Source organism: Vibrio sp. ED002 (genome assembly GCF_023277445.1).
In the GTDB taxonomy this organism is placed as follows: Bacteria; Pseudomonadota; Gammaproteobacteria; order Enterobacterales; family Vibrionaceae; genus Vibrio; species Vibrio jasicida.
In genome coordinates this window covers 1,670,404-1,728,074 of sequence record NZ_CP080239.1, presented here as the reverse complement: position 1 = coordinate 1,728,074, position 57,671 = coordinate 1,670,404, and the positions used below count along the sequence as shown (strand labels likewise).

Genomic DNA, 57,671 nt, shown 5'->3' with positions numbered 1-57,671 from the left:
AAGCAAGATCTGCAATCTCAAATCGATGTCCGAGACCTGCCTCAACCCAATGTCGCATTCGATGCCATTGGCGGCAAGTTTGGCACCGAACTAATCCAAGTTCTGCTTAGTTCGGGAACGTATATTAATTATGGAACGCTTTCTCTCACCCCTTATGAGCCTGCTTTCTTCGCTTGTATGAAGCAGAACAATATCGACTTCAATACGTTCTTTTTGCGCTACTGGGAAGAGTCGGTTGGTAAGACCGTTCGCAAACAAGTCTTTGCCGAGATGCTAGAACATTTTGTGGAACATCAGATACAACTCGATGTGGATTGCTACCTTCCGTTGGAACAGTTCCAGCGCGCCTTCGAGCTGATAGAAGATGAGTCGGTCACGCTGCAAGGCAAAATCATTCTGACCATGCAGTGACGATATTCAAGCTCCTTAAGGCTGTTGGGTAAATTGAAGAATAAAAAAGGATGGCATTCACCATCCCTTTCGCGTTCTCGTTAGGATTAACGGAACTGTGGCATGTAGTCGAGGTTGGCTTCAATCGTCTCTTCTAGAGCCTTTTCTAGAATCGTCCCGGTGGTTACTAACGGGTTTAAAATCAATGCTCGATGCGCGGCATTGCGGTCGCCTGTGACAGCCGCTTCTACCGTGAGTGATTCAAAGTCTTTCATCAATTGGATCAAGCGCAGCGTATCGCTTGGGAATGGCGCGACGTTTAAAGCCACAGGTCCCGATTTTGTGATCATGCAGCTGACTTCCACCGCGCAATCGTCAGGTAAGCCTGTAATGGCACCGTTGTTACGGGTGTTTACGTGCATGATGGTGCGCTTATCGTTGTAGATAGAGCTCATCAGCTCGCAGGCAGCTTCTGAGTAGTATTGACCCCCACGCTTTTCGAGCTCTTTTGGTTTTTCGTTGAGCTCTGGATTGCGGTAGATATCGAACAGTCGTTTCTCCATGGCTTTGACCACCTCACCGCGAGTACCTTCGCCGTTCGCTTCTTCAATCTCTTGGCTCATGATGTCTTCGCTGGTGTAGTAATAGCGCAGGTAAGCACACGGGATCATCCCCATATTACGCAGCAACTCTTGTGGCCAGTCGAATGGAGGAATATTTTGCGGCACCAAAGGATCGTTGCCGGATAGGATCTCTTCGACCACTTCTTGCAGTTTGTCACGACCTTCGTGCAGGATCTGGCGTGCCCAGATAAAGTGGTTCAAACCCGCAACTTGCAGTACAAATTCTTGCTCGTTAGCACCGAGCATTTGGGCGATGCCTTTTTGCATGATCACTGGCACGTTACATAAACCGACCGCTTTCACTTTGGTGTGTTTGAGAATCGCTTCTGTCACCATGCCTGATGGGTTGGTAAAGTTTAGCAACCAAGCATCTGGACACAACACTTCCATCTCTTTACAGATTTCCAGCGCGATAGGAATAGTACGATAGGCATTGGCAAAACCGCCTAACCCATTGGTCTCCTGACCGATCATGCCGTACTTCAGTGAGATACGTTCATCACGGATTCGACCTTCCAAGCAGCCAGCGCGAAATTGAGAACATACAAAGTCTGCGTCTTTCAAAGCAGGTTTGCGATCCAAGGTGACGTGCACATCAATATGCGACATGTCGTTTTTAGCCAACATGCGACGTGTTAAATCGCCAATGATGCTGACTTTCTCTGCGCCATCTTCAATATCAACCAACCACAGTTCGCCGATTGGCAGTTCATGATTTCGTTTGATCAGACCTTCGATGAGCTCTGGTGTGTAGCTAGAGCCTGCGCCAATGATGGTAATTTTAAGATTCTTTTTCATCGTGATGTTCTCGTTATGGATAAGACAGTTTGATTAAAAAGCATCCTGATGAGCTTCACAAACCAAACAAATCTTGCTATGGATTAGTACAGCTAATTTATAGAGAGTCGAGTGATGGACAGAAAGCAGCAGATGCTCTCCAATATGTACACTTTTGCGATTGCAGGTAAGTTTCTTAGCTTTACCAAAGCAGCGGAAGAGCTATTCATTACCCAAGGGGCGGTGAGTCAGCGAATCAAATCGTTAGAAGAGCAACTGGGCTTCAGTTTGTTTGTGCGCATGACGAGACGATTAGAACTGACCAAAGAAGGTGATCGATTACTGCATGCATTAAACCAATCGTTCGAAGTGATTTTCTCTGAGCTCGAAGACATCAAGTTCAATGAACTGCGTGGTGAATTATATATTGGAGCAGCGCCGACGTTCGCCCAGAGTTGGCTTTTGCCAAGGTTGCCAGATTTCCAACGTTTGTATCCGCATCTCAATATAAAACTGAGGGTGAAAGCGAGCCGTTTGGACTTTCAGCATGAGCCCGTCGATATCGCGATTTACTACAGCGATAGCGAACATCCGGGCTTTTACCATCAGCGTTTATTTGATGAAGTGCTGTTGCCGGTTTGTAGCCCCAAATACTTTAACGACCATTTTACTGAGCCAGCGCCATTGCTTGAGCAGTTGGCCGGCGTGACTTTTATTCATTGCTCTGAATCATTAGAGGCGAGTGAACCCAATCAAGAATGGGCGATGTGGCTGGACAAACAATCTAACTCGCTACTCAACACACTTAACGTGATGGACAGAACTTACTTGTTTAATCACGCCGATATGGCAATGACAGCGGCTAAGAACGGAATGGGGTTGGGAGTCGCTCGTGAATCGTTAGTGAAAAGCAGCCTAGAAAACGGTGAACTAGTGGCACCTTTTGAGCGCGTAAGTGCAGAGCGAGGCTACGATTTGATTTGTTTAAACGGTCAGCAACACAGACCAAAGAATGCTGCATTTATTGAATGGCTTGAGACGCAATTACCAAAGAATGAATAGGGGATGATAGGGTAGGTAAGCTTAACTTCCTCCCTTTACTCGATGAGAAGGGAGGAAGAATAAGTCTTGAAATTAACTCGCGATAATCTCATCCATCAAGCGGTCTATTTGAACGACGACTTGTTCGCTGGCATCTTCCATCGCGTTAATTGCGGTCACCATGCCAGCCATGTTGCCAGATTTGGCTTGGCTCATTGCTTCGCGTCCGCTGTCATGTACGCCTTTGTGTGGTTCTTCAAGTAACGCATAGCTTCTTAGGTGGCTGTAAGCCTTGCCATCGCCACGGTAGTACCACTGGCCTAGCCTGCATTCTGAATGGCTATTAACGGTTTCTCCAAACGAGCCTTTTTGCAGTAAGCGATAGATGTTGTTCTTCCAAATTGCGTGGTCGAGCTTGACGGTATCCAAGAAAGCACGCGTTGAAGCAATATGAATTACTTGCTGCATGTGCTCTGATTTCACGACGACTTCGTTCACGATAGAGCCAATCTGTGCTGAAGATGCTGAAACTTCTTCTGCACACGTTTGGTTTTCATCAATCGAGCTTTTAATTGCATTTACTTGCGTGAGTACTTGATTCACGAGCGAGTCAATCTGTTCACTGGCTTCACTCGCTTTGCCCGCAAGGTTTCTTACCTCGTCGGCTACCACCGCAAATCCGCGTCCTGCTTCACCGGCTCGTGCGGCCTCAATAGCGGCATTTAGAGCAAGCAAGTTGGTTTGGTCAGAAATTTCTTGAATAGTAGATACAAGGAGGGAAATAGAAGTGGCGGTTTTATCTAATATTTGAACTGATTCAATGCTTTGAGAAGCTTGAGTACTGATCTTCACTGCTCGGTTGTCCAGACGAGCGAGAGCTTGGTGTGTTTGCTTAAACATCTCATCCAGTTGTTGCAGTTCTTGGTTCTCGTGCGCCATAGATTGCGCACTCTCCACCATCTCAGTTCGAATGGTTTGGAGCATGTCTCCACCTTTCAAACTGCTCGACATCAACTCATCGCTATTGTGGTGTTCTTGCTGAGCGGAGCGAACAAGTTGTTGCGTCTCTTGGAGCTGATTTTCCAGAGCAGCAACGTCAGTTTGGTACTTTTGTTTGAGGTCTGCTAACTCTTGCTTTAGCGCCTCATTGTCGGCTTTGATTCGTTTTAATCCAAACATAAGTTTTATAAATGTAACATGATGTTAAAAATTGCATGCTAATCGAGTTGAGTATCGAATACACGATCACATTCATATATTTGCTTAGCCGAATCACACTTTTTCAGTAAGGTTTATTTAAACAACAAAAGCCAAGGTCAAACGATGTTGAGCTTGGCTTCTCTGTTAAAAAACGGCGCGAATTTAAGCCGTTATAATTCCTGCATAAGTTGAATGTAATTCCCACAGGTATCATCGAGTACGGCAATCATTACAGGGCCAGCTTCTCTTGGCTCTATAGAGAAAGCCACGCCGAGTTCAGAGAGTCTCACGTATTCTTTCTGCAGATCATCGACCGCAAAGGAAGTCCAAGGAATCCCCGCTTCTTTGAGAGCATTTTGGTACACTTTTGCTGGTCCAAACGCCATCGGTTCTAACAACAATTCAACCCCAGATTGTTCAATCGGAGAAACCACTGTTAACCATTTATGTTCACCGATAGGTACGTCGGTTTTTTTGATGAAGCCAAGAACATTGGTGTAGAAATCGAGGGCTTTGTCCTGATCGTCCACAGGTACGCTGGTTAGGGAAATTCTGATCACGGGTATTTACCTTTGCTGGGTTTGGATGAGGAAAAGATACTGAAAGTGAGGCTCAAAAACTTATTCTAGATTGCTTTTCTGCATTTTTTGAAACGCTTTGGGTGAGTAACCTGTGCTCTTTCTAAAGACACTCGAAAATGTGGTTAAGCTCTCATAGCCAACCTGAAAACAAGTATCCGTGATCGAGTTACCTTCCTTGAGTAGCGCTTTGGCTTTCTTAATCCGCATATCTCTCAAATAGTTTCGTGGCGTCACGCCATACATCTGTTTGAAAATCCGTACATAGTGGAAGCGCGACATAAAGGCGGCTTTGGCTAAGTCGTTTAATTCGATGTTTTCCGAGTGATGCTTTTCCATAAACGCTTTGGATTGTCTGATCAGGAGAAACTGCTTTGGGCTCAACGGCATCTCGCGGTATACGCGGTCAATTTCTTGTTCATAGAAGGTCTTTGGGCGAGATGACATCGTATTTCCACATTCTGAAAGCATCGTATTGAGTCTAACACTGCTTCGGCAAGATTGAACAAACGAGTGAGTTAAGTGCTCGACCTTGCGCGAAATACCTTTCATACCTCATCCTAACCTTCTTCCTAAATGTGGATTATTTGGTGGTGATGTGCTCGATCTGATTAAAAATAAATCGCTCATTAACGTAAAGAATGTAAATGAGATTAATTATCATTAAGCTCATGTATTATGCTGCGCTCCCTCGTTATTGTTTATAAAATATAAGTAGTATTATGAAACTGAAGTCACTTTCCGCAGCCATCACCTTTGCGATTGCCTCTTTTGCTGCTCACGCTTCTGACGAAAACATCGTCGTTGTCGGTTCTGCTCTTGATCAACTTGTTCAAACTGAAATCAACTCAGAGACATTAGAACAAAAACAAGCGTCTGATATTAAAGACATACTGAACACCATGCCGAGTGTCACGGTTGACGGTAACGCACGTTACTCGCGTAAGGTTTACATTCGCGGTATGGAAGACAAATACTCGGTTGTCACCATTGACGGTGCACGCCAAGAAGGTCAGTTATTCCACCACTCTGGCGATCAGACCTTTGACCCAGCCATGCTTAAATCTGCTGAAATCACCCTAGGCGGTAACTCTGTACTGTCGGGAGCGGGCGCAATTAACGGCTCATTCAGCTACGAAACGAAAGATCCCAGTGACCTCCTTGCAGAAGACGAAAGCATCGGTGCTCGCGTTAAAACGGGGTATCAAACGGCTTACGAACGCTTCACGACGAACGTTGCGGTTTACGCGAAACTGAACGATGAGCTCCAACTGATGGGTATTGCGAACTACTCAGATGACGGTGAGTTGTACATTCCGGGTAAAGATGATGTGACTTCTAAGCAAGGTAAGCTGAAGTCTGGCTTGGTGAAAGTGGTGTTCGTACCAAACGACGCGAACGAGTTCAAACTGTCTTACGACACGTACCAAGACGGTGGTAAACGTCAGCTATCGGGTGAGAAAGCGGGTGCACTGTATGCACATGATGAGCACAACTACCACTCGATTAACCGAGATACTGTGACGTTCATGCATCGCTATGACAATGGCAGTGACTTGGTGAACCTAAAGACGAACCTATACTACAACCGTCAGTACATGGATCGCGATGCGCTAACTGAAGAGTATGGTGATTGGAACCAAGTGAATGGCGCTTGGGAATTCACCAAAGACGGTGACCTATCAATTCCTTCTCGTGAGTACAACGTGGCGACAATTGGTGGTGATATCCGCAATATCTCTTGGGTTGGCGAGCATGAATTGACTTACGGCTTCGAGGGTTACAAGTCAGAGCAGTGGGTTGATTCTGGCCTTGGTCACTACACGTCGGGCTCGAAACTCGGTGAGACGAAGAACTACGACATTGATGGCGGTACAGTAACGGCTTACGGAATCTACGCTCAAGACGCATTCGAGATTAATGACTTCCGTTTTGTGACCGGCCTTCGTTATGACGTACATGAGCTAGGTGGTGTATTTAAAGGTAAATACGACCAGCTGTCACCTAAGTTCCAAGGTGAATACCAAACTACAGATAACCTAAGACTGCGTGTTGGTTACGGTCGTCTATTCAAAGGCGCTTCACTACCTGAAACACTGACGATGAAAGCGGCGGCTGACGTAACTCAGGCAGACACCAAAGCCATGACAGGTAACAACTACGAAGCGGGTTTCGATTACGACATGTCTGGTTTGCTAGTGGCGGATAATGCGATTCTTGGCTTCACTGCATACCAGTACGATCTGGATAACCAAATGCACCCGACCAAGAACAACAGAACCTTGGCTAACCAAAATGATGTAGAAGTTTGGGGTGTAGAAACCGTATTTACTTACAGCATTGAAGATTTTGACCTGTACGCAAACCACTCATACTCTGATGGTGAGCAAACCAGTCTAGAAAGCGGCAAGACGAGCCACATGAACAAGACGGGTATTCACAATATCAAGGCGGGCTTTAAGTACGACGTAACCAGTGAAGTGGTGTTCGGTTGGGATTCACGCTTCGTTCCGGGTAACGACTACACAGACGAAGATGGCGAGAAAGTTGAACGCCCTGGTTTCGCAACGCATAACCTATGGGCAGTGTACGTACCAGACTTTGCGAAAGACCTGTCAGTTAACCTAGCGGTCGACAACGTGTTCAACAAGCTATACTCAGAGCACACAGGTTTTGGTATCTCTTGGGGTTCAGTGAAATACACCAGCTACGAAGTGGGTCGTAACTTTAAAGCGTCTGTGGCTTACAGCTTCTAATCACGCTTAACTAAATCACTCCAAAAAACAAAACCCCGATAATTGGTGATCAACTATCGGGGTTCTTTTTATCTCACTTTACCTATCAAGGCGGAACGAGCATTATTTGGTATGAAAAATCTGCTCAGTCTCTAGCGACGTCATTGCGCGAACTTGGCGCCAGATGTAGTAGAAAATACCAAACATCATCAACATGCTCGGAATCGCAATCATTGGGTAGCTGTACAGCGTTAGTTTACCCAACTCTTCATTGAACGCTGCTGTACCTGCTGGGCTGGTTACAATCCACGTTGCTAAGAAATAGTTCATTGCTGATGAGAATGCGAATGTGCTGGCGAACAGGTAGTTTGAAGACATCAAGCAGCGCTCGAACGCTTGAGTTTTTCCGTTTTGTACCAAACGCTCGTTAATCAGCGGTAGGTTCAAAATCGTGTCATTCAACAGCATCTTCTGCATAAGCGGGTAGCGAGTGAAGGTTGAGCCCAACACAGCAAGACCAATCAAACCTGGGATTAAGGCTTCTTTCAATGCCAACCAGCGCGTGTCTAGTTCTAACAAACCGATACCGCCGGTTAATAGCACGCTGATAAAACCAAGTGCAGAGATGAAGTTAAACTTCTTGTTGCGGATAAGATCCATGCCGCCGTACACCAAAGGGAACATCAAAGCGACAACCAGTGCCAATGCTGTACCTAGGTGCTCTTCACCACTGAACTTCATCAAAATGAATGAAGGAATGATGACGTTAAACAGGATCTCGAATAATGGATTCGACTTTTTCGCCGTGGTGTTACTCATAACTTTACTGACTCTACTATGTCGGCTGAATTTTACTTTGGGGGAAGTGTTCTACTCCTTGCGCCAGATGTAAAGCCTTAAAGCCCCGAGTTGTGTAACGACTTATGAAATGAACAGTGAATGAGCTCTAATTGAACATGGTTTATGGTGTGTGTTGGGTAGGTCGATGGAGCCTACCTAAATCTGATAGGCCCTGTCATTTCTTGTATTTGAGGCTTACTGATGCGCTTCTTTGATAACACTTAACCCTTTATCCATCAGCTCTTGTGTTACTACGTCAGACAGATTGGAATCGGTAATGATGCCGTCTAATTGCTCGATATTTAATGCATGAAAGCTGGCAATTTGGCCGTATTTGGTGGAGTCAGAAACAAGGTAGTTGGTTTGTGCCGCTTTGACGATGGCCTTTTTCACAAGGACTTTGTTTTCGTTTGGTGTTGATAAGCCTTTTAAGCTCCAAGAAGACGTCGAGATAAAGGCAATATCAATGTTCAATCCGTTCAAGAACTCTGCGACTTTTCCACCAACTGTGGATTGGTTCTCACGATCAATTTTGCCCCCTGTATGGTAAAGCTCACATTGACTGTGCGTCATTAGGAAAGCGGCGATAGAAAAGTCATTGGTGATCACTAATAGATCGTCACGATCCGCTATTTGATGGGCGATCTCTAGAGAAGTAGTTCCCGCATCCAAGTAAATCGTAGCGTCTTTGCCAATTAACGTGGCTGCAAGTTTGCCGATTTGAACCTTCTCATCCGCTTGTTGCTCGACTTTAGCGTCATGGGAAAGCTCAGAATGTAAAGCCTGAGCCAGTTGCACTCCACCAGAAACAGAAACGACTTTACCTGAGGATTCCAGTTTCACGATGTCACGGCGAATGGTCATATGTGATACGCCAAGGTGGTCGGTTAAATCTGAAATGCTTAACACTTCTTGGTGTGATAACAGGGACAAGATGGTTCTTTGACGTTCTGCTGGGATCATGATTTCACTTCTATATTCTTGTTTTTCAGTATCCTACCAACCTTTTCGCTCTTTGTGAATATCTGTGAATATATGTTCTCAACCTAATAAGCCTTGCCCTCCCTTGTGTTAACTGGTCAGGTTATCTCTGCCCATAAAGGGGTAAATATCACAGCGTTGTTAATTTGTGTGAAAAAATGTGATTTAAAGCGAAGTCTTGGGTTTGTGCTTCACATATAATCACACCAACTAAACAAGAATTAACAAAATTCAATTTACCAAGAAGGTGTTGTTGTTATGAGCGAAGTTCAATCTGTCGGTGTTATCGGTTTAGGCTCTATGGGAATGGGCGCGGCGAAGTCATGTGTGCGTGCAGGCCTTGATGTATATGGTTTCGACCTGAATCCTAGTGCTTTAGAAGAGCTGGGTGCATTTGGCGCGAAAGCCGTTTCTACCAATGCAGTCGAGTTTGCCGATCAACTTGATTCTGTGTTGGTTTTGGTTGTGAATGCGGCGCAAGTTAACACCGTATTGTTCAAAACAGGCCTTGCGGCTGCGCTCAAGCCCAATACGCCTGTCATGGTATCAGCCACTATCTCGGCAGAAGACGCCAAGCAAATTGAAGCCAAATTGGCTGAGCACAATCTTGTGATGCTCGATGCGCCGGTATCTGGCGGCGCAGTAAAAGCAGAAGCTGGTGAGATGACCATTATGGCGTCGGGCGCGCAAAGCACCTTTGAAGCACTGGAGCCTGTACTGAGCGCAACGGCTGCCAAGGTATACAACATTGGTGAAGCTGTAGGCCTTGGTGCGACAGTGAAAATCATTCACCAACTGCTTGCGGGTGTTCACATTGCAGCAGGTGCAGAAGCGATGGCGCTTGCCGCTCGTGCAAACATTCCATTGGATTTGATGTACGACGTGGTGACCAATGCCGCGGGTAATTCTTGGATGTTTGAGAACCGTATGAAGCATGTCGTCGATGGTGACTACTCGCCGAAATCAATGGTCGATATTTTCGTTAAAGACCTAAACCTTGTGTCAGATACCGCGAAAGATCTGAAATTCCCTCTACCACTTTCCAGTGCCGCTCTAAACATGTTTGTAAGCGCAAGCAATGCGGGCTTTGGTCAGGAAGACGACAGTGCTGTTATCAAAATCTTTAACGGTATTGAGCTTCCTGGTGTGGAAAGCAAAGACAAATAAGCGCAAGTAAAGTGGAGAAGTAATTATGTTATTAGGTGTTATTGCAGACGACTTTACTGGCGCGACTGATATTGCCGGATTCCTTGTAGAAAATGGCATGCGCACCGTGCAGCTTAACGGCATTCCGAAGCAAAAGGTTGATATCAATGCCGACGCGATTGTGATCAGTCTTAAGTCTCGTTCTTGCCCTGTCGATGAAGCAATCAACGATTCGGTGGCAGCGCTAAAATGGCTACAAGCCAATGGCTGTCAGCAGTTCTACTTTAAGTACTGCTCAACTTTCGACAGTACCGCTGAAGGCAATATTGGTCCTGTTACTGACGCGTTGCTAGCCGAGCTCAAAGAAGATTTCACCATTGTTTGTCCTGCGTTGCCGGTTAATGGCCGCACGGTTTACAACGGCCATCTGTTTGTTTTCCAAGATCTGCTCAGTGATTCTGGTATGCGCAACCATCCAGTGACGCCAATGACAGATTCTAGCTTGATTCGCATGATGGATGCGCAGTCACAAGGCTCATCTGGTTTGGTGAACTTCCAAGTGATTGAGCAAGGCTCCCAAGCGGTGTCTGAGCGATTTGAAACCCTCAAACAACAAGGTGTTCGCTATGCTATTGTCGATGCATTCAATGCCGATCATCTTGTGACCCTCGGTCAGGCAGCGAAATCTCTCAAACTGGTTACCGGTGGTTCTGGCCTTGCTGCGGGGATTGCTAAGAACTGGGCAGAACATCTGGCCGATCAAAGCGATGCTAAGAAAGCGGGCAATCCAACCAAGGCGCCGACGGTGGTGTTCTCTGGCTCATGCTCTGTGATGACCAATCAACAAGTCGCCGTTTACAAACAACAAGCACCGCACTTCGCGATTGATGTGAAAGCCTGCCTTACCGATGAAGCGTACTCAAATCACGTGTTTGATTGGGTGATGACCAATATCGACAGTGAATTTGCTCCGCTGGTTTACGCAACCGCAGAGTCAACGGCTCTAAAAGCCATTCAAGAAGAGTTTGGCGCACAAGCATCTAGCCATGCCGTTGAGCAATTCTTCAGTAAGTTGGCTATCAAACTGCAGCAACACGGTGTGAAGAACTTCATCGTTGCTGGTGGCGAAACCTCTGGCGTTGTTACGCAAAGCCTCGCGGTAACAGGGTTCCATATTGGTCCTCAAATTGCGCCGGGTGTGCCTTGGGTGAAATCACTCGATGGCGAGCTTTCACTGGCGCTGAAATCCGGCAACTTTGGTGATGAGCATTTCTTTGCCAAAGCTCAGTCGCTTTTTGAATAACAGGAGTTGTGATGAATAAAGACTTATTGACAGAGCAGCAACTGCGAGATCAAATGGTGACCATGGCTCGCTCTATGTTTGAGCGCGGCTACGCGACGGGCGGTGCTGGTAACTTGTCTGTGAAATTACCGAATGGCCATTTTTTGGCAACGCCGACAGGCTCCTCGTTTGGGCGCTTAGTGGCAGAGGAGCTGTCTGTGGTGGATATCGATGGCAACCATATTTCGGGTAAAAAACCGTCGAAAGAAGTGGCATTTCACTTAGCCATTTACCGCAATAATTCGCAATGCAATGCCATCGTGCACTTGCATTCAACGTACCTAACGGCGTTGTCTTGCCTTGAAGAGTTAGACCGCGGCAATGCCATCAAAGCATTCACACCTTACTTTGTGATGCGTATTGGTGAGCTACCAGTGATCCCTTACCTGCGTCCGGGGGATCCACAAATCGCAGAAGAACTCGCACAACGTGCTGGTGACTATCGTGCTTTCTTACTGGCTAACCATGGTCCGGTCATTACAGGCACAGACTTTGAAGATGCAGTAGACAACGCTGAAGAGCTGGAAGAAACCGCAAAATTGGCGTTCATTCTTAAAGACAGCAACATTCGTTACCTAACGGATGCCGAGGTTCAAGACCTAAAAGGGAGAGGTAAATAATGGCTAAGTTCGCAGCAAACCTAACCATGTTATTCACAGAAGTGCCGTTTTTAGAGCGTTTTGAGAAAGCGCATCAAGCGGGATTCAAAGCGGTAGAGTACCTCTTCCCATACGCATTCGAGGCGCAAGAGCTGGCCAACAAGATGGAACAGTTCGGATTTGAACAAGCGCTTTTCAATATGCCTCCGGGTGATTGGGATGCTGGCGAACGTGGCTTCGCCGCGATTCCGGGCCGTGAGGATGAGTTTAAGGCGAGCGTTGAGACGGCACTGATGTACGCCAAGGCACTGAAGTGTAAAAAGGTTCACGCTATGTCTGGCATTGTTGATTCACGCTTCACTCGTGATCAGCATATTGAAACCTTCATCTCAAACATTCGTTATGCAGCGGATAAGTTTGCCGAGCAAGGTGTTGAGCTGATGATTGAGCCACTCAACAATCGCGACGTGCCGAACTACTTTGTCGCCCATCAACGCGAAGCGGTCGAGCTGATTAAGCAAGTGGATCGTCCAAACGTCAAACTGCAACTCGACCTTTACCACGCTCAAATTATGGATGGCGACTTAAGCACATTAATCCGTGAAGTCGCTCCTTACACCGGCCACATCCAAATCGCCTCAGTGCCTGAAAGACACGAACCGTCAGAAGGTGAGTTGAACTACCCACACCTGTTCAACGTGTTGGATGACTCAGGTTATCAAGGCTGGATCGGCTGCGAATACAATCCAAGACACAGAACAGAAGAAGGTCTTGGTTGGGTTCACCCTTACCTCTAATAAAAATACTTATAACAATTTCAGTTGCTTGCGCAACAACGTGTACTAGGTGATGAGAGCTCATCGCCTAGCTGCACGCACCCTACAGAGTCAGAAATAAAAGGAACATAAAAATGGATGGAGCATTAATCGGCATTGTCATCGGTATTCTTGCCATGATGGGAATGATCATAAAAACACGTATTCCTGTCGCATTGGCAATGGTTATTGCGAGCATCATCATGGGTCTATTCGCAGGCATGGCGCCAACAGAACTCATTGATGCAATTAAAGCGGGCTTCGGCGGCGTACTAGGCGGTATCGGTTTGATCATTGCCTTCGGTGTCATCATGGGCGCGTGTTTTGAGCGCTCTGGTGCGGCGGTTCGTATGGCGAAAACCTTCGTTAAGATCTGTGGTAAAGGCCGTGAAGATCTAGCACTTGGGTTCACTGGTGTGCTGGTGGCAATTCCAGTTTTTTGTGACTCTGCGTACATCATTTTGCACTCTCTTGTTCGCGCAATTTCACGAGATACGGGTAAATCTGCCGTTGGTCTTGGTGTGACGCTCGCACTTGGTCTGCTTATCACTCACGCACTTGTGCCGCCAACACCGGGCCCTGTTGCGGTAGCCGGTATTCTTGGTGTCGACCTAGGTGAGTACATGCTGTGGGGGCTAATGGTGTCTGTACCTATGATGCTGCTATCGATGATTTACATCCGCCGTGTGGGTAATGAATACTACCGCGTACCAAATGGTGATGGTTGGATCACTAACCAAGCGGATTGGGCAAACTTAGAAAAAGTAGAAGCAACGGACGACAAAGAGCTGCCAAGTAACTTCCTTTCTTTTGGTCCAATTCTTGTTCCGATTGCACTTATCCTTATCAACACTTTAGTTGGTTCAGGAGACACATTCCTTCATGCAGCGCTGTCGCTGCTTGGTAACCCAGTTGTTGCTGTAGGCCTTGGTGTATTAATGGCGTTGTACGGTCTTACTCGCAATATCGAACGTAAAGACATGGTTGGCTCGATGGATGATGCGCTATCAACAACAGGTCTTATCTTAGTGGTAACGGGCTGTGGTGGCGCAATGGGCGCCGTACTTAAAGCGTCTGGTGCTGGTCCACAAGTGGCAGAAGCTATCGCTAGCAGCGGTATCCCACCACTACTTGTGCCATTGGCTATCGCGTCTATGCTTCGATTGATTCAAGGCTCGGCTACAGCATCGATGATGGTTGCTGCGACAATGACGTTACCTCTAGTCGAAACATTAGGTCTGGATCCTGTATTCGTGGCATTGGCGTGTGCGGTTGGCCCGGTTGGTTTCTCACACCTTAATGACTCTTACTTCCACATCATCAACCGTACCCTAGGTATTACAGAGTTGGCAGACCAAATTAAAATCTGGTCAGTATCGTCAACAGTGGCGTGGGCGATTGGTGCATCGATCATCATGGCGCTAAACCTAGTCTTTGGTAAGGGTGGCACGCTCATTGACCCACTGGTACCAATCTTAGTGCTTGCGGCCGTCATCGTTTGGATGAAGTCAAAAAGCAATAAGGCAGCGAAGCCTGAATTAGCCGCTAGCTAATCACTCGCTCAAGGTAAAATGTTCAAAGCCCCTAGCTGAAAAGTTAGGGGCTAATTATATGGTCCGCCTCACTCTCAAGCCCTACGCTTAGAGTAGGCTCTCAGAACGAGGTGAACCATATGTCTACCATTCACATCTTAGGTATCGATTTAGGCAAGCACTGCTTTCATGCGGTTGGCAACAATCACACTGGCAAAGACGTTATTCGCCGTAAGTTTAGTCGAAGCCAACTACTCCGTTTCTTATCTGTACTTGAACCTACCATCATCGCTTTTGAAGCCTGTGGTGGTGCTCACTGGCTTGCGAGAAAGTGTGAAGCCTATGGGCATCGCGTTCGACTTATCCCGCCTCAATATGTAAAACCTTACGTCAAAGGTAATAAGAACGACTTTATTGATGCGGCTGCGATAGCAGAAGCAGCGAGTCGACCAAGCATGAGATTTGTCTCTGCCAAGTCAGAGGAAGCTCAGGTAATCGCAGCTATCCATCGAGTGAGGGATGGTTATATCAAAGAACGAACGGCTTGTATGAGCCGAATTGGAGCAATACTACTTGAGTTTGGGCTGAGTTTTCCTAAAGGCCATGCCAAGATGAAAGCGCTATTTCAGTGGTTGGCCGAGCAAGATATAAAACTACCACCGAGTCTGGTCGCTGAGTTGCTCTCGATTCATGAGCACTATAAATACCTAAATGAGCAAGTATCTACTCAAGATAGAAAACTGAAAGCGATTACTGAAAATAATGAAAATGCTGAACTTTTGAAGAGTATTCCTGGTATTGGTGATTTAACAGCAACGTTGTGTGTGGCCAATATCAGTTCTCCTTCAAACTTTGGTGGAGGTCGCGAGATGGCTGCATGGCTAGGACTCGTTCCAAGGCAGTATTCAACGGGTGGCAAATCAAAGTTATTAGGCATGAGTAAACGAGGGAACAAACACCTTCGCGCTCTATTTATACATGGAGCGAGGTCCAGTGCTATCTAGGATAGAAACAACAGGAAAAGTGTTTGGAGATTGGTTAGTCAATTTACGAGCAACAAAGCCGTTTAATGTAGTGGTAGTCGCACTTGCCAATAAGCTAGCAAGAATAGCTTGGGCGGTGTTGTACCACCGCCAAGCTTTTAAGGCTGTATAGCCATAACCAAGTTTGCAACGCCAATGAACGTGATGACAAAAACGGTCGAACGGCCAGATTAGTAACCTGATACAAAAAATAGCACCTAGTTGCTTTGGGGCTTTTAAGGATAATCTGGCGCGGATATCATCGTGGAGCGGGAAGTTAATGTTCCCAACGTGGACTCCGAATACATTAGCGCAAACCAACTCCGTTATTACTTAATTGTAGTTGCAATAACGGGGCGGACCATACATTTGGGTATCTAAGACGCTGCTCTTTCTTGATAAAAGAGAGATAAAGGTTAAGCTCTTAATTCGTCGAGTTACGCAATTTTGGGTCATCCGTCAGGTATTCTACAAACTCGATTTCAAAACCGGCAGGGTCAACAAAATAGACGTTCTTTCGGTATGGCTCATCCGCGCCGAATTGGGCGATTGGGTAGCCCGCTTCAACCAGTCTTTTCATCACAGCGTCAACGTTGTTGGTCACATAAGCGAAATGCGCCAACCCAACTTGATGACCATCTAAATCGCGATTGTTGCCTTCGCCGTGGTCACTCAACGCAATGTATTGGTACTCATCGCCAAAGTGCAGCCAGTTTCTGTGTTTGCCGCTCCATGTACCTTCCCCTTCATCACGCACATACCAATGCGGAAAGGCAGCTTGGTAAAACTTCAGCATTTCAGGGATGTCTTTTACCACTAAGTTCACGTGTTCTAGCTGGATCATGGTGTGCTCCTTTTTGTCATTTTCTAGCCAACGATGAACATGCTAAAACCTCAAGTTAAGTTTAGGTAAAGGGCTTTTTTGGAATTTTTTATTTGAGCTCGTTGAAGCTTGAACCAAGGGGAGGTTAGGTGGGGTTGGTGGTTTGAGGCTGAATGTTGGGTTAGGTGCTTGCAACCCCCTCCAACTCCCCCTTTTCTTGACATGGTTTGCCAAGCATTTGAATGCGGTTCTCAAGGGGGAGGGTTTTCTTTTCTGCGGTGAGCTCAGTGCTTTCCAGCGTCATTCTGAAGGAGCCTAAGCGAGTATTCAGAAACTATTTAAAGCGCATTGTTGTGTTGCAATGTGAATTGAATTATCTGCGAATACAGAACCCGTTCCTCCCCTTTGAGCTCGTTGCTTTGAGAGTTTCGGAGTTTGATACAAGGGGAGGTTAGGTGGGGTTGGTGGTTTGAGGCTGAATGTTGGGTTAGGTGCTTGCAACCCCCTCCAACTCCCCCTTTTCTTGACATGGTTTGCCAAGCATTTGAATGCGGTTCTCAAGGGGGAGGGTTTTCTTTTCTGCGGTGAGCTCAGTGCTTTCCAGCGTCATTCTGAAGGAGCCTAAGCGAGTATTCAGAAACTATTTAAAGCGCATTGTTGTGTTGCAATGTGAATTGAATTATCTGCGAATACAGAACCCGTTCCTCCCCTTTGAGCTCGTTGCTTTGAGAGTTTCGGAGTTTGATACAAGGGGAGGTTAGGTGGGGTTGGTGGTTTGATGCTGAATGCTGGGTAAGGTGCTTGCAACCTTCTTTTACCTTTTGTTTGTTCGTGTTCTTGCTAATCATTTTCGATCGAGTTTGTTGTGAGTAGATTCCCAGTCTCACCTAGGTTCGCGGGAATGACGGAAAGAGAGAACTAAACGAACAGCGTCATTCTGAAGGAGCCTAAGCGAGTATTCAGAATCTACTTTCAGTGTGTTGTTATGTTGCATTGTGAACTGAACTATCTGCGAACACGAAATCAGTCCCTCCCCTTTGAGCTCGGAGTATTGAGATCTTCAGAGTTTGATACAAGGGGAGGTTAGGTGGGGTTGCTGGTTTGAAGCTGAATATTGGGTTACATGTTTGCAACCCCCTCCAACTCCCCCTTTTCTCGACATGGTTTGTCATGCATTTGGATGTGGTTATCAAGGGGGAGAGTGTTCTTTTCTGCTGTGAGCTCAGCGTTTTCCCATCGTCATTTTTGAAGTAGCCTAAGCGAGTGTTCAGGATCGCCTTCCTTAGCGATCTGAAGCTTTCTTTCTAGAAGTTTTATCATCCCATCTTTTTGTTTTATTTCAGATTTAGCTTTTGTTAGCTCATCTTGAGTTATTAGGAGATTCCCCCCAAGACCTGCAGCTGCACCGATAATAGAGGCAAAGATTGTTCCTACAATCGTTAAAGTCAACATTCTCTTATTATGAGCGTTATCTGCAATTCTGCGTCGTCTTTCTAACTCCAGCAAAGCTAACTTTTCTGTTCCATCTTTAAAGTCGGAAGCTGCCGCAAAATGATAAACCTGTTCATCAGACATATCTTGGTATCTCACATGAGCAGATATTGGACCTATGTTATCGATTGACATGTTTTTCCTAAAGAAAGTTAGATGATCAAAGCTGGATTTATGCGCTATTTACCAGAAGTAGTCAAACGAATATCAATTAGTTATAGGCTTAGTATGAAAGTTAGACTTCGAGAAAGGAGGCTATTTTCTACCCTTCTCAGTAGTACTCCCCCAAAAACCAAAAAAGCCAGCAGTTAATACCAGCTGGCAAAGTCTTTGGGCTTCTAGGTTTTTTGATTTTATTTCTTGTTACTCATCGCTGTCACGGTGCCCCGATTGGTTTTCCGGGGAAGAAAACACAGCACCGTGCGCTTTGTGCTCAAGAAATTGGAGATTAACCTTGCTTACGGATTAGGTAGTCAAATGCGCCTAAGCTTGCTTTTGCACCTTCACCCATCGCAATGATGATCTGTTTGTAAGGAACGGTTGTTGCGTCACCAGCTGCGAAGACACCTTCTAGGCTAGTATCGCCACGGCTACCGACTTCAATTTCGCCACGCTCAGATAGCGCTACTTCTGAATCTTTTAGCCATTCTGTGTTTGGTACTAGGCCGATTTGAACAAAGATACCTGACAGTTCAATCTCTTTGATTTCATCTGTGTTGCGGTCTTTGTACTTCAAGCTTGTTACGCGAGTACCGTCGCCTACTACTTCTGTTGTTTGCGCCATCGTGATGATGTCTACGTTTGGTAGTGAGTTCGCTTTGTCGATAAGCACTTGGTCTGCGCGAAGTACGTCTGCGAATTCAAGAACCGTTACGTGCTCTACGATACCAGCAAGGTCGATAGCTGCTTCGATGCCTGAGTTACCACCACCGATAACCGCAGTTTTCTTGCCTTTGAACAGTGGGCCGTCACAGTGTGGGCAGTACGCGACGCCTTTGTTGCGGTACTCTTGCTCACCCGGAACGTTCATTTCACGCCAGCGTGCACCAGGGCTAAGGATGACACTCTTACTCTTCAGCGTTGCGCCGCTTTCAAGTTGGATGTGAATCAAACCATCTTCTGTGTGTGCTGCGCCCATTAGCTTCTCAGCTTGTTGCTCAGTCACGACGTCTACGTCGTATTCTTTTAGGTGTTCTGCTAGGTCAGTTGCTAGTTTTGGACCTTCAGTGCGTTTCACCGAAATGAAGTTCTCGATTGCCATGGTGTCCATAACCTGACCACCAAAACGCTTAGCAACAACGCCAGTACGAATACCTTTACGAGCGGCGTATAGAGCAGCTGCGCTACCACCAGGGCCACCGCCGACAACAAGTACGTCGTATGGGTCTTTTTCGCTTAGTGCTTTCGCCGCTTTCTCGCTTGCGCCGTCATCCACTTTGTTTAGGATTTCAGTCAGAGACATACGACCTTGACCGAATAGCTCACCGTTCACGAATACACTTGGTACAGCCATGATGTCGCGTTGTTTCACTTCATCTTGGAACAAACCACCGTCGATCATGGTTGCTTTTACTTTCGGGTTGATCGCCGCCATCATGTTGAACGCTTGAACCACGTCCGGACAGTTTTGGCACGATAGTGAAATGAAGATTTCTACGTCTAGATCTTTGTCTAGTGCTGCGATTTGCTCAATCACTTCTGGTTCTAGTTTGATTGGGTGACCGCCCGAATGAAGCAGTGCCAATACTAGAGAGGTAAATTCGTGACCCATTGGCAAGCCTGCAAAGCGTAGTGCTGTGCCTTTTGCTGGGTTAGTTACCGCCATCACTGGTTTACGTGCGCTTGCGTTGTCGTCACGTTCAACGGTGATTAGGTCGCTCATCTCTGCGATTTGGTTCGCTAGAGACAAAATGTCATTCGATGCTTTGCTTTCATCTAGACTAACCACTAAACGAACTTCTTCTTTTACATTAGCCAGATATTGTTTGAGTTGTTGTTGGATCGCTTGGTCTAACATAGTTGTTACTACCTTAATTAAATAGTTACCAATCAAAACAAGTATTTGTTCATTCTTGCTAGCCAAAATCGTTGATAACTGCGTTATAGATTTTGTAGTTAGGGGAACTAGCTATCGAAAATCTATGCCTGGTTCTAAACGATTTTTTCTACGCAATTACTGCACACCTACTTATTCAGATAGGTAATAAAAAGTGGTTACTGTAGATAAAACCTGAGGGGGAGAGAGCAAATCAGGCAGAAGGTCGTCAAGGTATCTAACCTGAAGTGCTCTCTAATTCAGTTCTAATCAGAAAAAGGAAATCGGGAACTGATTAGAACTTAAATTTCAGTGGCTTAGATTTTGCCAACTAGGTCTAGTGATGGAGCTAGTGTCTCTTCACCTTCTTTCCATTTAGCTGGGCAAACTTCGCCTGGGTGCGCTGCTACGTATTGAGCTGCTTTCACTTTGCGTAGTAGGTCTTCTGCGTCACGACCGATACCTTCAGCAGTGATTTCCATTGCTTGGATAGTACCTTCTGGGTCGATTAGGAACGTTGCACGGTCTGCAAGACCTTGACCTTCACGCATCACACCGAAGTTGTTTGTGATGTTGCCTGTTTGGTCGCCAAGCATGTAGTACTGAATCTTACCGATTGTGTCTGAGCTGTCGTGCCATGCTTTGTGAGTGAAGTGTGTGTCAGTTGATACTGAGTAAACTTCTACGCCACGTTTTTGTAGCTCTTCGTAGTGGTCTGCTAGGTCGCCCAGTTCTGTTGGACATACAAACGTAAAGTCTGCTGGGTAGAAGAAGAATACTGCCCATTTACCTAGAACGTCTTGTTCTGTTACTTCAACGAATTCGCCGTTTTTGTACGCTGTAGCTGCAAATGGTTTGATTTGAGTATTAATCATAATTTACTTTCCTTTGAATGTTTTAAGCTGAGCTGTTGTTGCTTTCGGAAAGTATATTCTCATCGGAGTGTGTTTAAGGAAAATCGCTTGTAACTATCCTATTGATAGCCATTTCCTATTTCACTTGATAGGGAAATCCGATGTAAGTGAGTTTGCTTTGATAGGTTTTATTGAAGATGAAGGCGGATTAGCAATAGAGAATACCGATGATGACCTTAAGTGGATCGTCTGGCTAAGATCGAAAGAGCCTGCATCTCGGCAGGCTCTTTCTAATAGGAAGTGGGGAAGCGGATGCTTCTATTTTGTTAGCTCAGATTATCGAGCACTTTGCCACACAGCTTCTTCAGCATGATCATTTCATCTAGCTCTAAGGTGATTTTACACATCATGGCGTTTGGCACTGACTTGGCTTGTTCCTTAAGATCACGACCTTGTTCTGTTAGGTTGAGTACGCGAACGCGTTCATCGGTTTCACTTCGGCCGCGCTCTACATAGCCTTTTGCTTCTAAGCGTTTAAGTAGTGGCGTGAGTGTGCCTGAGTCCAAATGCAGTTGAGACCCCAATTCTTTTACGCTGGCACCGTCTTTCTCCCACAGTACCATCATCACTAAGTACTGCGAATAAGTCAGATCAAGCTCGTCCAGCAACGGGCGGTATGCTCGGATCACTGCATTTGCTGCGCTGTAGAGCGGGAAGCAAACTTGGTTTTCGAGTAAGAGTTTATCGTCGTCTGTCATGGTGTTGTCGGTGTAACACTGGCTCATTGGCGTTGCCTACCTGCTCACAGAGAAAGAGAATTACAAAATAAATTGTGCACAATATAGTTGCAAACGATCTTTACTTCGATATAAGATTGTAAGCAATTAAATTGTGCGCAACTTAAATTAAGAAGGACACTCGCATGACTACTCTATACAAAACTCAAGCTACCGCTTTGGCTGGTCGTAATGGTCAAGTAAAAACTGATGACGGTCTTCTCGAACTAGAGCTGTCATACCCGAAGGAAATGGGCGGCACAGGCGCAGCAACTAACCCAGAACAGCTTTTTGCAGCGGGCTATTCGGCGTGTTTTTCTAACGCGATTCTGCACGTAGCACGTGAAGGTAAAGTAAACCTGAAAAGTGCACCCGTAACAGCGCAAGTGGGCATCGGCCCGAACGATAACGGCGGCTTTGCACTAACAGTGAGCCTAGCGGTAGAGCTAGACATGCCACAAGAACAAGCGCTAGAGCTAACGCGCATTGCACACCAAGTTTGCCCATATTCAAACGCAGTTCGTGGCAACATTGATGTGGCAGTAACGGTAAACGGCGAAGCAATTTAAGCGGTTTCAACCACTGCACAAAGACAAGAAAGCCTGCAAGTACGCAGGCTTTTTCTATATTTGAAGTAGGAGTCTAAATTTAAACTTAATTTGGTTTGTTCGAAATGCACAGGTATAGTTGGCAAGATTAGGTCAAAATCTAAACGAAAAATAGAATGTGATTAGCACTTTCTATTGATTCAAATATTTCGGTCAAACCTGCAGTATAGCTCGGCTGGATTCGCTTGTTGTTACACCAGCGAGGTTGCCGATAGGAGTCATGTGATGAGCACTGAAACGGTAAGTTATCTAAAAAAGAATGCTGCGAAGCTTGAACTGGATGAGCCAATGACGATTACGCAAAATGGTAAGCCTATTTATGTCGTTGAGTCTTATGAAGAACGTCAGAAGCGTGATGAAGCCATTGCTTTAATGAAGTTTGTTAGCTTTGCTCAAAATGATGTTGCGAATGAACGTGTAAAGTCATCAGAAGATATGAAGAGCACGTTAGCAGCACTCAAAGATTGAGTTTGATACGAGCATGGAAGCAAAAGTTCTCTATACACAAACCTTTGAAAATACGGCTATTCAGAGTATTAACTATTTATCGAACTGGAGCGCTCGCAACGATGTGATTGATAGATTAATTGCGGTTCAGCAGAGGTTTGAACACAACGTTTTGAATAACCCGTCTATCTATCCGCCTTGTTATGAACTGACAACAATCGGTGTTTACGACATCCGGCAATTTAGCTTTGATGGATTCAAGCTGCTTTACCGAATTGGTGACAAAAATACTATCTATGCTCTAGTGGTTCTGAGTGACAAACAAAACCTACAAAACGCATTGATTGACCACTGCATCATGTTCAAATGATTCTATGAGAGACCGCATTAACGCGGTCTCTTTTGCTTTCTGGCTCTAGTGTATTAACGCGACTCTAGCGGGTAAGAGCGGTAGCTCCACATGCCGTAGGTACGCAGAGCATCGCGGTAGATACCAAGCAATTCGCTATCGCTGGCTTTGGCTAAGTCTTTGAGTGGCTTATCTGGGTAGCTTACGGTGTCGAAAGTGATGTCTTGCGGGCCAGTTTGCCAGCTTGCGATTTCAAACAAGGTTTGACCACGGCGTACATGGCTCGCGGAACTGATGATGGTAGCGTGCTTGATGTTATGACGCGCCAATGCGTAGCTGCTGAATAGGGCGTTACCTACCGTGCTGGTGGCGTAGTTCTCTTCAATGATGCGATCTTTGCTGATGCCTTTTTCAATCAGCCAATCCGCCATTAACTTGCCTTCGGTTTTGTGGTTCTTCGGTACACCACCCGTCAATACGATCAACGCGTCTGGGTTTGCTTTCGCCATGGCTAGCGTGGTTTCCAAACGCTCAACCAAGATTTGATGCATTGAACCATCTGGGTTTAGCGCGTATCCCAGCGTGACGATTGCGCTTTTGTCATCCAGTTTGCCTTTGTCGGCTTTCTCTTTTAGTGGCGTTGCAAGTACGCGGTCTACGGTGTCGAAGATGCGTTGGATGTCTGCGGCTTTACCTGCATTGAGCTTCGTGAGCGTCGCCATGTGTTTCGCTGATTCCGCTTGGTTGCCCTCAAAGCGTTGCCATACCGCTAAGTAAGCGTGCAAATCCACATCGTCTGGTGCGACAGAAAGGGCTTGTTCAAACAGTTCAATCGCGCGGTCTGCATTCTTGTTGTAGATCTGCGCGTTTGCTGCAGATATCAGTAGGTCAGTGCGGTACGGCTCAAGTTTGTATGCTTCTAGTAAGCGGTCGGTAACAATCTCCATGTTGCTCGGCATTTTGGCGGTAAAACCCGCATGCGAGATACGCGCAGGGGATTTGAATGCTTGTACTGCGTCGTTGAGAAGTTGGTCGACAACCTGGCGTTTAGTGACGATCTGTGAGTAATCGGCGGAAGATTGGACAGCAGCATCGTTAGCCGCGATAGAGTATGGGGCAGCAGTCAGCGCAATCACGCTACCAAGAGCAATGGCAAGTAAGTTCTTCTTCATGGAATGTCCTAGAGGTGCTGTAGTACCTAGTTTTTATTGTGCCTAGCGTTGTAGGTCGAACGGGGTCGATGGAGTTTTTTCAGTCTAGGTTCGCTTCTTGAATAATCTGTGAAATGAATCCCAACTCAGCCGAGCGAATGAACGCGCGTGGTCAAAACGCGAAGTAGGATCACGAAAACACTGAGGTATTCGTTCGTATTCTAAGTAATTGGATTAAAAGATAAACAGCGTTTGGAAGAACGAATTTAAGCAACCAGAGTTAGAAATGAAAAAGCCTGCAACGATGCAGGCTTTTGGTTTATTTGATGGCAGTGCAGAAGCTAACGTCTGCATGGTGCGTTTGTGGGTCGAAGCTGTGGTAAAGCTCGAAGCAAGGGCGGTCGTCGTTCTCAATACCGGATTCAATTACCTTGCTCATGACATCATCCCACGCTTTTGAGTATTGGCTCGGGTCAGTAATGTGCTGGCGCATCACAGCATATTGACCGCCGGGGAAGTCTTGCTGCTCAATGCCTTTCGGAACTTCCGTGTCTTCTGGCACCATGAGACAGATATCAGTGCGACACTTCTCATCTGGCGTGATTTCTGGGTTGTCATGGTAGATGAAGATGCAGGTATTGCCTGCCAAACCTTTCATTCCTGCCCATTGATACAGGCGACCTGATGGCTCTTCATAGCCTTGGCCGTAAGGGCCGTTTACGCGAATGTAAGCCAGTTTTGCTTTTTCAAAGTTTTGCGTTTCCATTGTCGTGCTCCATTTGGTGAGTTCAGAGCCAGTATATGAATCGCTTGGTGTTACTTCGTTTCCATTCTTGCGCAACGTGTGTCCAATCTTGCTGTTTCGTGCTAATTCAGAAAATTGCTGGTAGTTTTCGCAGTCACGAAAGGCCGTCGGTGTAACGCCATAATGTTGTTTGAAGGCTTTGGCTAAGCTCTGTGAGCTAGAAAATCCGTACTCTAGGGCAATGTTTAACACTGGTTGCTTGGATTTGAATAAGTCATCGGCGGCGGCTTCTAAACGTAAACGTCGAATGAAATCAGCCAATGTCTCGCCTTGCACGGCTTTGAAGGTGCGATGAAAGTGATAAGGGGAAAGGTTCGCCAGCGCAGCCACTTCTGGTAGGTTGAGTGGTTCATTAAAGTGTTGTTCTAAATAACGAATCACAGGAACCAGTCGTTGGTGGTAGTCGACGCGCATTGGGGTATTTCCTTGTTCTGTTCAGCTTGTTTTCTCTGCTCAAAGCCTACCGCAATCCAACAAGCTTGCAAGGGAGCAGGGTGAGAAATGCGTGGCGAGATGCGCGCCAATCAGTCACACTCAACGAGCAGATGTTTAAGCAAAAACATTACGCTCATTATCTTTACTAACCGCTAGGACAATCATGATAGCTTGGAAACAGTCTCTGCCAGAGTACGAATGGCTCATTCATCAAGTTTGGTACTTGGAAGTGCCAGAGGGTGAAGTCATTGACCCCAAGCCGCACCTTATCCCAAACCCGCGTGCTCATTTACTCTTTACGCCATCAGAGCAAGGCTACAGCTACGACACGGGAGACACTAAGCTTGCTGGCAAGGGCTGTCACTTATTAACGGCTAACGAACATTTACTGTTGTTGGAAGATACGGCTCCCATCAAGCGTATCGGCATCACTTTTCGCCCAGAGGGTTTGTATGCCATTGAATCACGGTTTAATGATGCATCCCAAGTTAGCGCAATTAACCAATGCGAATGGTTTGATTGGCTTAACGCGGTGTTTGATGTGCGCTTTCAACAGGGGCTATGGCAGTTAGAGTTGCAGGATTCACCGCAATGTTTGCTGGACTATATCAAACAACATTTAGATGCGTTAGATATCGAACCTTGCCGTACCAAACCGTTTTTAGCATCGCAAAAAGCAGTGTCCGTGATGGACGCTCAAGCGCTACGCTCACCTGAGTTAGCGATGGATATTGATGAGATAGCCAAACAGTGCGCCTGTTCTCGCAGAACGCTTGAGCGCAGTTTCAAACAAGTGGTGGGGTTGAGCGTTAAGCAGTATCAACAAATGGCACGCCTAGAGCAGATGATTTTGACCCTCTACAAGCAACAAGAAGCGATTGATTGGGCGAGTTTCTCACAACAATTTGGTTTCAGTGACCAATCGCATTTGATTCGTACCCTCAAACAGCAGCTAAGAAAAACGCCAAGCAAATACTTGAAAAAGCGCGACTTAACCATCGATATCTATGGCGACTTTGAGTCGTAATACATTGCCAATCAGCCCGAAAGTTGTCGCAAAAATCCAATTTTTCTCTTATCCGCTGGGCTACTATTTTCAGCAGATAACGAGGTAACACATGTCATATCAAAAACTAAAACAAGGCGAAGCCATCCCATTTAACGAATCGTTGACTATCCAGCTGATTCAAGGCTCTGATCTACAAGATATTATCGAGATGTTGAACGACGATAAGGTCAATCAATATCTGTTCTTCGCACCTGCTGACAACAGCCTATATGAAGGTTTCTTTGGCCCTATTATTGAAAATACGGCACAAGCGATTAAAGACAGTGTCTGGCCAGATAGCCCAACGTTCGTGATTCGTGACCAGCAAGGTCAGTACATGGGAATGTGTGCGGTGACCGCAGTGATGTTCTTAACTGGCAACTACGAAGTGGGTTATCAGTTACCTACTTGCGCATGGGGCAAAGGCGTTGCGACTCGCGCTTGCCAAATGATGACCGAGATTGGCTTTACTGAGTTAAACGCCCATAAAGTCAGTGCAGATTGCTACGCTTCTAATGCTGGCTCTTACAAGACGTTAGAGAAAAATGGTTTTACTCAGGAAGGCAGTCAGAAAGACTACTACAAACTAACGCAAGGCTTTGACGACAAGCTCCACTACGGCATAACCGCAGAACAATTCGCGTCTTTAAATCGCTGATAATTAGCCGACAAAAAAGTAGCGAACAAAAAAGGCCGTTAACCCACATGCTCGGGTTAACGGCCTTTTCTATATTCAGCGCTAAATGGCTAAGACTTAGTTGCCTTGGTTTTGGCTTTGAAGCTTCTCTTTTGCTTCTTCAACCTTTGAGAAATCCAATCCCAATTCGTCTACCGCTTCTTTGATTAGCGCAGGGTTTTGCATCACTTGCGCCATCAGCATTTGTAGCTTGTCTTGTGGCAAACCTAGTTGGCTGATTGTTGCCATTGCCGCTAGAGGGTTTTGCGTCAGAGTCTGAAAAATCTCGTTGATTTGCTCATCGCTGATGTTGTTCTCTTTTAGCAGCGCAATAATCGGGTTCATCGCATTTCCTTTTAATCACAGAATGAAATAGAACCCGAGTTTATCATTTGGCTGAGCTTGGTTGAACTAGGAACTTCTCGCCAAGGACGTTGTTAGCTCCACTGCGCGTTTTTGGTAGTTGAATAACATGCTCAAACTGATCACCGCGGTGAGCGTTTCTGCAAAGACAATGCTCGCCCAAATGCCGTCTTGCGGGAAGAACTTAGGCAATAGCAATACACCTAGCGCGACAAACACAAACCCTCGGCATAAGGAAATAAGCGTGGCTTGTTTTGGTTTGGCAATGGCTTGGAACAGGTTGGCAATTACCATGTTTAACCCCATCAAAGGGACGCCGAAGAAGTAGAACGTCAGTGCGCTTGCGGCGATTGGGATTAAGTCATTTGCGTTACCCAAGTAAATCGAGGCAATCAGTGGCGCTGACAGCCAGATACCTAAAAGAAAGACTGTGCCGCTGCCCATAGCTGCTTTCATCCCCAATTTTAGAATCTCGTCAATGCGCTCTGGTCGCCCTGCGCCGTGGTTAAAGCTGATGATTGGCTGACAAGCTTGCGCGATACCGACCATCACAAACAGAGCGAATACACCGACATTGGTGGTTAACCCATAGGCAATGATGTGGCTTTCACCGAATTGGCTGAGCAATACGTAGTTGAACAGCACGATGGTCATTGCGGATGTGACTTCGATAAAGAATGTCGGAGTACCGATGCTTAAGATTTCTTTAGTCTTGCTTAAGCCGATGCCTTTTAGGCTGAATTCTAATGAGCCTTTCTTACCCACGAAATGAGTCAACAAAATCAGTGCAATGACTGCTTGAGCAATGGCCGTACCATACGCTGCGCCTTTCATCCCCATGTTCATCTCAATGATAAACAGGTAATCAAAAGCGAGGTTGGTAATAGCACCAATCGACATCGCATAGGTGGCTAATTTCGGGTTGGTGTCGTTACGTACAAAGCAAGACAGTACCCAAGCGAGGGAATAGAGAGTAAAAAACGGCAACAGTACAACAAGGTAATCATGAGCAAGCTGAGCCAAGTTGCCTGAAGCGCCCATCAAGGCAATCAATTCATCTAACCAAATGAGAGCGAGCGTCACCGTGATAGTGGATAACAGAGTGGTGATCAACATGGATTGGCTGAACCACATCTGGCTGGATTCCGTGTTGCCTTTGCCTATTTCTATCGACATTTTGGCGGCGCCACCAATACCAACCATCATGGCGATGGCAGTAAAAATAGAAAAAGGTGGAATCACCAAGGCAATAGCACCAAGCCCATCGGGTCCGACGCCTAAACCGATAAATAACGCATCACCCATGATGAACAGTGATTTAATCACCATTCCAGTGAGCGCTGGCCATAGATACTGATAAAAGGATTTTGAAATGGGATCAGTTTTTAGATTGATAGCCATGGATTAGAAAAATACCCGAATGTGGTGGATTTATGTTCGGGTATTATCAGTACATTCAAGCATGGCGAAAAGGGATTATCCGCCCATTATATTGCACTATCTAAACATCGGTGACGAAATTCCGCTGGCGTTTCTCCTTTTTGTTTTCGATAGAATCGGCTGAAATACGCAGGGTCATCAAAGCCCAATTCAAACGCTATAGTCTTGACGGTTTTCGTCGAAAACACCAGTTCTCGGTTGGCTTCTAATATGATTCGGTCATGAATCAGTTGCGTGACCGTCTTGCCTCTGTCGGCTTTCACTAACTCGTTTAGACGTTTGCTGGTGAGAGCTAAGGCATCGGAGTAGAACTGGCATTTCTTTTGTTCGCGATAATGCAGTTCGATTAATTCGGTCAACTGAACGATGCGAGCGTCTTTCTGTTCACCTTTTTGAGACGGTGTTTTAGCAAAGCGTAATGCATAGCGTAGAAAGCTGTTGATGAGTGATTCGACAAGGTCCCAGTCACAATCCTCTCTTTCACACTCCTCCTTGATTAGGGTGTAAATCGATTCTAGGTAGGGAAAACCCTCTTCGCTGCAATCGAGGTACGGCGGTCGATCAATCGTAGAAAATACGCTATTCACCAACTGCGTGCTGCGTGGATTGGTTTCAGCAAAGCCGGGACGGAATATCAACATACGAATGTTTTTGCCCATGAACTCGGAATGGTGAACCTGCCCTGGTGATATGGTAAATAAGCGACCAAGGCGGTTTTGGTATTCGACGAAATCGATGCTCTGCGTTCCGCTATTATCTAAGCACCAGACAATTTCCCAGTACTCGTGACGATGCGGTTCGATGTATGGGTCTTCTTGGATGTCCGAAAATTCAAGCGCTCGACACGGCTCACCTAAAATGAGTCGCACTTGTCGGATTGGCGAAATCATATTGCTCATGAGGGCATTCAACAGCTCTTGGGGATGAGAATTTCATCATTATGAATCGAATAACTAAGATTGTGCACGGAAATTTTTGTGCTCAGTAGCCAGTGAGTTCCATATAACCAGTCCCTGAATGAGAGCCCTTAATTCGCACTGGGCCTTCCCAGTAAGGCACCGAAAGTGGCATTTTCGCGTTCGGGTTGAGTGCAGAAACCGTAAGATCGATTTGCTGGTTAGGAATCGACACTTGCCACTGGGTTGGATACTTTCGCCCTTGGATTTCTGTTTGCTTGGTCGCCTTTAACTGAATGTCTTTTTGTGGGATAGCGATACCAGAGCCCTCTTGCTGCATCAGCCTTGCACTGGAGTAACTGGCTTGTCCGGTTTTGGAATCTCGCAATTGGAACACCACTAAGCTGGTTTCGTCACTCAATCTTAGAGCAAACCAGTCCCAGCCTTGTTGTGAGTCGAGTAAGAACTGCGAGCTCCACTCCCGGTCTATCCAACCTTTGCCCGACACTTGATGGGTTTTGCCGTCGATCGTGACCTCACCGGACACATCAATAAACGGTTGGCTGTAGTAATACGAAGCCACCTGACCATCGGCGCTTTTGGTGCTGTACCCTTGCTCGCCTTGTTTTTGATACGGTGCGCTGCTGGTAAGAGTGAGCGAATAGCCAAACTGTTCGGAGTTCGCCTTCAATGTTGCAGGGAAGAGGTCGTTGGTTGAAGAGATCCACTGCCAATCATCGAGATAAACCCGAAATGGTGAAGTGTCGACGCCAGCTAGAGAGGCTTGATCGCGCGACCATTTTTCATCGGCGTAGTGTTTGTCAGCTGTCGTGACTGCGCTGTGCGCCATGTAGATTTGTTGAGCTTGCCACTCGGTTTTCTTCGCGTCATCTTCGCCCCTTGGCGGTGGTGGCGGCGGCGCAGCAGCAAAGCGAAATTGTGTCCACTGAACGCCAAGTTGAGTGCCATCTTCATCAATTAAGTTAGCGGTTAAGTACCACCATTCATGACGAAAGTCTGGGTGCGCTTGATGGTCTGCTGGGAAGGTGAGTTCAACCCCTTTTTCTACGGGTGTGAATAGGTTGCTCTCGCTTTGCGTATCTCCGCTTCCCAGCAACGTGCCCATATTTTGTTGCTGCGTATCTTCACAACCGAACAGGAATAAGCTGCTTATGAGCAGAGTAAGTTTGCTTGCTAATCGAACCATCACAACACCTCGCTTTGCAAACTGGACACGACTGGCTTACTGACCAATCGCCACAGCGGAATCAAGGTTGCGATCACTGCCACTAAGATGGTGATCGCCGCAATGCTCAGCGCGTCAATCCAATGCCACAGATAATTTAAGCTCCAACCAAAAGCTCGTAAGGTGACGATGTCTGTCAGCACATAACCCACCATCGCACCGAGGGGCAGGGCAATAACCAGAGTAAAACTGACCAAAGCGACGATCTGTCCGACCACCATGGTCATTAATTTACGACGACTAACGCCAAGTGCATACAGCCTTGCAATGGCGGCTTTGCGCGCGTCGAGCAACATGAAACAAGCACTGAACAAACCAATCACCGCGACCATCAACGTCACGCCGTTGAGTGCGCGCGTAATGGCGAAGGTCTGCGAGAATATATCCAACGCGATGGATTTGATTTGCGCCTGATCGTAGAGCTGACTTGGATGCAGATTCAATTGCTCGCGCAGTTGCTCGTAGACGATTTGTGGGTCACCCGAGACTTTAATGCCGAGGCTTGTTGGCAGGTCGGTAAATCCGCTCTCTTGCCATAACTTTGGTGATAACAAGACTTCACCGTTGGGTGAGCCGTAATCATGGAATACCGCACCCACAAGCAGGTTCTTATTTGGAACGGCATCAAGCGTGAGCTCGCTACCCAGTGATAAACCCAGTTTGACTGCGGTTGGTTCACTAATGGCAACCAGCTCACCTTGGTAAAAGCGGGACCAGAAGTTCTCCAAATGCGATTTGAACACCATGGTTTGTTCTAAGGTGTCTTTGTCTTTAGTGCCAAGCAAAATCGGTAAGCCTTGCAGGTTATCGTCGACGTAGTATTGCTTGTAGACGGTCTCAACCTTGTCGAATTGCCCCAACGCACGCTCTACATCAGCGATTTCTCCTTGCGCAGGGCTGACGTAAATATCGGCGTGCAGCCTTTGTTCTAACCACTGTTTAAGGGTGGATTCAAAGCTACCAACTAGGGTGTTCATCCCCATATTGGCAGTAACGGCGAGTAGCAGTGCCATCATGGCGAGAGAAAGCGGAGAAATCAGCTCGCGCAACTCAGCAAACAGATACTGCATCAAACCGGAAGTGGTGCGCTTCCCACACCAATTGGCTAGTACGCTGAGTGTTTTGGGTAGGTACAAAGGAATCGACACTACAAGCACGCCGAGCCACGCCATGGTGAAGCGGTGATGCTCACTCAGCCATAACCCTGCGAGTGCGAGAGTCGTCAACGCAGCACCTATCACGAACAATTGGTTTTCGTTAGAGGCTTCAGGTGCTTGATAAAATCCACCATGAGAGGAGAGCGGTTGGCGCACTCGCTGTTTAAAGTGCTGCCAACATGCCAATAGGGTTGCGGCTAACGTGAGCAGCAATGCTTGTGCCCACCATTGCCACTGCCAAGTGCCGGGCAGCAGTGTCGCGCCATAAAGTTGTTCTAGAGTCAGTGCCACGGTCGGATGTAACCAGTGGCTAAGCTGCATGCCCAATACAAAACCGAGGGAGGCGCCGGTGGTAACGAGAAGAGTGAGTTCAACTAACAGCGCAGAGAACACAATGCTAGGCGCGACACCCGCCTGTTGAATTTGCACTAACAGCCGATTGCGTTTAAGCAAGCTGTACTTGACGCCGTTGTAAGCAATGAACAACCCGACTAAAAAGACGAGTAAGCTCATTGCGGTGAGATTGAGGTGAAAGCTGTCGGTCAGCGAGCCAAGGTCTGTACTTTGATTATTGGAAATCCATTGCCCTTGATCGCCAATCAGCTTCTGCCATTTTGCTTGCGTGTCTTTATTCCCTTTATCACCCGAGTGGAAAACCGCAATGTAACTGAGCTGACCTTGTTTATTGAGCAGTTGCTGGGCAAAACCAATGTCCATCAACATTCGGCTACCTAACTGCCATTCATCAGGTAGCACCACCACTTGGGTTGGAATGTCGTCCAGAGTTAGCGTTTCTACCTCTCCTAGGTTTTGATGTTGAGATTGGCTCATCATCACGATTGGCTTGCCAGCTAAAAGCTCAGGTAAAGGTAAAGCACTGTCGAACAAAGACACGTTTTGTTGGTTTTCTGATGACTTTCCGTTTGTAGAATACCGAGAACGCGAAGAGATAGCGGCAATCAACTCGCTACCTTGCACTGACCAGCGACGCCCTTGTTCGTCTCTCACTCGCCCTTCGATTACAGGCAGCGCTGCACTGAGCCCGTTTTGTCTAAGGGTGAAATAGAGCGATTCAGGCAGATAGTTTTGCCCTGCTGGTGGAATAATTAAGTTCTGAGCTTGTGCGCTAAGCTGCTCGGTAGACTCTGCATAACTGCGCTTGGCATTGAGGTTGATGGCTTGCACCGCAACAAACAAGGTTACAGCCAACACGATACCGATCAGAATTGCGGCGGCCTGCAGTGGCGCCTGCCGATAGTGCGCTACAAACAGATTCAGGGCGAGTCGAGTATGCGTGAATCTGGTGTTTGGTTGCTTAGCTTGCTTCATGGCGAAGCTCATGTTTGTTTACTTGATGATTGTTCTGTAGCTGACTATTATCCAATCGCAGCCGTGTTTTCATAAACTCAGCGCAGTCAGGACTGTGGGTGACTAACAGCACTGCCGTATTGCCTTGGGTGGTGATTTCACTGAGCAGTTTCATTACTTCTAGCCCTGCTTTTTGGTCGAGGTTACCTGTGGGTTCATCGGCGAGCAGTAATTTGGGCTTGTGAGCCAATGCGCGTGCGATAGCGACTCGTTGTTGTTGACCGCCAGAAAGGGCAGAAACATGTCTGTCGAGAAGTTGGCTGATCCCTAGAGTCTCGACCAAGTAATCGCACCAGTCGTTCCATTTGTGTTGATTCAAATGCAGAGGGAAGGCGATGTTCTGCTGCACGTTGAGCGGTGTTAATAGGTTGAATTGCTGGAAGATAACACCGAGTTTTTGGTGGCGAAATCGGCTCCATTGTGGGTCTTTCCAAGCCGCCGTGTTATCGCCGTCTAGCCACAACTCACCATCGGAAAGTGGCTCAAAGCCAGCAATGACATTGAGTAGGGTACTTTTACCGCTACCACTGGCGCCCGTCAGCGCAACACTCGCTCCTGTGTTCAACGTGAAGTCGACCCCTTCCAGCACGCGATGTGTCTCTTTGCCATCAACAAAGCTTTTGCTGGCGTGTTTGAGTGTGACAAGTGGGCTTTCCATTTCCTCTCCCTGTATTCAAAAGGTGTCGTTTCTTTTGGCAATGGCTATTGCAGTTAGTTCTCTAGAAACTTTAGACAACAATAAGATAAAAACAGCGATTTAAATCGATTTCTTAATAACTTGTACTGAAAAGAAGAGGGAATAGATTAATCGAGAAAGGGGGATATGACAGGCATTAAAAAAGCCCGAGTCAAACTCGAGCTTTCAAAGAAATTCAGCGTGGTCAGCTTACACGTAGTACGCTTCAACTTCGCCTTTAAGCTTGATTAGCATTGGGTTGCCGAAACGGTCTTTTGCTTTAGGAGATGCAATTTTTACCCAACCTTCGCTGATGCAGTATTCTTCTACGTCAGTACGCTCTTGGCCGTTGATGCGAATACCGATTTGGTGCTCGAAGCATTCTTTGATGAAGAATGGGCTACGTGGGTTACCCGCTAGGCGATCTGGTAGAGCTGGTTTAGCTGTATCTGTCATGTTTGTGACCTTGAAGTCATTAAAAAAAGTGCGCCATTGTAGTCAGTGCAAGGCGAGTGTTCAAGAAATGTTGATGTGAGTTTGAAGCGTATAACACCTAAGTCACCTTAAGCTTTGACCGTAACTCCCTTGCCTGATGATGTAGATATAAAGATACCGCCTGTTTCAGCGGTATCTCTTTGACCATTTAGGAATGGTTACGAACAGCTATCAATCAACGTCCAGCCTGAGTATGGGTCAGCCGGAGTCAGCGTTGAGTCAGTCCATCGGTCGGCTTCATACAAGCTGCCTTGGTAGGTCACTTGTTCGCCCGGTTGGTACTGTCTTTGCTCGAACTCTGGGATGTCGGCACAAATGCCATCACCGCCACCGCTGTTATCACCAACGACCTTCAATGAAGTCGAGTCTGAGGCATTTAGCTCGCCATCAGAAACCTCTAACGAAATCGTGAAGGTGAGGTCTGGGTCTGTGACCGGGGCCGTTACCACTAACGTGTCGCTATTAGTGTCGCCGACAACCGTTAGGTCAGAAGGAACCTCCCATTGATAGCTAATCACGTCGCCATCCGGATCAGAAGCGTTAGCGGTGATGGTTACGCTTTCGCCGCTGTTTACCTGATAGTTCGGAGACAGCGAAACGCTTGGTGGATTATTGTCGACTGGTGGCTTGTCGCCGCCCCAAATAGAGCCGTCACAATCGTTGCCAACCAAACACGTTGGGTTTTGCGCGTAAGCGTCGACTTTGTTGTCTAGCCAACCGTTGTCCGTGCCGTTCGAGCCAATGGTAACGACCGCCGTAGTTGAGCCACCACCCCAAAGTAAGGCAAACACGTTGCTCTTCGGTAGATCTTGCATAGCCACATGAGACCAGTCGTAGCCCGCGTCTTTTTCTAGCAATTCGCGAACGTTACTCGCACCGTTGTAAGTGGTTGGATTGAGCTGCTTGTCGAGTAGGCCAGTACGTACGTTGTTGATGTCTGTGCCGATCCGCGCATCACCCATAAAGTAAGAGCCGCCAGACGCCTCATGCTCTACGTTGATCAGTGTATTGCCTTCATCTTGAGTCGGCATGTGCCCACCTGGGATTTGCCAAATCATGGCGGGAGACTCAACGTCATCACTGATGGTTTTCACATACGATAGGTAACGCGTCCAGCTGGTGGCGTTGTACGCGTAGTTCGCTATCGCTTCTGAGCCGAAACCGTCGCGCTCATATTTGTCGAACACAATGTAATCTGGTTGGTAAGTGCCAGTGTAAACATCCAGCGAGTTGACGAAGTTCGCCACTTCTTGGCCTTTGTCAGCTGATTGGTCGTCGGTCTGGTGAATCCAGTTGGCAGAGCCTACCGCCCACAAGTTGATTTGCCAGCCGTACGTTACGTCTTCTGCTAAGCCATTCATGATGAAGTTGAGTGACGCAATGTAGCCTTTCAGTGTGTTCTCGAATTGAGGAACGGCCACTGGTGATTGATAACCGTAAGTCGTCTTCATGTAATCCAACGCACGAGCGAGTTGGTCATTCACATTGACCGCGCCCGCTTGGTTTAGATCGTCCACATGGCTTGGATTTTTCTGAAGTTCACCTAAGAAGTCAGGATTAAGTACAAACGACATTGGCGAGCTGCCATCGCCAGCCGCGTACTCTTGCGCCGCGATAGCTTGAGTAATGAAGGTCGCGTAATGTTTGTAGAGCAATTCATCATCGACTAAGTCTGTCCAGCTTGCACCACCACTAGCGTTTGCAGTGTAAACCACCATCACTGGCAGTACGTGATGCCCTGAAAGATCTGAAGCACTTTGTGCGTTCGCGTACGTTCTATGCAGTGGAAGCTCGTCTTTCGCCAAGATAACACCTGGATCACCCGAGCCGCTCAAGCCCGCGTATTTGAAGATGGCATTAACCTTGGTTGCACCGATTTCATTGGTGGTCTGTTCGCTGTCGTTCGTCACTGTGCCGTTGGCTACGTAGTCTGGGAAGCCTTTGACTGCAAGGCTCATCGCTTCGCGGAATGGCAGCGTCAGCAACAACGGAGCATCGCTTTGCGTGACAGAGACAGAGTCATCACCGTCATAGGCGTAACGCGTATCTCCAGCAAACACCGAATCGATTTGGATATCGTACTCACCCGGTTTAACGTCGTCAGGTAAGGTGAATGGCGAGCTAGTCATCTCGTAGCTGTAGCGGCTAGAGCCATCTTTCGCGACAAGGTTGAGCACAATTGGCATCGCTTCTTGAGGTAAGTCGACAATACTTGCTTGAACGGTAGTGAAGTCGTCACTCGCGATCGGCGTTTCAACGATGTTAGTGCTGATTTCTGTTGCCGTGTCTTTGTTGACCATTACATCGAGGTTGTCGCTCGGTTGGTAAAGCACGTTGTTCACCGTAATAGGTGAGTAGGAGAGATCGTATTTGTGGTTATCAAGCAACTTGCTGATGTCGATCTCGCCGCCAAATGGCACCACTAGGCTGCGTTCAACGTCTTGCGTGCCTGCCGCTTTCACGATGGCATCTGTGGTTAGGCTTACCGTAATGCCGTCCAGTGCAGGCATGGTGAGCGAGATGGTCGCGTAGTAGATAAACGCATCGTACTGCACGGAAACACTAGGCTGTGTTGCATCGCTATCCACAGTCACGGTTGAGGTTGGCGAGGAGGCGTGGGCAATCCCCATTTCGCTCGTTACATCTTGCGCGGTGACTTGATATTCGCCATCTTGGAGGTGCTCTAGAACAAAGCTGCTTCCCCACGGTACAGACACGGTCTCACTGTAGTTCTCACCCTCGACCAAAATCGATGCCGCGGCTAGGCTGGCGTGTGGTGCACTTGGTGCTTGTAGGGTGATTTTGCCTTGAAGCGCAGGATCATTCTTGATGATCACCTTCTCGACATGCACGTCGTTTCCATCGATGTAATCACCATTGGTAGCATTGAGACCAAAGAAGATTTGAGCCGTTTGCCCATCGTTTAGGATTTGTGACGTGCTGTCATGAGTAAAGACAAACGTATTGGGAGCAGGGCTGCTGACATTAAAAGGTGCGCCCCATGAGCTATTCACCGTCGCGTCTTTGTCTGAGGTAACCCAAATCTCTGCGTCCGCCAAGTCTAATTGCTGACCTGAGGTATTCTTCAAATCGACCTGTGCTTGTGAGTACCACTGGTCAACCTGTGGCACGGTTATCGTGGCAGAGACTGACTCGCTTTGAGCGGCCGTTATGATGTTTTCTTGTGTTGCGCCGAGTGCAGAGGCGGCCATGATTGGGGAACCCATGAGCACCGCGGTTACCATCAAACTGATAGTTGTTTTCTTCATTGTTGAATCCTCATCACTTGCTTTAAAAAGCTAAGTGACTGTCCTTGTTGATTTTCTATTCGTGGGGGATTTCCGGCGAGGACTTCAAACACTAAGCAAACGTCACAAAGAGAGGGAAGCCCCTTGATCTAACCACTGCCGAAATCACTCATATTTTTTGCTTACATCCAGTAACAAATGAAAAGAAACAACTCAAAATTTGAAGGCCGATTCAGAAAAAAATCACTATATGCACTCAGGTTTATAAATTGAGTTAATTTATTGATTGGGATGAATATTGATGTCAATTATTGGTGGCTAGAGTATTTACTTGATTAATACTTTTGGTTGGGTGGGAGAGCATTGTTGGGGCGAATAAAATGAATTGCTAATACGATCAGAAAAGTGGATCTTGAGCCCAAAAATAAGCTGGTACAGAGTCAGAATAAGCGGGATAAAGTGATAAATTGGATGGCGATTTTGGTGTTCAAAGCGGCCATCCAAGAGGTAAAAATCAAGAGCAAAATCGCCTTGAAAGGGTTAAGCGCGATAAAACTTACTGTCGTTGAAGACGTCACGATCACGCGAGTGATTCCACCTTATAACATTGCTTGTATGTTTGTACTTTCAGCAATGGTGTGTGAAACAAACTCATCGACGATGCGACTTTTGTTGTGTTTGCGGAAATAGACAGTCAAAGGAAGTTGAATATCGATTTGATTAATTGGTTTGCAAACGCAACTATCGTCGGCAATAAACTTGATGCATCGAGGAGCGATGGAAATACCTAATCCAGAAGAGATTGTTGTCACCAGATGGCGCATATTCATCGGATTTCCAACCACATTTGGAGCAAAACCGTTCTCTCTGCAAACTCGAATTATCCTTTCATAGACACCCAGCCACTCATTGCGATGAAACAGATGAAGATTCTCATTGTAGAGGTCATCGATATCGATGCTTTCGTTCGAAGCGAGAGCGTGATTCCGGGGGAGTAATGCTGTCAAAGTATCTTCGTAGACAAGAGAAGAAGAAAAATAACTTTCGTCTAGATGATGGCTCTCACGACTAAAAACGATATCAACTTTATTATCAACCATGGCTTCAACTTGCTCGGCGGGTGTCATTTCATACAGACGCAATTGGGCACTCGAATGCTTCACTCGAAAGCGGTTAATCAGATCCGGAAGGAAAAAAGTACAAGCCGTAGCAAGATAACCGATCTTAATCTCCTGATGTTCATCAGAATCTACTTGTTTAATTACAGACTTTACTCGTTGATCATTTTCGATGATGTGTAGGGCTTCTGGCAGCAGTCTTTCTCCTGATGGCGTCAGATCTACCTGATGGGTCGTACGATCAAACAGTTTTGTTTGCAGTTCATTTTCCAGATCAGAAATATGACGAGATACAGTGGGTTGTACCGTGTGAAGTTCTCGCGCGGCTGCAGTGAAGTTCTTTAAACGCGCAACTGTAACAAAGGTAGTGAGTGTTTTGAGATCCATCGGGTGCCTATTTTTTGTTTGTATTATTGTTATACGTTAATACTATTTCCAACTTTCTTTAAGTCCGTTTAGTTTTGTTTATGGTGTAAGTCTCAGTTGTATCTGAAACATGTCGATTAGAACGTGTTGAGTAATTGAGATGTGTGTGCCTCCCTACAAAAACAGGAAACAAAAAATGGACATCGATGTAATCATAGTTTTAGGGTACTTCGCCTTCCTCATCGGATTAGGCTGGGTATTTCGCTCAGCAGCAGCGAACACAAGTGAGTACTTTCGTGGTGGCGGTAAGATGCTTTGGTGGATGGTGGGCTCTAGTGCCTTCATGATGGCGCTGAGCGCTATGACATTTACGGGCTTGATGGGCAAAGCTCTGACAAGTGGCATGTCCGTGGCGATCGTATTTTTCGCTAACGCCCTTGGTTATTTTATCAACTATCTATTCTTTGCGGCGAAAGCTCGACAAATGCGCGTTATCAGTCCTATTCAGGGCGTACGTCTGCGTCTTGGCCGTGTCAATGAGCAAGTTTTTACATGGGCTAACGTTCCTCTTAGCGTGCTTCAAGCCGCTATTTGGTTAAATGGCTTAGCTGTTTTCACTAGTGCGGTGATAGGTGTGCCCTTAGAGCAGACTATTGTAGGCGCTGGGCTTGTCGTTCTATTTATTTCTCTAGTTGGTGGGAGTTGGGCGGTTATTGCCTCAGACTTTATGCAGATGATCATCATTACTGTGATGACGTTTATCGCAGCAATGGTTGCTATCTGGAAGTCAGGCGGCGTTGGTAACTTGCTTGAGGTAGGTTTACCTACACAACAGCTCATTGGAGAGGGATATAGCTACTCTTACCTATTTGTTGGTTGGTTTATCTGTATTTTTGTTAAGCAGTTTTTCAGCACCAACAATATGGTGGACTCTTATCGATTTATTGCATCTAAAGATACTAAGAATGCGCGAAAAGCGGCGTTGTTAGCTTGCAGTTTGATGATCATTGGTCCTTTGATGTGGTTCCTACCTGCTTGGTTTGTCGCGGGGAATTATCCTGATACCAGCACTTGGGGACTTGAAGGCCTCGGCAGCAAAGTCGCAGACGCAACTTACTACATGTTCGTTAAGAATGAGATGCCTGTAGGTATGGTTGGGTTGATGCTTGCTGCTATGTTTGCCGCAACGATGTCATCGATGGATTCTGCATTAAACCGTAACGCAGGGATCATTTTAAAAAGTGTGTACGAACCTTACTTCTGTAAAGACGCAACAGAAGCGAAGCTGATGAATGCGAGCCGAGTGCTTACTGCCGCATTTGGAATCATCATTATTATTTCTGCTTTGTTCCTTACTTCCTTAAAGCAGTTTGGCCTTTTTGATCTCATGATGCTTGTTGGTACCTTGGTCGGGTTCCCGGTTCTTATCCCCTCTATCATGTGTTTCTTCATCAGAAAAACACCTGATTGGGCCGGTTGGGGAACGATTTTAGTGGGGATGGTAGTTTCCGCGATTATTGCGTTTGTTATTACGCCAGAGATGATGCAAAGCATTCTTGGACTTGACCAACCTCTGTCGGCACGTGAGTTTGCAGAAATGAAGTCAGTGACGCTGGGGGTGGTTGGTCATATGTCGATTACTTTACCGTTCTTTGTCCTTTCTCAGTTCTTCTATAAAGGACATGCTCCAGAACGAGAAGAGGAAGTGAATCGTTTCTTTACCAATGTTGATACTGAAGTGGTGGTTGAAGACAGCGCAACAAGTATCGCAATGGACAATAAACAGCGCGACATGTTAGGAAAAATGCTTCTGATTGCTGCTGTATTCCTCTCTCTATTAGTCCTTATTCCAAATCCTATGTGGGGACGAATGTTGTTCTTGATTGTTGCTCTAATCATTGGCGGTATTGGGGGGCTACTTCTCTTCGCTTCTAAAAGAGCTAACCGCTCAGTAACTCAAGTCTCCGCAATGAATAATGCTTAATCAACATGGGCTGATTCGTTCAGCCCAAGGAACTCCTATGTCAGTACAAAAAAAGTTTGGCGGCGAACTCAGTGATGAAGAGTTTCGCAAATTCACCTTATATACCACTCAAAGTAACAACAAACAGGATGATGAAGCTCGCGCTCAGATTCTTGGTTTCACGAATGAAAACGTGCGTATTGCGCCAGGAGCCATTGTGCGTATTGGCGAGAATCAGATCGGCCCACGGAGCTATGTTGGCCTGTATAGCTACATCAATGGTGACGTCTCCATAGGTGAAGATGTCGCAATTGGCCCTCATGTCTCTATCGTTGCGGGCAACCATGTTTTTGACCCCGTTACAAATTGCTTCAGTGGACGCAGTTGTTGGGAAGAAGGGAAAGTGGTTATTCAAAGAGGAGTTTGGCTTACCACTGGTGTTGTTATTACTCCTGGAACGACAGTCGGAGAGTGTGCGCTTGTCTGTGCAAATTCAGTTGTCACGTCAGATGTTCCCGCTTATGCGATAGTCGCGGGCACACCAGCTAAACAGGTTGGTCGTATTGATCCTGAGTCAGGCCAATATCATTGGTTTAATAAGGAGTAAGTAATCAATGTTATCTCTAACAAGAAAGCATGACTTTCAGTTATTTACTTCACCAACAAAGCACTCGGCCGTGGTGAATCCGCCAAGTTTCAACTGGCCACATGAGCGTTATGAAGCCTTATATAGTATTGAATTAGAGGCTCTGGGCGGAAAGCAATCATGGCATTGGGAGCATGTTCAATCACCGATGCAGTTGGATTTCTCTCTTGAATCAGGAAGCTACCGTTGGCGAGTGAAATGTGAACAAAGTGGCGAGTTGTCTCTCTGGAATGAGTTTTCTATTGATGCTGAAACAGAGGCATATTTAGCTCCTACGGCTAAAGAACTGTTTGCTTTGTGTGATGGGTATGACCAGTTCCTGCTCTATTTTGATGAGGATATCTCAGCGGTAAAAAATGCTTCTTCAGGGTTACGCCCGAAGTTTGTTGCAAGTGTTGAAGGTATTGATATTGAAGCCATTCAATACCCAAATCACTATCGCAGAGGTTTGGAAGAAGGAAAGCGCACTGCCATTGCGAATGTGCGCAACTGGATTGACCGTGATTTGATGGCCTTAACTCTGCTCTACCGAGTTTGGGGAGATGAAACTGCGGGTCACCAAGCTTGTCAGTTGTTATTGCGTTTAGCTGAATGGAGCCCAGAGGGACCAGCCTCTTTACTTCGTCCATGCACTTGGGGAGATGAGGTTGGCCTGTCTCTAGCGAGGAATTTATATCTTGCTTACCACTGGTTGTCGCCTTTATTAACGGCTGAAGAATGTGATTTTGTTCGACCGTTACTGGTTCGTTTAGCGTTTCAGATGGAAGAAAGGCTAGAGCAAGATCAGTTTAAGCAGTTCCCTGGCCATTCTCATACATCAAGGCTTCCGGCTTACTTAGGGATTGCCGCTCTTGCTTTGCACAAAGAGTTTGATGTCACGACATGTGAACGTTGGTTGAACTATGCATTGATGATTTATCGTGGGGTCTTGCCATTTTATGGAGGAGCAGACGGTAGTTGGGTGGAAGGGCCTTTTTATTCTTCGTCATACACCAAGTGGCACCATCCGTTTTTTCTGGCGGTAGAACGTTTAAGCGGATTCTCTTTCTACAATCATCCGTTCTACAAGAACTACGTCAAATTTGCGGTGGACTTTGTGGCGACTCAAGAACGTATTCATCCGTTTGGTGACGGCTTTTGGTGCCAGCGAGAGGGTAAAGAGTGGCCAGGATTCTTCGCTCAAAATCCATTACGTATTTATGCGCAAAGGTTCGGCGACCAGACCGCCCGTCATTTGGACCGCGTGCTAGAGAGTGACATTGAATCTTACAAACTGCATTTGTTAGATGTTGTGCCGACCATCCCTCAGTTAAAGCATCGAGAGATGACTAGTTGCGTCATCGAGTCTTCCAGTGACTTAAACCATATCTACTATTCCTATGCAGGCCTTGGCAAGTTGTCGAAAAGCAAGATGGCTTTGTATTACCGAGCGAGTCAATTTGGCAATAGCTCACACCGTCATGCTGATCAAGGCAACTTTGCTTTCGTCGATCATGGACAAAATATTTTAACGCCAAGTGGTAGCTATGGTTATCGATTTGGTAGCCAACATCACAGTTTGTGGACACGAACCACTCAAGCGCACAACTTACCTTTAATTGCAGGGGGCGGACAAAAACTGGATTGCCCTTCTGGGGTTGCTCATCTGATTAAACAGAAAAATGGCCCTGGCTTCAGTTACGTTGTTCTTGATCTAACAGAGGCTTACACGGGCTGCAAACACTATTGGCGCACGCTTGTTCAATGTGCAGACAAAGGAATAGTGGTTTTTGATGATATTGAGTTAACTGAAGCGAAAGAGATCCAATGGCGCCTGCATACTCCGAGCCAAGTTGAGTTTGGTACAGATAGTATTCACCTTTTTCAGGAGAACATTGAATACAAACTTAAGCTTACTGGAGAGGCATTGAGCAGCCCTCAGCTAGTGCCTGAAATCAATGACGCTGATGGTTTTTATGGTGATGTGGAATCGGATGCTCAGAAGCAAATTCATCATCTGGAATGGCAGTTACCAGCTCGCTTGACTCACCGTGTTGTGATGAGTTGTGCAAAGGAGTCCAAGTTGTTTTGTCGCCTTGATGACGAGGGAGTCATTGTTCAGTGGAATGACTCTTTTCTTCGACTTGGAACCAAGGAGCACCTTCTCCAGCCGCAGTAATACCTCAAGTTCGCTGCACTTTTATCGCAGCGGACTTTTAATATAACGATAAAGAGAAACAAAAATGCATATTACTTCTAAAACCCTACTAGCATTGACCATTTCGGCAATATCTTCTCATGCGATGGCACAGCTTGATCCAAGCAAAGCGCCATCCGAAAACTTTGATTTGTCCAAATGGAAAATCGTGATACCGATGGAAGACACAAAACCTGAGCGTAAAGGTAAAGTGATGGAAATCTCTAAAGCCGAGTTGAATAAAGGTTATCAGCATGCACCTTGGTTTTATACTGATAAAGAGAGCGGTGCTATGGTGTTTGCAGCTCCGAACAAAGCGATGACGACACCGAATTCGAGTAATGCTCGGTCAGAACTTCATGCTTTAATTTCAGATAAGGCATCGATAGGACCTTATGAACCTGAGAATAACTTTGTTCTTGCTTCACACCCTAATGCTGACAAGTTTGGCGCAATTGGTGGAAAAATGAGTGCGACACTTGCTGTCGACCATGTCAGCCAAAGTGGTGACCACCGTCATAATGACTCTTTCTCTGTTGTGATTGGACAGATTCACGCTGGAACCAATGAACCTCTTAAAATCTTTTACCGAAAATTACCAGATCAAGAATATGGTTCGGTTTATTGGAACTATGAAAATAACGCATTAGGGGATGATTATCACCGCCGTTTGGATATTTCTCACAATGTCTTTGGTAAAGCGAAGATTCGATTTGGTGAGCCAGAACCTATGGATGGCATCAAACTTGGAGAGAAGTTCGCGTACGACATCCAAGTCGATGGTGATGTCATGTATCTTGAGTTCACAAAAAACTTAGAGAGCAAAGCGCCTATTACTCGTTCTTTTGCGATTGACCTAGCGAAGGGGCATTACCTCGGCAACAAGTACGATGCTGGATATCAAAACGAATGGTTCTTCTTTAAAGCGGGCGCCTACAACCAATGTAATACGGGAGTCGTGCGTTGTAAAAATGAAGGGATTGAAGCAGGAGATTATACTCAGGTTAGCTTCTATCAACTTGATATTAAACACTAATCTAAAGAGTTGTTAATATAACGTAGAGGCTATTCCCCCTTGTTCTGTACAGCACAAAACAAGGGGGAATAGCCTCTAATTAAACCCTCATGAATGATACAGCCTCTAAGCGCGATAAAACTTACTGTCGTTGAAAACGTCACGATCACGCGGATCGTTCGATAGGAACATCCACATCTCTTTCATGCTTTGTTCAAAGAACTCTTCTTCAAACACCACCATAGAGCAATGCTCACCAAGTCCAGTCACGAAAGGTTCGAGTGCTTCAAACCCAATGCGTTCGATGTCTTCAATATCAATGAAATACAGCTTTTTATCGGTTCTTTGTTCGCTTCCTGCGGGCAATTCGCCTTTACCAAGCGCTGAAAAGTTAAGCTCAACGGTTAAACCTGTGCGGTTTTGTTTGAGCTCATAAACCGCTTCCGTTTGTGCCATCACACTGTAGTTCAAATCATCAAAGTAGCTCAGTGTTTCTTGCTTCATTGGGTGCATAAGTCTTCCATAAATTGTGCAGTTGAATCTAATGAGATTCCGTTACAAGCCTTTCAAGTATTGAGCGTTTGCCGTTGGGTGAATCGCAGTATTAAGTGCTTGAACATGCTGCTCATTGTCTTCATTCAGCAGAGCAGTAAAGGCATCGATCAATTCAGGTTTGGTCATCGTGACTTTGGTTTCTGTCTGGATGTCGCGCAGATCGATCAGCACGTCAGTTAAAAGCTGCGGTAAATCCTGCAGCACTTTTAGGTTCAATACGTTGTGCTCGCTGTAGATCGAGTTGTGACTGCCTTTTTGTTTTTGCACCACATACGGGTTGTCTTTTAAGTTGATGATCGATGTGCGCTTGTCACAACGCTTCAAACAGCCTTTATTTACCTTAATCTTGCGGCAACCTTCGGTTTGTTGGAACAAACATTGGCGACTGGTGAGCAGTGTGTTCGGGTGGTAAACGCTGTAGTAGCTGCGCATGTTGTGTGGGCGCTTAATGTGGCGCATCTGCTTCATGTTCAGCTCGTTAGAGATAAACGCACCACTTGCGGCGAACTCTTCTTGCAAACATTTGAACGAGTAGGAGTTCACCGTGTTCATCTGCGGGCCTGCAACCCAACCTAATCCCAGTTCTTGAGCCAAAATGCCCACGCCAGAGTTATTGGTGATCGACAATTCTGGCTTCACTGCTTCTAAGAATGCTCGTGCGGCTTGGTAATCGTCACCAATCAGAATCGCAGGGAACCAAGGTTTCAATCTTGGGTTTGCTTGGAACAACTCAATCATCGCATTCAGTTCACCCGCCAACCCCATTGGTAGTTGGAAGTACACATCGACATTGCTGTCTTCGCATAGTGCGGTGTCTTCTAGTGATGAAATCAAGACGGATAGCTTCGGAGCGCATTCACGCATTTCTGGTTGAGGTAGCGTCGGTAAAGTCGGTACATCAATCGCGCCTTTTAGGCGGCTGCCAGAGGCTTGCGTTGAAGTCACATCAAAATCTTGAGTCTTCTCTGCAACCTTCTCAATGATTGCGGTTTTGTCGTCGTAGAGCTTCTTCTTCACGCCTTGCACATCATCGGCGGATTCGCATTTGTAGATCTTTGAGAAGTGTTTTACAGCGTGATCGCGAGGGTTATCGATGTACATCGCTTTACCGAAATCGCCTTGCAAAAATGCGTTAGAGAAATCGCGGTTAAATACGGTGTACAACTCTGTGGTGTCGTTCGACAGCTCTACGCCATCACACAAGCGATCAATCTGTTTACGCCAGTTATCGACTACGGTGTAAACGTAGTGAGATTTCTTAATGCGGCCTTCCACTTTCAACGAATACACGCCCGCATCGGCAAGTGCTTCTAAATCGCCAAATGCTGAGTTGTCCTTCATGTTGAGTGGGTAACTGTTGCCTGTTTTGGTGGTTTCGTATTGCTCACGACAAGGCTGGCTGCAGCGACCACGGTTGCCCGAAGCACCGTTTCGCGCAGAACTGATGTAGCAAATGCCAGAGAAACCAATGCAGTAAGAGCCGTGCACAAACACTTCCATCATCACATCATGCTCACGACCAAACTGAGCTAGATGTTTGATCTCATTGATGTTCAGTTCACGAGAGAGGTTCACACGGCTCGCCGTCAACTGATTTAGGAACAAGATCTGTCCTTCATTGTGCGTGTTGAGCTGGGTTGAAGCGTGTACATCTAAATCTGGGAAATGGTTCTTGAGAATGTAAGCCAAACCAAGATCTTGCACGATCACGCCATCAATCGCGGTGGTGTTTAATTGGCTGAGCAAACGCACGATGGCTGGGATTTCGCTTTCCAGTATCAATACGTTCAGAGTCAGGAAGATCTTACAGTTGTGCTGATGAGCTAGCGTCAGCACGCCATTCAAGTTATCTAAAGTGAGGTTGGTCGCTCGGTTGCGGGCATTAAAACGGTCTAGTCCGCAGTAGATAGCATCGGCACCCGCAGCAATGGCTGCTTTGATGGAATCCAGATCGCCGCCCGGGGCTAATAACTCAAATTGATCGCGTGTCACTAGTTATCTCTTACTCAGTAAAATAGGTCGCGTATTTTATGTGCTTCACGGTTTTAATGTTGGACTGATTAACGCTTTATTAATCTGAATCAATTTTCACTCTGGGTCGGTCTATTGTTGATAAGGAAAGCCGAAAATCAAACACGTACAAGTCGCGAGTCTGGGTCTTGGCTTCTATAGTTTTTGGGTAATGAGATCTAAGCATAAGGAATCAGCAGATGGTAAAAGCAATAACAGTAGGATTAGTCGCAGCGTTGGCGTCATTTTCCTCTTTGGCAGAAGAAAGTGTGGTACGAGTCGCGAGTCAACATTCGGTGCAAGATACCGCGAATAAGTTTGTCGAAATCGCGCAAAGTAAGGGCTTAAACGTGTTTGCACGTGTGAATCACCAAGAGAATGCAGCTAAGGTCGATATGGCGCTACCTCCAACCGAAGTGATTGTGTTTGGTAATCCCAAAGTGGGCACGCCGCTGATGCAATGCGCTCAAGAAGTCGCGATAGATTTGCCGCAAAAAGTGTTGGTTTATGAAGATGCAGAAGGCAAAACTTGGCTCGCTTACAACAACCCAATGTATTTAAAAGAGCGCCACAAGATTGAAGGGTGTGACGAGGTGTTAACCAAAGTCAGTGGTGTACTGAGTAAGCTCACAGGGGCGGCTGCTAAGTAGACTTTCGACGTCCTTGAGAGCTTGATCATTATGCCGCCTGAGGTCTTGGTCTTTCCATGTGTGAGCAGCATTCTGGAAGCCATCCATTGCGATGAGCGGCGTTGTATGCCCCGCGACAGCAGCGTAACCAATCTCGCTTGTTTGCGAAGTAGGACGCGCTGCCTTTGCAAATTTTGAGCGTCCACTTTGAGCGAGCAGAATGCATGTGTTCACAGCACTTTTGTGTCCAGCCATTGCGGTGTGCTGCGAAATACGCGCCACTGCACCCTTCTTGCCATGCAGTTCGCGTACGATAATTAGCTGCACTGGCTTTACATGTTTCGAACGTCCATTTTTTCTGTGTTCTTGGCGCCCCCATGTGCTCACAGCATTCGTCTAACCATCCGCGATTTCTCGCTGCTTGGTAAGCGCTTTTGCAAGCGGCAATCCACTCTGTGCGGGTCTGAAAGGCGCTTGCGCTCTTGACACAGGCCTCTCGATTCCACTTCAACTCTATTTGTTTCATGTGCTGGCAGCAGTCTTCTAGCCAGCCGTTTCGGTTGGCCGCGTTATAAGCACCGCTGCAACCGCGCTGCCAATCGGAGCGTGTTTGGTACTGTTTGGCGTTGTCTGCACAAGTTTCGAAGGTCCATTTTTTACCAGTCCGAGAAGGGAGCATATGTGCACAGCAGTCCTCCACCCAGCCGTTTTTACGGGCGGCGTGATAAGCGCTTTTACAGCCCCGGTTCCATTGTGACCGTGTGTTGTATCGCGCAGCGCTTTGTTTGCATTTCTCAAATGTCCATTTGATGCCGACTCGCTGCATGTGCGCGCAACACTGATCTAGCCATCCATTACGATAAGCGGCGCTGTAGGCTGCCTTGCACCCTTCGCACCATTGGGTTCGTGTCTGATAATGAGCCGCACTCTGTTTGCACAGTTCGAGACTCCATTTTCCGCGTTTTTTGGGAAGATCCATTAGGTTCATAAGCGCACCCCTTCAAACGTTTTTAACTGGTGATGTTGAGCCGTTTCCCTAGATAAAAGTCTGCCGTACTCTCTGTGGAGTTTGCTTTCGCTGACAGGTGATGGTGATGATTGTTATGCCTTTTTGTACGGTTTCTTCGCCCTTTCGGGTCAAATGAAGACAAAAGTAGTGGAAGGAGAAAATAGAATAGGGTTAAACGAGTCGGTTTATTTGTGCGCTAGCGCAAGAATTTAATCGGTGCATGACGATCAGCTTCATCCATACTGAAGAAACCTAATTTTAAATTAGCAAAGCGTTATCTAAGTCTTTGTAAATGATTCTTATTTTTATAAAGTGTGATCGAAGTCTTACTATTCGGGCGTATATTTCATATTAAATATCAAGCATATGACGTGACCGATATATTGCCTCAATTAATCATTGTTAGGGACGATAGTTATGCGTAGCACGTTGTTAATTCCCGCATTATTGCTGTCAGGGTGCGCTCTGACGCCCCAATCTACACCTCTTCAAACTGACCCTAATTGGGTTGTTGACCAACTTCCCAATGGGATGAAATACCACATTTACCCAACTCAAGATGAAGAAGTTTCGGTACGTTTGATGATGAACGTTGGCTCATTCCAAGAAGAAGCCAATCAAAAAGGCTATGCACACTTTATTGAGCACATGGCGTTCAACGGCAGTACCCATTTTTCTGGTAATGATGTAGTGAAGTTGTTTGAAGCTTCTGGTGGCAGTTTTGGTGCAGATATCAATGCCACAACGACCTATCAACAGACGACCTATAAGTTGGATTTGGCTAACCCTGAAAAGCTTGATGATGCGCTAACTTGGATGCGCGACATCAGTGATGGTATTCAGTTTGATCCAACACAAGTGGAGAAAGAGAAAGGCGTCATTTTAGGTGAGTGGCGACGTTCTCGTCCCGATGATAAATCCCTATCTTTTAACGCGTACCAAGCTTCAATTGAAGGCACGCCTTACGCAGAGCACGACCCTATTGGTACACGTAGTTCTATAGAAAACACAACTTCGCCTGCACTCAAAACGTTTTATGACAAATGGTATCAACCACAATACGCAGAGCTTATCGTGACGGGTAATGTGGATGCAGAATCACTGACTAAGATTATTGAGAGTAAGTTTTCTAACTGGGATAGTACATCCGATGCTGTTGTTGAAAAACGTCGTGACATCCGAGCAAAAAATGCAGACCGTATTTTGCCAAGTAGTCAGATGGAGTCGCCGAGTTTGCACTTGATTATCGACCGAGATTCGGTGAGTCGTCAAACCATGCAAGATCAACATAAAGCATGGCAAGATGAAATCAGTGCTCAACTTATTCAACAACGCCTACTTAGTGTTTTGAATGATGCTGCGGAGTCATTTCAATACGCGTACGCACAACCATACTCTTCAAACTATCACCGCATGATGTCTGCTGGTGTTTCATTTGCACCAGAGCGCCGAGAGAAAATCCAGCAAATCTTCATGAACACATTGACGTCCTTGCGTGACTATGGTGTTACTCAACAAGAACTCGACGGGATCATATCGGGTTGGTATGGGGAGCTGGCTAATCTCGATTCTGATTGGTCGAAACGCAAACCAGCAGGCTATGCAGAAGCGCGTGTATTCCAACTAGAACAAGATTCAGTGAGCCAATCCAAAGCAGGCTATGAATTGAGCTTGTCGACGTTTGTTAAGAGCAATACGCTAACCCATGCGAATGAAGCGTTGGAGGCTCTTCTTTCTCAGCCAGCAAGTTTTGTTGTCGGCTTAGGTAAAACAGAAAATAAAGCTCAGTTCGCTGGAGAATTTGCCCTGTTGAGTGCCGCTTACGCACAAGCGGGGGAAAAGCCTTTGAACATGTACGCGAAAGCCGATGGTTTTGTTCAGCCAAAGAAAGAAGGCACTATTGTAAGTACTCGTGAAGATGCGGGTGGTTTCCAAGTGTATACCTTGTCAAACGGTGTGGATGTTTGGTTCCAAAAGGACGATAAAGCGGCCAATCGAGCTTATGTTTACTTCGTCAGCCAAGGTGGTAAAGCCGCGTTAGATAAGCCACTGTATCCTGCGTTTGACGTGGCAACGATGGCAGCAGCTCGTAGTGGTTTGGGTGATTTTTCTGGTTCTGAACTCGACAGTTATTTACGTAAAAACGATATCTCGTTGTTCCCTATTTTAGGACCAACTAACCATGGCATAGAGGTCATTACTCCGAAAGCGCATTTGGCAAGTGCGTTAAATGGTTTGTACAACATTGCCACTGATATCAAAGTGGATGAACGCCAACTAGAAGCGGTGAAACGAGAGTTTTTTCAGCAGCGCCGTGCCTTTTTTGAGTCGTCGATGGGGAAATGGATTAAAGCGGCGAACGAAAACTCGTACTTACCAAACAGTCGCCATCGTTTGTTACCAAGTGATGGTGTAAAGGATGTGACACCTGAGCAGGTTCAAGCGGTACATGATGCTTTGTTCAACTACAATCGCGGTTTTAAAATGGTCATTGTGGCGGATGTTGAACCAGAACAAATTACCCCATTGTTGCGTAAATACGTCGCCTCTATTGATATGCAGGTAGGGGAACCGGTGGATTACTCGATTGATTTCAACCCAAATGCATTAAGCCGAACGGTGATGGAAGAAGGTAACGAACCGTCATCGATGTATTTATTACGTCTAACCAATCAGCACGAGTCGCCAAGAACTGGGCATGACATGATTGTGGAAGACATGCTTCAACGTATTGCGGCTGCGCGTGTTACAGAGCAATTACGTGAAGATGCAAGCTTGGATTACAGCCCGAGTATTTATCCAATCACACAAGATCGTGAAATGGTGTCCGACTGGTTCTTGGAATCTCAAATCGATCCTAAAGACGTTAGCAAAATGGATGCGCAGTTAGATAAGGTTTTTGATGAACTGGCTAAAAATATCACTCAAAAAGAGGTTGATACCGCAGCTAAACAACTTGCGGTTGCAATGAAGGATTTGGATGATAATCCGGGCCAACGTAGCTGGGCTTACACACGCTATCTTGTTCATGGATATGGTTTAAACACATTGCTTGATGTAGATAAAGCGGCTCAGAGTGTGACGTTAGAAGAAGTAAAAGCCAAAGCGAAAGAGGCATTTGGCATCAAAGCTAAGCGAACAACGATTATTCTAAATCCAAAATCGTAATCATCTACAAGGGCGACGTGTGAGTCGCCCTTTTTCTATCTCGCTTTGCCAATTCCTTGCTCGATTTAGCCACATTGGCAGGGCTTTGTTTCGCCTTTCTTTATTTGTTGTTTGTAAGTTTTTATCGCTTGTTTACGTTCTTCGTCTAAATCTGCGCGGCGCACAATCACTTTCATGCCTGATTGAGGCTTTACCTTACACGCGTAAAGAGGCGTGCCATTAACTTCTACTTTGCAAGCATGGCAGCAACCGTGTTTACGCTTGTTCTTTAGGCAGGGCGCAGCGATATTCACTTTGACCTTGCGGGCTGTTTCTACCAAGTTCTGATCATCTGGTGAAATCGCGATTTGATGGTTATCAATCTCTATGATTGCAGGTTTGAAGGTAAACATAATCTCTTAAAATTCAGTAAAACAATAACTAAGACGACAGAGGCCGAAAAAAGACGACGCATTTCCTTATTTTTTGTTCGGTTCCTTGCGATGCACTTCTAATGCTGTTTTTGTGAAGGAAAGTCGCACATTAATAATAGGCAGGAAACCATATGGTATCGCTTGAGTCTGACCTTACTCCTGATTGAAGTAAATAAAGGTTCCCCCAATGAAACGCTACTTATTGTCGACAATTTTACTCCTAAGCAGTGCCAATGTATTTGCAGAAGCGGCACCCACTCAACCTGTAGCGCCAAAACCATTTGGTTTAGAAAGCATTACTGCTGATCAGCAAGCTAAGATTGAAGAAATTCAGCTTAACTTAAGCAGTACGCTGACTCAGGAGCAATCGCCACAAGATATCCAAGAAAGTGCGAAGCAGTTTGAGAAGTTAGTAAAAGCGTCATCGTTTGACGAAGCAAAAGCAAAAGCGCTGCTTGAACGAGCTAACAAGACACAAATCGATGTCCAGCTTGCAAAACTAAAAGCACAAAACGACATTTACAACGTTCTGACTGATGAGCAGAAGTCGACGTTAGAAAAGCGCCAACAAGAACAAATTAAAAAGTTTGAATCGATGAAGCAGCAAGCTCAGTAATCGAACGATTTTAATTATCTAATTGATTAAAAAGACACCTGATTAATAGGTGTCTTTTTTCTTGTCATTCAAAAATGAAAGGGACCTTTCCCATTCCTTAAATTAACGGTTATGAGCGGTGCTTTAAGGTCATCAAAACGTAACAAATTTAATGAGACTTATTGTGATCTTGGTTCAGTAAAAAAATCCTAATGATAACTAGATCACAAAACGAAGGCTTATCTAACGGGTGAGCACCGTTCTTATCACCAAGCAAACCGCCATCTTTCTGAGTAAAAAGTCAATATAGTTATAAGTCTAGATAAATTATCAAGTTAAGAGATGTATTTACCGAACAGATCAGCACTGTCGGAAGGCCAATTCAGCTTGATATAGTCCAGAGGATTTTGTGCAGGGGATTGGGCTCAACCAATCATTGCCTGCCCTGCACCATAGCATGAGAAAAATACGCTCAAACACGGGTTAATAAGCATTGGGTAATAACTGACGAACACTCATCCTTATTACTTATGGTTGTTTGAACTATATTTTAATTATTAATAATTATAACGCAATGGAAGGTATGTTTATGAGTACCGTACAGGCAATCAGTGACAAGCGCCTTGTAAAAAAAGCAGAGAAATACCTCAAGAGTCATCATGATGAAGTGTATTGGCTAATTTGGAGAATAGGTATTGAAACAGGGCTACGAATTACCGATATCACCAAGTTGGGTTACGATAATATCAATTTCGAATCCGGAGAAGTGGTTGTAATTGAGAGTAAAGGCACGCTAGCCCGACAAGCCAGAGCGAGGCATAAAGTCTTAAAAAGTGTCAAAAATGAGTTACTTAACTACTACAAGCGTGATCACACAAAACTGCTTTCTGTTTACGTATGTGACTATCGACACATCACTGATCTTGTTCCTCGCTGCTGGAAAGATAGCGTCCAAACACGATTAGAAGAAGCAACCAAAAGTGCGCCAGTGAAAAAAAGAGTGGCTTATCTCAGTCCGCGAACATTAACGGCATTAAAAAAGCGACAAAGAGTATGGCAAGGTCGAGACAGCGGATTCATCTTTTCAAGAGCGACACTGGGCAGTAATCGTGCAAAAAGGCTGCGAGGTGTCATTTCTCGACAAGCGTGCTGGCGGGTATTCTCATGCTTATCTTGTTGTATCGATGAGCTTCGCCAACACAAGATTGGTTGTCACAGCCTGCGTAAAATCTTTGCACGTCACCTTTATCATTCAAGTGATATGGATATTGGCCTTGTTGCTACTATCATCGGTCATCAATCTGTTGCGACAACATTGAGGTACATTGGCATATCTGATGAAGATACAAGAAGGGCGCAATTGCGGCTGTTTGACTACTTTTTCGCATAGCCAATAACAACACAGTTCATATTCTCAATGACTGAGGAAGCGACCGCGACCTCACGTTTTCTAATGTCTTGAATTCCTAGCGCTGATTATTTGCGTCTTTTTTCTGCATCCATTTGTGGCTGAAACGCACGGTGAGTCATCGGTTTTTTGACAGGGTTGCTCAGGTAAAGGCTGAATCTATCGATATCAACGTAGTTGTTCTTTACCATTGAATCAAAATGCCGTTTTTGTACATTTCTCTTTATTTTTTAATGGCATAGCATCAAATAACTCGAGACAAATTCTACAACCTATCCTCCTCAAACATACAGAGCATGTCCGTATTGCTTAACTTTTTTATGCCTATTTAACCTCTTGATTCATAAGTCAATTAAGCAGTGCAGGAGAACAGAAGATGAAATCGAACTTTTCTCATCACCTTCGAATGACACGAAAGAGAAGAGGTTGGTCTCAGAGAGAGTTAGTTGAGCGCTTGCACGATCTTTCCTTCTCTTTGTTTTCTGGGCTTGATGTGAATGCACTTTCTCGTTGGGAAAGCGAGAAGATACAACCGACACCTGAACGAATGGTTCAAATATTTAGAGCTCTCAGAATCAGTGTAGATGAACTTAAGGTTTGTGGCTTTCCGAAAAAACCTCAACTGATGAAGAGATTTGAGCGCTTTCGAAGAGGAAATTTTGGACTGATTGAACTTCCCCAAAGGCAGGGGAGGTGGCGGCGTTTAAAAGAAAAAGGCAGTGGTTATAAGTTTCTTAGAAGTCTCTGTTCCGTAGAGGAGTATGAGCCGTTTGTGACAGGTAGGGAGCGAACGGAGCTGTGGTCTGTTACTGGGTGCTATTTAGCATCAGTCACATATCGAATCGAAGGCGATACTTTCATTCTTCTCCACTCTGAAAGCTTAACTTACAGTGCGTTGCTGTCGACGATTGAGCGTTTGATTGAGCTATTGTACGAAAGTGAGGCAAAATTTTTTTGGATCGTCGCGGCTGAAAGAAAAGCGGCAAAGAAAGCTCGAGTCCTTCAGCTTGAAGAGGTTGGCTTTTGTTCGAATATATATTCTGGAACGTCAGATTATGTATTAGGCGAGTTGTTGACTATTCGCACTTGGAGCTCCTCAAATAACACTTAATTTTCACGAATTGTACGTCGAGTCATCGTTATCTTCGGAAAAACATTTAATTAGATGAATGTAAATTGGAACAGGTAAATAACATATAGGCTCGTAACAAGAATGCATTATTTCTTGATGAAAAGGAGCAAATAATTTAGGGAGAATTAATGATTTAGAACTTAATAACATTCACGCTAACCAAAAATCATAATGTTTGTGAAACGATACAAACATATCGAGTTGGAAATAAAACGTTTCCATCCACACATTTATTAAAAACTAAATTGCAACAATAAGAAGTCATCACTTCTTGTCTGCATTTATTCGCTAAAAATACACGGGATTTAAAAATGAAAGCTAAATTCATTCGCTCATCAATCGCAGCTACTTTTCTTTTTGGACTGATGTCTGCAACCCCTGCTTTGGCAGAAAACACGACCAACGTTTACTTCAAAGGTGAAATCGTAGAATCAGCATGTGGTCTATCACCAGACAGCATCGATCAGACAATCCAACTTGGTCAACAACCAACGCACATCTTTAAAGCAAAAGGTGACCGCTCTACACCAGTGCCTTTCCAAGTGAAACTGACGGACTGTGATACGACTGTAGCAACAAAAGCGGAATTCACATTCGATTCTAACCCAGACACTACTGGCGACCTATTCAGCGTTGAAGGCGGTGCAACGGGCGTTGGCGTACGTATCCTTCACGATGGTAACCCAATCGACAACGGTGACGTAGCAGCAAGCAACGTAATCGTAGACGGCACAAACATCGCGTCTTTCTCTGCAGCGTATGAAGCAAACGTAGACGTAACAGCAACACCTGTTACAGCGGGTGTTGCAGAATCTTGGGCGCTACTACGCGTAACGTACCCATAAGCAGTTGCCGAGAGAGCTTTGGCTATTTAGCCAAAGCTCTCGTTCTAATAAAAAACACTGGTTGATAAAATGCGTCGTCATTTACTCGGTTTAATAATTGTACTTTCCTTTCCTTCTTTTTCTTACGCGACCAGCTTCAATGATTATTTTATAAGAAGTAAAAATAGTGTCGATTTAAGCAAATTCTCGAATGCGAACTTTGTGGAAGACGGTAAATATGAGCTAGAGGTTTATATTAATGGGGAGTTCTTAACCAAAGAAAATATTGTATTTAATAACAATAAACCCTGCATTTCTGATGCATTAATGGACAGCCTTCCTCTTAGTGAGCGTGGTTATAAAGTCTACAAAGAAAACACGATCTCAGTTGATGGTGGTGTGTGTTATCAGTTTGAAGATGTCGGCTACACCAAAGTCACGTCCGATCTCGGTAAAGCACGTTTAGACATCACAACGCCTCAAGAATACATCGCCAACGAGTACAAATATGGCTTTGTGCCTGATCGTTTATGGGACGATGGCATCGCCGCGCTCTATCTGGATTACAACGTTAACTATTTTTCTAGCCAACAAGACGATGAAAACGGTTGGAATGACGATCTATCCACCTATGGC

At 45.9% G+C, this 57,671-nt stretch carries 50 protein-coding genes and 1 pseudogene (2 of these 51 only partly in view); 25 read left to right on the top strand and 26 right to left on the bottom strand.

Annotated elements, in window-relative coordinates; translation table 11 throughout:
• Window positions 1-411, top strand: partial view of a zinc-dependent alcohol dehydrogenase family protein gene (locus ITG12_RS24340; protein ID WP_038879833.1) — the end only. 603 nt of this gene lie to the left of the window's left edge; the window shows 411 of its 1,014 coding nt (coding positions 604-1,014); its start codon lies off the left edge, out of view; it ends in the stop codon at window positions 409-411.
• Window positions 412-497: 86 nt separating this feature from the next.
• Here ITG12_RS24340 and ITG12_RS24335 read toward each other — a convergent pair whose 3' ends face one another.
• Window positions 498-1,811, bottom strand: coding sequence for a 6-phospho-beta-glucosidase (locus tag ITG12_RS24335; RefSeq protein WP_248874353.1), 1,314 nt, complete (start codon window positions 1,809-1,811; stop codon window positions 498-500).
• Between the two features lie 114 nt (window positions 1,812-1,925).
• Here ITG12_RS24335 and ITG12_RS24330 point away from each other — a divergent pair, with 114 nt between their 5' ends.
• Window positions 1,926-2,852 carry a LysR substrate-binding domain-containing protein gene (locus tag ITG12_RS24330; RefSeq protein WP_038879830.1) on the top strand — a complete coding sequence of 309 codons (927 nt, stop codon included), beginning with the start codon at window positions 1,926-1,928 and terminating at the stop codon, window positions 2,850-2,852.
• 72 nt (window positions 2,853-2,924) lie between these two features.
• Here the strand turns inward: ITG12_RS24330 and ITG12_RS24325 are convergent, their stop codons facing one another.
• From ITG12_RS24325 to ITG12_RS24315, 3 genes are all read right to left on the bottom strand, one after another.
• A complete protein-coding gene (locus ITG12_RS24325; protein ID WP_042600239.1) occupies window positions 2,925-4,010 on the bottom strand; it encodes a methyl-accepting chemotaxis protein in 1,086 nt (361 codons plus the stop codon).
• A gap of 191 nt (window positions 4,011-4,201) precedes the next feature.
• Complete coding sequence (locus tag ITG12_RS24320) at window positions 4,202-4,591, bottom strand: VOC family protein (protein WP_283102930.1); 390 nt, start codon at window positions 4,589-4,591, stop codon at window positions 4,202-4,204.
• A gap of 60 nt (window positions 4,592-4,651) precedes the next feature.
• Window positions 4,652-5,056, bottom strand: coding sequence for an AraC family transcriptional regulator (locus ITG12_RS24315; RefSeq protein ID WP_045421492.1), 405 nt, complete (start codon window positions 5,054-5,056; stop codon window positions 4,652-4,654).
• A gap of 275 nt (window positions 5,057-5,331) precedes the next feature.
• Between ITG12_RS24315 and ITG12_RS24310 the strand changes: the two genes are divergently transcribed.
• Window positions 5,332-7,365, top strand: a complete 2,034-nt coding sequence (locus tag ITG12_RS24310) for a TonB-dependent receptor (protein WP_248874351.1) — start codon at window positions 5,332-5,334, stop codon at window positions 7,363-7,365.
• Between the two features lie 102 nt (window positions 7,366-7,467).
• Here ITG12_RS24310 and ITG12_RS24305 read toward each other — a convergent pair whose 3' ends face one another.
• A complete protein-coding gene (locus tag ITG12_RS24305) occupies window positions 7,468-8,163 on the bottom strand; it encodes a VC0807 family protein (protein ID WP_038871427.1) in 696 nt (231 codons plus the stop codon).
• A 216-nt stretch (window positions 8,164-8,379) separates the two neighbouring features.
• Complete coding sequence (locus ITG12_RS24300; RefSeq protein ID WP_038879823.1) at window positions 8,380-9,147, bottom strand: DeoR/GlpR family DNA-binding transcription regulator; 768 nt, start codon at window positions 9,145-9,147, stop codon at window positions 8,380-8,382.
• Window positions 9,148-9,423: 276 nt separating this feature from the next.
• Between ITG12_RS24300 and ltnD the strand changes: the two genes are divergently transcribed.
• From ltnD to ITG12_RS24270, 6 genes and pseudogenes are all read left to right on the top strand, one after another.
• A complete protein-coding gene (gene ltnD / locus ITG12_RS24295; protein ID WP_095760088.1) occupies window positions 9,424-10,332 on the top strand; it encodes an L-threonate dehydrogenase in 909 nt (302 codons plus the stop codon).
• Window positions 10,333-10,357: 25 nt separating this feature from the next.
• Complete coding sequence (gene otnK, locus ITG12_RS24290; RefSeq protein WP_038879820.1) at window positions 10,358-11,614, top strand: 3-oxo-tetronate kinase; 1,257 nt, start codon at window positions 10,358-10,360, stop codon at window positions 11,612-11,614.
• 11 nt (window positions 11,615-11,625) lie between these two features.
• Complete coding sequence (locus ITG12_RS24285; RefSeq protein WP_248874349.1) at window positions 11,626-12,273, top strand: aldolase; 648 nt, start codon at window positions 11,626-11,628, stop codon at window positions 12,271-12,273.
• Window positions 12,273-13,049, top strand: coding sequence for a 2-oxo-tetronate isomerase (gene otnI / locus ITG12_RS24280; RefSeq protein ID WP_038879818.1), 777 nt, complete (start codon window positions 12,273-12,275; stop codon window positions 13,047-13,049). The genes ITG12_RS24285 and otnI overlap by 1 nt, the downstream gene beginning before the upstream one ends.
• A gap of 113 nt (window positions 13,050-13,162) precedes the next feature.
• Window positions 13,163-14,620, top strand: a complete 1,458-nt coding sequence (locus ITG12_RS24275) for a TRAP transporter large permease subunit (protein ID WP_038879817.1) — start codon at window positions 13,163-13,165, stop codon at window positions 14,618-14,620.
• A gap of 119 nt (window positions 14,621-14,739) precedes the next feature.
• A pseudogene (locus tag ITG12_RS24270) lies at window positions 14,740-15,754 on the top strand (IS110 family transposase).
• A 291-nt stretch (window positions 15,755-16,045) separates the two neighbouring features.
• Here the strand turns inward: ITG12_RS24270 and ITG12_RS24265 are convergent.
• The 5 genes from ITG12_RS24265 to ITG12_RS24245 form a co-directional block, all read right to left on the bottom strand.
• Window positions 16,046-16,465: a VOC family protein gene (locus tag ITG12_RS24265; RefSeq protein ID WP_038882069.1), complete on the bottom strand. Its 420-nt coding sequence runs from the start codon at window positions 16,463-16,465 to the stop codon at window positions 16,046-16,048.
• 1,218 nt (window positions 16,466-17,683) lie between these two features.
• Window positions 17,684-18,070 carry a hypothetical protein gene (locus tag ITG12_RS24260; protein WP_038882372.1) on the bottom strand — a complete coding sequence of 129 codons (387 nt, stop codon included), beginning with the start codon at window positions 18,068-18,070 and terminating at the stop codon, window positions 17,684-17,686.
• Between the two features lie 313 nt (window positions 18,071-18,383).
• The gene (gene ahpF / locus ITG12_RS24255) at window positions 18,384-19,952 is read right to left on the bottom strand and encodes an alkyl hydroperoxide reductase subunit F (protein WP_005374617.1); all 1,569 of its coding nucleotides are present in this window, start codon (window positions 19,950-19,952) and stop codon (window positions 18,384-18,386) included.
• A 335-nt stretch (window positions 19,953-20,287) separates the two neighbouring features.
• On the bottom strand, window positions 20,288-20,845 hold the full coding sequence (ahpC, locus tag ITG12_RS24250) for an alkyl hydroperoxide reductase subunit C (protein ID WP_005374632.1): 558 nt from the start codon (window positions 20,843-20,845) through the stop codon (window positions 20,288-20,290).
• A gap of 305 nt (window positions 20,846-21,150) precedes the next feature.
• Window positions 21,151-21,609, bottom strand: a complete 459-nt coding sequence (locus ITG12_RS24245) for a MarR family transcriptional regulator (RefSeq protein WP_005383518.1) — start codon at window positions 21,607-21,609, stop codon at window positions 21,151-21,153.
• A 137-nt stretch (window positions 21,610-21,746) separates the two neighbouring features.
• Between ITG12_RS24245 and ITG12_RS24240 the strand changes: the two genes are divergently transcribed.
• From ITG12_RS24240 to ITG12_RS24230, 3 genes are all read left to right on the top strand, one after another.
• A complete protein-coding gene (locus ITG12_RS24240) occupies window positions 21,747-22,169 on the top strand; it encodes an organic hydroperoxide resistance protein (RefSeq protein ID WP_248874348.1) in 423 nt (140 codons plus the stop codon).
• A gap of 264 nt (window positions 22,170-22,433) precedes the next feature.
• Window positions 22,434-22,676 (top strand): type II toxin-antitoxin system Phd/YefM family antitoxin, encoded by a 243-nt coding sequence (locus tag ITG12_RS24235; protein ID WP_005383516.1) that lies wholly within the window; start codon window positions 22,434-22,436, stop codon window positions 22,674-22,676.
• Between the two features lie 13 nt (window positions 22,677-22,689).
• Window positions 22,690-23,025, top strand: coding sequence for a type II toxin-antitoxin system RelE/ParE family toxin (locus tag ITG12_RS24230; RefSeq protein WP_061035113.1), 336 nt, complete (start codon window positions 22,690-22,692; stop codon window positions 23,023-23,025).
• 53 nt (window positions 23,026-23,078) lie between these two features.
• Here the strand turns inward: ITG12_RS24230 and ITG12_RS24225 are convergent, their stop codons facing one another.
• Window positions 23,079-24,176 (bottom strand): YdcF family protein, encoded by a 1,098-nt coding sequence (locus ITG12_RS24225; protein WP_248874346.1) that lies wholly within the window; start codon window positions 24,174-24,176, stop codon window positions 23,079-23,081.
• A 298-nt stretch (window positions 24,177-24,474) separates the two neighbouring features.
• Window positions 24,475-25,374 carry an AraC family transcriptional regulator gene (locus tag ITG12_RS24220; protein ID WP_042600643.1) on the bottom strand — a complete coding sequence of 300 codons (900 nt, stop codon included), beginning with the start codon at window positions 25,372-25,374 and terminating at the stop codon, window positions 24,475-24,477.
• A gap of 184 nt (window positions 25,375-25,558) precedes the next feature.
• Between ITG12_RS24220 and ITG12_RS24215 the strand changes: the two genes are divergently transcribed.
• Together ITG12_RS24215 and ITG12_RS24210 are read left to right on the top strand one after the other, a co-directional pair.
• A complete protein-coding gene (locus ITG12_RS24215; RefSeq protein WP_248874344.1) occupies window positions 25,559-26,422 on the top strand; it encodes a helix-turn-helix transcriptional regulator in 864 nt (287 codons plus the stop codon).
• 91 nt (window positions 26,423-26,513) lie between these two features.
• Window positions 26,514-27,101, top strand: coding sequence for a GNAT family protein (locus ITG12_RS24210; RefSeq protein WP_248874342.1), 588 nt, complete (start codon window positions 26,514-26,516; stop codon window positions 27,099-27,101).
• 96 nt (window positions 27,102-27,197) lie between these two features.
• On the opposite strand, the gene ITG12_RS24205 is transcribed toward ITG12_RS24210, so the two are convergent.
• The 9 genes from ITG12_RS24205 to ITG12_RS24165 all read right to left on the bottom strand — a co-directional run bounded on the left by ITG12_RS24205 (window position 27,198) and on the right by ITG12_RS24165 (window position 39,513).
• A complete protein-coding gene (locus ITG12_RS24205; RefSeq protein ID WP_004746427.1) occupies window positions 27,198-27,464 on the bottom strand; it encodes a DUF2999 family protein in 267 nt (88 codons plus the stop codon).
• A 66-nt stretch (window positions 27,465-27,530) separates the two neighbouring features.
• Window positions 27,531-28,883 (bottom strand): MATE family efflux transporter, encoded by a 1,353-nt coding sequence (locus ITG12_RS24200; RefSeq protein WP_248874340.1) that lies wholly within the window; start codon window positions 28,881-28,883, stop codon window positions 27,531-27,533.
• A gap of 86 nt (window positions 28,884-28,969) precedes the next feature.
• A complete protein-coding gene (locus ITG12_RS24195) occupies window positions 28,970-29,821 on the bottom strand; it encodes an AraC family transcriptional regulator (RefSeq protein ID WP_104036042.1) in 852 nt (283 codons plus the stop codon).
• 82 nt (window positions 29,822-29,903) lie between these two features.
• Window positions 29,904-31,025 carry a lipocalin-like domain-containing protein gene (locus tag ITG12_RS24190; protein WP_248874339.1) on the bottom strand — a complete coding sequence of 374 codons (1,122 nt, stop codon included), beginning with the start codon at window positions 31,023-31,025 and terminating at the stop codon, window positions 29,904-29,906.
• Window positions 31,025-33,550, bottom strand: a complete 2,526-nt coding sequence (locus ITG12_RS24185) for an ABC transporter permease (protein ID WP_248875084.1) — start codon at window positions 33,548-33,550, stop codon at window positions 31,025-31,027. Before ITG12_RS24185 ends, ITG12_RS24190 begins: the two co-directional genes overlap by 1 nt.
• A complete protein-coding gene (locus ITG12_RS24180; RefSeq protein ID WP_248874337.1) occupies window positions 33,537-34,247 on the bottom strand; it encodes an ABC transporter ATP-binding protein in 711 nt (236 codons plus the stop codon). The genes ITG12_RS24185 and ITG12_RS24180 overlap by 14 nt, the downstream gene beginning before the upstream one ends.
• 228 nt (window positions 34,248-34,475) lie before the next feature.
• Window positions 34,476-34,721, bottom strand: a complete 246-nt coding sequence (locus ITG12_RS24175; protein WP_005374689.1) for a DUF3297 family protein — start codon at window positions 34,719-34,721, stop codon at window positions 34,476-34,478.
• A gap of 197 nt (window positions 34,722-34,918) precedes the next feature.
• Window positions 34,919-38,029, bottom strand: coding sequence for a hydrogenase expression protein (locus ITG12_RS24170; RefSeq protein ID WP_248874335.1), 3,111 nt, complete (start codon window positions 38,027-38,029; stop codon window positions 34,919-34,921).
• A 578-nt stretch (window positions 38,030-38,607) separates the two neighbouring features.
• A complete protein-coding gene (locus ITG12_RS24165; RefSeq protein ID WP_248874333.1) occupies window positions 38,608-39,513 on the bottom strand; it encodes a LysR substrate-binding domain-containing protein in 906 nt (301 codons plus the stop codon).
• A gap of 175 nt (window positions 39,514-39,688) precedes the next feature.
• On the opposite strand from ITG12_RS24165, the gene ITG12_RS24160 reads away from it, so the two are divergent.
• The 4 genes from ITG12_RS24160 to ITG12_RS24145 all read left to right on the top strand — a co-directional run bounded on the left by ITG12_RS24160 (window position 39,689) and on the right by ITG12_RS24145 (window position 45,313).
• The gene (locus ITG12_RS24160) at window positions 39,689-41,476 is read left to right on the top strand and encodes a transporter (RefSeq protein WP_039973987.1); all 1,788 of its coding nucleotides are present in this window, start codon (window positions 39,689-39,691) and stop codon (window positions 41,474-41,476) included.
• Window positions 41,477-41,513: 37 nt separating this feature from the next.
• Window positions 41,514-42,062: an acyltransferase gene (locus ITG12_RS24155; protein ID WP_105067600.1), complete on the top strand. Its 549-nt coding sequence runs from the start codon at window positions 41,514-41,516 to the stop codon at window positions 42,060-42,062.
• A 7-nt stretch (window positions 42,063-42,069) separates the two neighbouring features.
• Window positions 42,070-44,259, top strand: a complete 2,190-nt coding sequence (locus tag ITG12_RS24150; protein WP_248874331.1) for a heparinase II/III family protein — start codon at window positions 42,070-42,072, stop codon at window positions 44,257-44,259.
• Between the two features lie 64 nt (window positions 44,260-44,323).
• Window positions 44,324-45,313, top strand: coding sequence for a polysaccharide lyase family 7 protein (locus ITG12_RS24145; protein WP_248874329.1), 990 nt, complete (start codon window positions 44,324-44,326; stop codon window positions 45,311-45,313).
• A gap of 105 nt (window positions 45,314-45,418) precedes the next feature.
• Here the strand turns inward: ITG12_RS24145 and ITG12_RS24140 are convergent, their stop codons facing one another.
• Entirely contained in the window at window positions 45,419-45,805 is a 387-nt protein-coding gene (locus ITG12_RS24140) for a hypothetical protein (protein ID WP_248874327.1), read from the bottom strand.
• 42 nt (window positions 45,806-45,847) lie between these two features.
• The gene (locus ITG12_RS24135; RefSeq protein WP_248874325.1) at window positions 45,848-47,839 is read right to left on the bottom strand and encodes a peptidase U32 family protein; all 1,992 of its coding nucleotides are present in this window, start codon (window positions 47,837-47,839) and stop codon (window positions 45,848-45,850) included.
• A gap of 218 nt (window positions 47,840-48,057) precedes the next feature.
• Here ITG12_RS24135 and ITG12_RS24130 point away from each other — a divergent pair, with 218 nt between their 5' ends.
• The gene (locus tag ITG12_RS24130; protein WP_248874323.1) at window positions 48,058-48,507 is read left to right on the top strand and encodes a DUF302 domain-containing protein; all 450 of its coding nucleotides are present in this window, start codon (window positions 48,058-48,060) and stop codon (window positions 48,505-48,507) included.
• A 28-nt stretch (window positions 48,508-48,535) separates the two neighbouring features.
• On the opposite strand, the gene ITG12_RS24125 is transcribed toward ITG12_RS24130, so the two are convergent.
• Entirely contained in the window at window positions 48,536-49,474 is a 939-nt protein-coding gene (locus ITG12_RS24125; protein WP_349292938.1) for a hypothetical protein, read from the bottom strand.
• Window positions 49,475-49,912: 438 nt separating this feature from the next.
• Here ITG12_RS24125 and ITG12_RS24120 point away from each other — a divergent pair, with 438 nt between their 5' ends.
• A complete protein-coding gene (locus ITG12_RS24120) occupies window positions 49,913-52,663 on the top strand; it encodes a M16 family metallopeptidase (RefSeq protein WP_248874319.1) in 2,751 nt (916 codons plus the stop codon).
• A gap of 65 nt (window positions 52,664-52,728) precedes the next feature.
• On the opposite strand, the gene ITG12_RS24115 is transcribed toward ITG12_RS24120, so the two are convergent.
• Window positions 52,729-53,055, bottom strand: a complete 327-nt coding sequence (locus tag ITG12_RS24115) for a (2Fe-2S)-binding protein (protein WP_042600617.1) — start codon at window positions 53,053-53,055, stop codon at window positions 52,729-52,731.
• A gap of 208 nt (window positions 53,056-53,263) precedes the next feature.
• Here ITG12_RS24115 and ITG12_RS24110 point away from each other — a divergent pair, with 208 nt between their 5' ends.
• The 5 genes from ITG12_RS24110 to ITG12_RS24090 all read left to right on the top strand — a co-directional run.
• Window positions 53,264-53,692 carry a Spy/CpxP family protein refolding chaperone gene (locus ITG12_RS24110; protein ID WP_038868873.1) on the top strand — a complete coding sequence of 143 codons (429 nt, stop codon included), beginning with the start codon at window positions 53,264-53,266 and terminating at the stop codon, window positions 53,690-53,692.
• A 568-nt stretch (window positions 53,693-54,260) separates the two neighbouring features.
• Complete coding sequence (locus ITG12_RS24105; RefSeq protein ID WP_248874317.1) at window positions 54,261-55,061, top strand: tyrosine-type recombinase/integrase; 801 nt, start codon at window positions 54,261-54,263, stop codon at window positions 55,059-55,061.
• Window positions 55,062-55,455: 394 nt separating this feature from the next.
• Entirely contained in the window at window positions 55,456-56,190 is a 735-nt protein-coding gene (locus tag ITG12_RS24100) for a helix-turn-helix transcriptional regulator (RefSeq protein ID WP_248874315.1), read from the top strand.
• A 332-nt stretch (window positions 56,191-56,522) separates the two neighbouring features.
• Window positions 56,523-57,056 (top strand): fimbrial protein, encoded by a 534-nt coding sequence (locus ITG12_RS24095; RefSeq protein ID WP_009706582.1) that lies wholly within the window; start codon window positions 56,523-56,525, stop codon window positions 57,054-57,056.
• Window positions 57,057-57,125: 69 nt separating this feature from the next.
• Window positions 57,126-57,671, top strand: partial view of a fimbria/pilus outer membrane usher protein gene (locus ITG12_RS24090; RefSeq protein WP_248874313.1) — the start only. The gene runs 1,920 nt beyond the window's last position; the window shows 546 of its 2,466 coding nt (coding positions 1-546); its start codon is at window positions 57,126-57,128; the stop codon falls past the right edge of the window.

What these genes read in the sequence shown, in the direction of transcription:
- ITG12_RS24335 (WP_248874353.1), bottom strand. Translation starts at nt 1,811, where the DNA reads ATGAAAAAGAATCTTAAAATTACCATCATTGGCGCAGGCTCTAGCTAC.
- ITG12_RS24330 (WP_038879830.1), top strand. Translation starts at nt 1,926, where the DNA reads ATGGACAGAAAGCAGCAGATGCTCTCCAATATGTACACTTTTGCGATT.
- ITG12_RS24325 (WP_042600239.1), bottom strand. Translation starts at nt 4,010, where the DNA reads ATGTTTGGATTAAAACGAATCAAAGCCGACAATGAGGCGCTAAAGCAA.
- ITG12_RS24315 (WP_045421492.1), bottom strand. Translation starts at nt 5,056, where the DNA reads ATGTCATCTCGCCCAAAGACCTTCTATGAACAAGAAATTGACCGCGTA.
- ITG12_RS24310 (WP_248874351.1), top strand. Translation starts at nt 5,332, where the DNA reads ATGAAACTGAAGTCACTTTCCGCAGCCATCACCTTTGCGATTGCCTCT.
- ITG12_RS24305 (WP_038871427.1), bottom strand. Translation starts at nt 8,163, where the DNA reads ATGAGTAACACCACGGCGAAAAAGTCGAATCCATTATTCGAGATCCTG.
- ITG12_RS24300 (WP_038879823.1), bottom strand. Translation starts at nt 9,147, where the DNA reads ATGATCCCAGCAGAACGTCAAAGAACCATCTTGTCCCTGTTATCACAC.
- ltnD (WP_095760088.1), top strand. Translation starts at nt 9,424, where the DNA reads ATGAGCGAAGTTCAATCTGTCGGTGTTATCGGTTTAGGCTCTATGGGA.
- otnK (WP_038879820.1), top strand. Translation starts at nt 10,358, where the DNA reads ATGTTATTAGGTGTTATTGCAGACGACTTTACTGGCGCGACTGATATT.
- ITG12_RS24285 (WP_248874349.1), top strand. Translation starts at nt 11,626, where the DNA reads ATGAATAAAGACTTATTGACAGAGCAGCAACTGCGAGATCAAATGGTG.
- otnI (WP_038879818.1), top strand. Translation starts at nt 12,273, where the DNA reads ATGGCTAAGTTCGCAGCAAACCTAACCATGTTATTCACAGAAGTGCCG.
- ITG12_RS24275 (WP_038879817.1), top strand. Translation starts at nt 13,163, where the DNA reads ATGGATGGAGCATTAATCGGCATTGTCATCGGTATTCTTGCCATGATG.
- ITG12_RS24265 (WP_038882069.1), bottom strand. Translation starts at nt 16,465, where the DNA reads ATGATCCAGCTAGAACACGTGAACTTAGTGGTAAAAGACATCCCTGAA.
- ITG12_RS24260 (WP_038882372.1), bottom strand. Translation starts at nt 18,070, where the DNA reads ATGTCAATCGATAACATAGGTCCAATATCTGCTCATGTGAGATACCAA.
- ahpF (WP_005374617.1), bottom strand. Translation starts at nt 19,952, where the DNA reads ATGTTAGACCAAGCGATCCAACAACAACTCAAACAATATCTGGCTAAT.
- ahpC (WP_005374632.1), bottom strand. Translation starts at nt 20,845, where the DNA reads ATGATTAATACTCAAATCAAACCATTTGCAGCTACAGCGTACAAAAAC.
- ITG12_RS24245 (WP_005383518.1), bottom strand. Translation starts at nt 21,609, where the DNA reads ATGAGCCAGTGTTACACCGACAACACCATGACAGACGACGATAAACTC.
- ITG12_RS24240 (WP_248874348.1), top strand. Translation starts at nt 21,747, where the DNA reads ATGACTACTCTATACAAAACTCAAGCTACCGCTTTGGCTGGTCGTAAT.
- ITG12_RS24235 (WP_005383516.1), top strand. Translation starts at nt 22,434, where the DNA reads ATGAGCACTGAAACGGTAAGTTATCTAAAAAAGAATGCTGCGAAGCTT.
- ITG12_RS24230 (WP_061035113.1), top strand. Translation starts at nt 22,690, where the DNA reads ATGGAAGCAAAAGTTCTCTATACACAAACCTTTGAAAATACGGCTATT.
- ITG12_RS24225 (WP_248874346.1), bottom strand. Translation starts at nt 24,176, where the DNA reads ATGAAGAAGAACTTACTTGCCATTGCTCTTGGTAGCGTGATTGCGCTG.
- ITG12_RS24220 (WP_042600643.1), bottom strand. Translation starts at nt 25,374, where the DNA reads ATGCGCGTCGACTACCACCAACGACTGGTTCCTGTGATTCGTTATTTA.
- ITG12_RS24215 (WP_248874344.1), top strand. Translation starts at nt 25,559, where the DNA reads ATGATAGCTTGGAAACAGTCTCTGCCAGAGTACGAATGGCTCATTCAT.
- ITG12_RS24210 (WP_248874342.1), top strand. Translation starts at nt 26,514, where the DNA reads ATGTCATATCAAAAACTAAAACAAGGCGAAGCCATCCCATTTAACGAA.
- ITG12_RS24205 (WP_004746427.1), bottom strand. Translation starts at nt 27,464, where the DNA reads ATGAACCCGATTATTGCGCTGCTAAAAGAGAACAACATCAGCGATGAG.
- ITG12_RS24200 (WP_248874340.1), bottom strand. Translation starts at nt 28,883, where the DNA reads ATGGCTATCAATCTAAAAACTGATCCCATTTCAAAATCCTTTTATCAG.
- ITG12_RS24195 (WP_104036042.1), bottom strand. Translation starts at nt 29,821, where the DNA reads ATGAGCAATATGATTTCGCCAATCCGACAAGTGCGACTCATTTTAGGT.
- ITG12_RS24190 (WP_248874339.1), bottom strand. Translation starts at nt 31,025, where the DNA reads ATGGTTCGATTAGCAAGCAAACTTACTCTGCTCATAAGCAGCTTATTC.
- ITG12_RS24185 (WP_248875084.1), bottom strand. Translation starts at nt 33,550, where the DNA reads ATGAAGCAAGCTAAGCAACCAAACACCAGATTCACGCATACTCGACTC.
- ITG12_RS24180 (WP_248874337.1), bottom strand. Translation starts at nt 34,247, where the DNA reads ATGGAAAGCCCACTTGTCACACTCAAACACGCCAGCAAAAGCTTTGTT.
- ITG12_RS24175 (WP_005374689.1), bottom strand. Translation starts at nt 34,721, where the DNA reads ATGACAGATACAGCTAAACCAGCTCTACCAGATCGCCTAGCGGGTAAC.
- ITG12_RS24170 (WP_248874335.1), bottom strand. Translation starts at nt 38,029, where the DNA reads ATGAAGAAAACAACTATCAGTTTGATGGTAACCGCGGTGCTCATGGGT.
- ITG12_RS24165 (WP_248874333.1), bottom strand. Translation starts at nt 39,513, where the DNA reads ATGGATCTCAAAACACTCACTACCTTTGTTACAGTTGCGCGTTTAAAG.
- ITG12_RS24160 (WP_039973987.1), top strand. Translation starts at nt 39,689, where the DNA reads ATGGACATCGATGTAATCATAGTTTTAGGGTACTTCGCCTTCCTCATC.
- ITG12_RS24155 (WP_105067600.1), top strand. Translation starts at nt 41,514, where the DNA reads ATGTCAGTACAAAAAAAGTTTGGCGGCGAACTCAGTGATGAAGAGTTT.
- ITG12_RS24150 (WP_248874331.1), top strand. Translation starts at nt 42,070, where the DNA reads ATGTTATCTCTAACAAGAAAGCATGACTTTCAGTTATTTACTTCACCA.
- ITG12_RS24145 (WP_248874329.1), top strand. Translation starts at nt 44,324, where the DNA reads ATGCATATTACTTCTAAAACCCTACTAGCATTGACCATTTCGGCAATA.
- ITG12_RS24140 (WP_248874327.1), bottom strand. Translation starts at nt 45,805, where the DNA reads ATGCACCCAATGAAGCAAGAAACACTGAGCTACTTTGATGATTTGAAC.
- ITG12_RS24130 (WP_248874323.1), top strand. Translation starts at nt 48,058, where the DNA reads ATGGTAAAAGCAATAACAGTAGGATTAGTCGCAGCGTTGGCGTCATTT.
- ITG12_RS24125 (WP_349292938.1), bottom strand. Translation starts at nt 49,474, where the DNA reads ATGAACCTAATGGATCTTCCCAAAAAACGCGGAAAATGGAGTCTCGAA.
- ITG12_RS24120 (WP_248874319.1), top strand. Translation starts at nt 49,913, where the DNA reads ATGCGTAGCACGTTGTTAATTCCCGCATTATTGCTGTCAGGGTGCGCT.
- ITG12_RS24115 (WP_042600617.1), bottom strand. Translation starts at nt 53,055, where the DNA reads ATGTTTACCTTCAAACCTGCAATCATAGAGATTGATAACCATCAAATC.
- ITG12_RS24110 (WP_038868873.1), top strand. Translation starts at nt 53,264, where the DNA reads ATGAAACGCTACTTATTGTCGACAATTTTACTCCTAAGCAGTGCCAAT.
- ITG12_RS24105 (WP_248874317.1), top strand. Translation starts at nt 54,261, where the DNA reads ATGAGTACCGTACAGGCAATCAGTGACAAGCGCCTTGTAAAAAAAGCA.
- ITG12_RS24100 (WP_248874315.1), top strand. Translation starts at nt 55,456, where the DNA reads ATGAAATCGAACTTTTCTCATCACCTTCGAATGACACGAAAGAGAAGA.
- ITG12_RS24095 (WP_009706582.1), top strand. Translation starts at nt 56,523, where the DNA reads ATGAAAGCTAAATTCATTCGCTCATCAATCGCAGCTACTTTTCTTTTT.